The sequence below is a fragment of the Selenomonas sp. CM52 genome (assembly GCF_000292955.1).
Taxonomy (GTDB): Bacteria; Bacillota; Negativicutes; order Selenomonadales; family Selenomonadaceae; genus Selenomonas.
Window position 1 is genome coordinate 1 of sequence record NZ_ALNM01000019.1, and the last position, 57,309, is coordinate 57,309.

Genomic DNA, 57,309 nt, shown 5'->3' on the forward strand with positions numbered 1-57,309 from the left:
ATGAGGTTGATAGGCGGGGAGTGGAAGCGCCGCAAGGCGTGCAGCCGACCCGTACTAATACGCCGAGGGCTTGACCTACTGGCCTGTCCAAGAGACGAAAGTCGATTGGGTAACAGGTCGTATGCGAAAACGTCCCAAGAACCAAGTCCCAAGGGGACGCAGGTGATTGGTTGACGTTGACCGCTAAGTTTTGCCACCTAAAATGTTCTTGTCTTCTGTATAGTTTTGAGGGTGCAACAAACACCTTCACAAATCCAGTGGCGATAGCTGAGTGGATCCACCTGTTCCCATACCGAACACAGTCGTTAAGCACTCATACGTCGAAAGTACTTGGTTGGAGACGACCTGGGAGGATAGAAAGCTGCTGGTTCTGACATGCCACCGCTTTTGCGGTGGCATACCTTATGGCGGCTGTGGTGAAGTGGTTAACACACTGGATTGTGGCTCCAGCATTCGTGGGTTCGAGCCCCACCAGTCGCCCCATCTTAGGGGTATAGCTCAACTGGTAGAGCAACGGTCTCCAAAACCGTAGGTTGTGAGTTCAAGTCTTACTGCCCCTGCCATTGTCATATCGGCCTCATTTCTTGGAAATGAGGTTTTTTTATTGCCTTCGAACAGGGAAAATGAATGTGTTATAATGATAGCGGAATTTTTGTCAAACTTCATGGTGGTACGGATAAGTTTAGGGCGAATAGGGGGAGCTTCATTTTATTCGTACTTCCTTATGAAAGTTCATGAGAATTTCGATATAAGAAGAGTTTAGAGTTATGGGAAACGACGCCGATTATGGCAACGGAGGAAAATAAGCGTGAACTATGGAGAAGTCGTTGAGGTTGATATGGGAGGAGCGGGCGCAAATGTTCATCAGAGGGATGGTTTTGCGCGGCGAGAGATGGCGGCTAATCTCTGCGTCGGCGATGAGCCGCCGCTGGTGACAGTGTACTTTCAAGCCTACAATCATCTGGAAGATCAGACGAAGATGGCGATTCATTCCCTCCTTGCCTATACGCGGAACGTCGACCATGAGCTGCTGCTCGTTGACAACGGCTCGACCGACGGCACGCTGGACTTTTTCCGCAGCATTGAGCATCCGCGCAAGCGCATCTTCCATGTCAGGGAAAATCGCGGCGCTTTGTTTGGTTATCTGGCGGCAAAGGGAGCGGCGGGCAATGAATTCATCCGCGGCAGATACTTTGCCGCGATTCCGAGCGATGTCGTCGTCACGAAGGACTGGCTCAAGAATCTTGTCACGTGCATGGAATCTGATCCGCGCATCGGCATGGTCGTTCCCGCGGCAAACTATACAAGCTATTATCAGCAGGTGAAGCTGGAATTTTCTACATACGGAGAAATGCAGGAGGCCGCGGCTGCCTACAATGTCAGCGATCCGAAAAAGTGGGAGGAGCGCCTGCGCCTCATTCCTACAGCATCGCTGATGCGTTCTTCCCTGCGCAAGATGTATGAAGCCGATTATGGATTTTTTTATAATTTTGCTGATGATGATCTGTCCTTCACCTATCGCCGTCTCGGTTATCGCTTGATGTTTTGTCGTGATACCTTCGTCTACCATGCGCCGGGCACGGCGATGTCGGAGGAGGCTTATCAGATCGATCTGCGGGAAGGGCGAGAGACCTTTCGACGCAAATACTTTGGCGTTGATGCCTGGACGGATACGCGTCTGGATGATGAGCTTTGCCGTAAGTGCATGGATTCTTCGACGCCGTGCGAGGATAATCGCATTCTTGGCATAGATGTGCGCTGCGGCGCCAATCTGCTGCATTTCAAAAACTGCCTGCGGGCGTATGATTTGGGCAGGGCGACACTTTCCGCTTTCGTGCAGGATGCGAAGTATTGGGTCGATCTGAAGACGATCTGCAGCGGCGAGGTATTCTGTCAGCCTCTGCGAGATCTTGAAGCCGCTTTAGAAGGGCGCACCTATGACTATATCATTCTCGGCATGCCGCTTGCCGACTACGAAGATCCCAAGGCTCTGCTTGAAATCATGCGAGATCATCTTTCCATCGGCGGCAGGATGGCGGGGCGTATGGAAGAGGACGGCGAGGTCTTTTCCCTGGAGCGTTATGAGTGAGGTGGAAAGCGAATGAGATTTGCCGATTTGCGGCGCGCTATGTCGGCGAGGTGGCACAGCCGTGCCGTAGATGTTTCTTCTTTTGCGCATAGGGATATCTTTCTCTACGGAGCAGGAAATCTCGGCAAGAAGCTCAAGGCATCGCTGGAAGAGGCGGGCATTTCTGTCAAGGGATTGATCGACCGCCGTGCGGCGGCGCTGCGCGAGCAGGGCGTCGATGCCCTGACTTTGGAGGAAATGGCGGCGGTGCCGAAGGAGGAAAGCGTCGTCATTTTGTCGGCGCTTTTTTCCCTGGAGGATGAGCCTGCACTTCGCGAGGTGCTTCAGACGGCAGGCTTTCCGCTCGTCGTCGCGCTGCACGAGCTCGACTGGCGGAGTTTTGACAGTGCATCGTTCTGCCGCAACATCTTCATCGGTGACTACGACATCGAGCGCGACTTCGCCGGCGACGAAGAGGCTGTCCTTGCGGCATATGCGCTTTGGCAGACAGAGGCGGAACGCTTCTTCTACATGACGCAGATCGAGGCGTATCTGCGCCGTGATTTTTCCATCTTCCCCGATCCTTTGCCGCTGCGCCTGCAGTATGCGGCGCACGACGTGCCGGAGAAGGCGGACATGCGCTTCTTCGTTGACTGCGGCGCCTTTGACGGCGACACGCTGCGCGCTCTTTCGGCGGCGGGCAGGGAGATGCACGACTACTTTGCGTTTGAGCCGCAGCAGGAGCTCGTTACGCGCATCCATGCCGCAGCTGAGGAGCTCGCGATCCCGCGTGCGGTCATCGTGCCGTGCGGCGTTTCGAGCACGACGCAGCAGATCCGCTTCGGCGCGGCAGAGGAGGGCAAGTCCGCCGTGAAGCGGGAAGCGGCGGGCGCACACGTCATCCAGTGCGTATCGCTCGATACGATGTTCGCGGGCGAAGCACCGACGTTCATCAAGATGGACATCGAGGGCATGGAGATCGAAGCCCTGCACGGCGCGGAAAGGCTTATCCGCGAGCATCATCCGCAGCTCGCGATCTGCATTTACCACGACATGTCGCATATCTGGCGCATACCGCTCTTGCTGCGCGAGTTTTACAGCGGCTATCGTTTCTATGTGCGCAATTATCAATATATGGGATTGGAAACCGTTGTCTATGCTTTTGCAGATGGAGAATAAATATGGCAGAAATCAAACCGAATTATGACACGAAGAGGAAGAAGCTCGCGGACATCATACCGCTGGCGCAGCCTTTCACCGTATACATCGAGCAGACGAAATACTGCAACTTCAAGTGCTTTTACTGCATCCATTCGACGCGCGACGAGGCGGGCGGCGAGTTCCAGAAGCTTGGGCATCGCATGCTGCACATGGATGAGGCGTACTTTGACAAGATCGTGCACGATCTCAAAGAGTTCCCGAAGGGCGGCGTCAAGCGCATCGTCTTTTCGGGGCTGGGTGAGCCGCTGACGAATCCGCTTTTGCCGACGTTCGTCAAAAAGATCGTCGACGCCGACATCGCGGGGCGCGTGGAGGTCATCACGAACGGGCTTCTGCTCACGCCCGAGAAGAGCGACGCACTCGTCGCGGCGGGTATCACGAACATCAACATTTCCGTGCAGGGGCTCGACGCCGCCGGCTATGAGAAGACGTGCGGCGTGCGCATCGACTTCGAGCAGTATCTCGAAAACCTGCGCTACCTCTTTGCTCACAAGAAGGATACGGCGATCTACATCAAGGCGATCGACGCGACCGTGCCGACGAAAGAGGAGCAGGAACGCTTCCTTTCGCTCTTTAGCCCGATGGCGGATCGCATCTACATCGAGCATCTCGTCGTCATGCAGCAGCAGATGGAAGACCTCAAGGGTGTCGTGGACGGCTCGAAGAATTTCTACGGCGAGGAGCTCGACCTCGACCGCAAGGTCTGCGCGCAGTCCTTCTACTTTCTGCAGATCGGCTGCGAGGGGCATACGTTTCCCTGTCCCGTGCCCGGACTGGGCAGGGGGCTGTCGATGGGCAACGCGAAGGAGCAGTCGCTCGTCGAGATCTGGAACGGCCCGAAGCGCCGGGCATTTTTGCGCATGCTGCTGCAAAAGCGCAAGGACGAAGTCCCCGAGTGTCGCGGCTGTACCTGCTTCAATGCGATCAACAATCCGGCGGAAGATCTCGATGCGGATGCAGAAAGACTCCTGCCGCTCTTTTCCTGAGGAGGAAATATGGCGTCTGAAATTAAACCCATCTATGGAACGGAGCGCGTGAAGCTCGCCGAAGTCGTGCCGCTTGCAGCACCCTACAGCGCGTTCGTCTTTCCGACGACGTACTGCAATTTCAAGTGCGCGTACTGCGGGCACTCGCTCGGTCATGCCGAGATGAAACGGCAATACGACTTCCAGCCTGAGCACATGACGATGGAAACGTATGAGAAGACGATCGAACAGCTCGCGGAGTTTCCGCAGAAGCTCAAGATGCTGTCTCTGACGGGGCAGGGTGAGCCGCTCTTAAATCCCCACATCGCCGATATGGTGCGCCTGGCGAAGGAAAAGGGCGTCGCCGAGCGCATTGAGATCATCTCGAACGCTTCCCTGCTGCACCACGCGCTCGCCGACGCGCTCATCGACGCGGAGCTCGATACCCTGCGCGTGTCGCTGCAGGGGCTTTCCTCGGAGAAGTATGCGTCGATCTGCAAGGCGCGCGTGAACTTCGAGGAGTTTTTGGAGAACCTGCGCTATTTCTACGCGCACCGCGGCAAGACGAAGCTCTTCCTGAAGGTCATGGATGTGGCGCTCGACGAGGGCGAGGACGAGAAGTTCTACGCGCTCTTTTCCGACATGACGGACCGCATGTATATCGAGCACATGCTGCCCGCCTACGACGGTGTGGAGCTGACGCAGGGCATGGAAGTCGAGTACGACCGCTACGGCGGCAAGACGGACGGCATCCGCAAGGTCTGTCCGCTCGCCTTCTATATGCTCGGCGTGTTTCCGAACGGCGACGTCGAGCCGTGCGATACGATATACAAGCCGGTCGTCCTCGGCAATGTGCATGAAGAGCGCATCCTGGATATGTGGCACGGGGAAAAGCTGCGCGAGTTCTGGCGCCTGCAGCTTGAAGGCAGGCGCGAGGAGAACAGGCGCTGCGCGCACTGCTGCGCACCGAATGACGTCGCGCACCCAGAGGATATCTTGGACGGCGCGGCAGAAGAGATCCTCAAGCGTTTGGAGGCATGGCGATGAAGGCGCAGCGCATCGACGGGCAGACGCCCGGCGGCAAGAGGCAGCGTCTCGCCGACCGACTGCCGCTCGATACGCCGTTTTCCATCCAAGTATTTCCTGTCTATGCGTGCAATCTCGCGTGCGCCTATTGCATCCACTCCGTGCCGTTGGAGGAGCGCGGCTTCATCGCTGCCAAGACCGTGCTTGACATGGGACTTTACCGAAAGTTCATCGCCGATCTTGCCGAGTTTCCCAGCCCGCTCAAAATGCTGCGCTTTGCAGGTACGGGCGAGCCGCTCCTGCATCCTCAGATTGCCGAGATGGTCGCATGTGCGAAGGCGGCGGGCGTCGCCGAATCGCTCGACATTGTGACGAACGGTCTGCGGCTGACGCGTGAGTTGTCTGCGGCGCTCGTCCGTGCGGGACTCGGGCGCATCCGCATTTCTCTGCAGGGTCTTTCGGATGCGGCATACGCTTATACGAAAAAACGGGGCATTTTTCAAAACCTCGTGGAGAATATCGGCTGGCTCTACGCGCATCGCGGCGATACGAAGATCTATGTGAAGATCATGGACTGTGTGCTCGGCGATGGTGAGGAGGCAGAGTTTTTGCGCATCTTCGGCGACATCGCCGACTTCATCGCGGTCGAGCATCTGATCCCCGCCGTCGAGCAGATCGATTACGAAAAGCTCGCGGGTCACGCGCTCGCCGATGTGACACAGAACGGCGCCGCCGTGCGCATGGCAAAGGTTTGCCCGCAGCCATTTTACATGATGCAGTTCAATCCCGACGGCAAGATGGTTCCATGCTGCGCCATGGAAACGGCGGCGATATTGGGCGACGTTGCGAAAGAATCCGTGCGCGCAATCTGGCAGGGCGAACGCTTGCGAGCCTTCCTCGAAGCCCAGCTTCGCGGCGAAAAGTCCGCGTATACGACGTGCGCGAAGTGCAGACAGTACCGCTATGCGATGTTCGAGGAAGATGTGCTCGATCAAGATGCAGAGCGTTTGTTAAAGGTGTTTGGCAATAGGGGGAAGAACGTGTGATAAAGAAAGACGGTGTTTCGGTTCATGGGGAGCGGCGGCCGCTGGCGGATGTCGTCCCGCTTGCGATGCCCTATGCGCTGACCGTATTTCCGATGCGAGCCTGCAATTTCCGCTGCTTTTACTGTCGTTTGACGCAGGCGAAAAGAGCGAGTGCTGCAAAAACTTCAAGATCTTTGATAGAATACAATCGCAAGTGTTTCATGAGGTGCTTTGGATGAATTATTTGTTGGTCATGCCGCGTTTTGTCGATATGATCGGCGAGTGGTACCATTTCCCTTTGGGAATCCCCTACGTTTCATCAAGCATGAAGCAGTCGGGGCTTCGCGTATTTACGCTGAACATGAACAGCCGCGAGGGCGTGACGCGTGAGATCATAGCGGAGGAGATCCGAACGCACTCGATCGACGTCGTTCTGACGGGCGGGCTGTCCTTCCAGTATCCGGCGATTCGCGAGATTTTGCAGGCGGCGAAGGAGGTCGATCCGCGCATCGTTACGGTCGCGGGCGGCGGCATCATCACGAGTGCGCCTGCGGCGGGAATGGAGGTCTTGGAGTTTGCGGACTACGGCATCGTCGGTGAGGGCGAGGAAACGACGCCGGCGCTTTGTCACGCCTTGGAGTGCGGCGAGGATGTGATGGCAGTCGAGGGCATCGTTTACCGTGACGACGGCGTCTGGATGCGCACGAAGGCGCGTAAAGAGGTCGCCGATCTCGATGCGATTCCCTTTCCCGACTACGATGGATTCGACTTTTCGAAGATCGCCGCGATGGTGCCGAGTCTCCTCGGCATGAACGAGGATCATGCGATCACGATGACGACGAGCCGCTCGTGCCCGTTCCAGTGCACGTTCTGCTTCCATACGAGCGGCAGTCACTACCGCAAGCGTTCGTTGGACAATTTCTTCGAGGAACTTGACCTCCTCGTGGAAAAGTACCATATCAAGTACATCTTTGTGTCGGACGAGCTTTTTGCCATCAATATGCAGCGCGTGGTCGAATTCTGTGCGCGTATTAAGCCGTACAACATTCGCTGGTGGGCGCAGTTCCGCGTATGCGATGTCACGGAGGAGATGGTGCGCATCCTCAAGGACTCGAACTGCGTGACGATGGGCTTCGGTTTGGAGAGCGCAGACGATGGCATCCTGCGCAGCATGAACAAGAAGATCCGTTTCGAGCAGACGGAGAAGGCTCTGGCTCTCGCCTACCAGTACGGGCTGACGATTCAGGGCGGCTTCATCTTCGGCGATGTGGAGGAAACGATCGAGACGGCGAAGCGCACGCTCGATTGGTGGAAGGCGCATACGGAATACGGCATCACGCTGAACTTCATCACGACGTATCCGGGAACGCCGCTCTACAAGACGGCGCTCGCACGCGGCATCATCAAGGACGAGGTGAAGTTCATCCGCGACGGCTGCCCTGTCGTGAACCTTTCGAAGATGTCGAAGGAGGAGCTGGACTGGCTTGCAGGCGAGGTCATGCGCCTGCCGCAGCGCGCTTTCCTGCCGCCGGAGAACATTCATGACGTGCATGTTGATTATGCGCATCGCGCTTTGAGCTTCACGGGAAAATGTACGGAATGCAGCGAGGAGAATCGTTGGGAGAACGTGCGATTTTTCACACGCAATGTCCTGACGTGCAAGAAGTGCGGCAAGAAGCATAAACTGCCGATCTTGCCCGAAGTCGTGCGCTACATCACGTCATCGGTGGAGATTTTGCGCGAGGAATGCGGCAAGATTGCTTTCTGGGGCATCAACGACTACTTTGCCACGATGATTCCCGACCTGCCTTTCGTCGGAGCGGCGGGCGTTTTTCTCATTGACAACTCGAAGATCAAGCAGGGCAGTGAGGTCGATGGGCATCTCATCCACAGCCCTGAGATTTTGGATGCAGAGGAGATCGATACGGTCGTCGTGCCTGTCGTTTCTCTAATGTCTACCATCGAGAAGCAGATTCATCAGGCGTTTCCGCGCGTCAAGAACGTCATCAACATTCTTGACCTCGTGAAGCCGACGGATGAAAAATGTGTGGGGTGATGAAGGAATGTCGATGGAAAAGTTTGCAGCGGGAGAGATGTCGGAGCTTTTTACTGCGCCATACGTCATCTGGGGCACGGGGCGTGTAGCTCAGGCATTTTATCGGACGTACTGTGCGCCCGAGGGAAAGAAGCCGATCTTCTGGGTGGACAGCAACGCGGCGAAGCACGGCAGCCGCATCGCGGGCATTGAGGTCGTCGCGCCCGAGACGTTCTATCAACGGAGTGAGGATATGTACGCCAAGGGCGGGCGGCTGTCCGTCGTCATCGGCGCGACGGGCATTTTCCTGCTCGAAATCCTTTCTTTGCTGGAGCGCAGGATGGTCAAGGCGGCGGTCTATTCCGCCGTACAGCTTGATGCCGCGTGCTATTTTTCTGCGGAACACGCCCGAATCGAGAAGATCGCGCAGAAGTTCTCTGACGAGAAGTCACGTCATATTTATCACTCGCTTATCGCGAACATGAAGAGCGGCAGGTCTGTAGATTTTTCGCTCTATGAGCCGAACCAATACTTCGGCAACGATGTTATCGGTGAACTTGCGCAAGGGGAGGTCTTTGTCGATGCGGGCGTGTGTCATGGCGAGGAAATCGACCGTGCAATCCACGGGGGGGGCATATTTGTCCACGGGTTTGAGCCGGATGCGGAGAACTATGCGTATCTATTGAAGAAATACGAGGGCAGAGACGATGTGCGCATTCATCCGTGTGCGTTATGGGATAAGGATGAGCGGCTCGTATTTCAAAGCAACGCCGCGACGCCGTCGGCTTCGCGACTGGCGGGCGCGGATGCGCACGAAGAGGCGGCGGGCATCGCGGCGCGTCCGCTTGACGATGTGCTGCAGGGCGCAGCGTGCACGCTTCTCAAGATGGATATTGAGGGGGCGGAGTACAACGCGCTTCTCGGCGCGGCAAAGACGATCGAGCAGCATCGCCCGAAGCTTGCGGTCTGCGTCTATCACAGCTTGGAGGACTATGTGCGCATCCCGGAGCTGCTCATGGAGCGCTATCCGTTCTACCGTTTCTTCCTGCGTCAGCACAGCGCGACGAGCGGTGAGACGGTGCTTTACGCATTATGACGGGACAGCGGAAGTTGACGGCGGCAATCGCCCGAGAGTATCTGCGTGAGGCGCATAGGCGCGCGCCGAAGCTGTGGATTCGTCACTCGTACTATGTCGGGCTGGCGGCGGGGAAGATTGCGGCGCGTGTGCCGGCGATGGACGGCGATCTTGCATGTGCCTATGGTTTTTTGCACGACATCGGGCGGCGCTTCGGCGAGATGCGCATCAATCACATCTTCTGCGGCTGGCGCTACCTTTTGGCAGAAGGCTACGAGGAGGCGGCGCGCATCTGCCTCACACATTCCTTTCCCGTACAGGACGTGCGCTCCGTAACGGGCGTTTGGGACAGTACGGAGGAGGATATTGCTTTCTTGCGAGAGTACCTTCCAAGCATCATCTACACGGACTATGACCGCCTGATTCAGCTTGCCGACGTCCTGGGCGACGCTTCGGGCATCGTCGTCCTAGAGAAGCGGCTCGTCGATATCATCCGCCGCTACGGTCTTGATGCGGCGAACGTCCCCTCGCGCTGGGCGGCGCTCTTTGCGATCAAGGAGGATTTCGAGCGGCGCATGGGCATGACGATCGAGGATGCCTTGGAGCTTCGTCCGTGCAGTTTCGAGCAGGCATTTTCTGAGGAGGATTGGACGTGACGGAGGCAGCAGGGAATTTCACGCGTGAAAAAACGCGGTTTGCGGGTTGCTATGTCCTGCGCACGAAGGTGCGCGAGGATATGCGCGGCTCTTTCACGAAGGTGTACCATGAGGGCGCTTTTCGCGAGTTGGGACTGACGACGGAGTTTCGAGAGGAATACTTCTCCGTTTCCAAGATGAATGTGCTGCGCGGTCTCCACTTCCAATTGCCGCCCGCCGACCACGAGAAGCTCGTCTGGTGCATGAGCGGCAAGGTGCTTGATGTCGTGCTCGACTTGCGCCGCGCGTCCTCGACGTATGGCGCGCATCAGAGCTTCATGCTGTCCGGAGGTTCGGGCGAGATGATTTATATCCCGCGCGGCATGGCGCACGGATTTTTGACTTTGAGCGATGAAGCCGTCATGATGTACAAGGTGACGGGCGTCTATGCACCCGCGTGTGATGCGGGCATACGCTGGGATACGGCGGGTATCGACTGGGGCGTTTCCTCGCCGCTTCTGTCGGAGCGCGATCAGGGGTTCGTTTCTTTGGCAGATTTTTCGAGTCCGTTTTGATGGTTTGATCGTTTGGATGTGTCGATGTGCGAGGGGGATGACGATGCGCGAGATACTTCATATCACGACGCACATGGGCGGCGGTGTCGGCAAGGTGCTTTCGGGGCTTCTTGCCGCCTTTGCTGCCGAGGGCGGGGATCGCCACGAGCTTCTGCTGCTCGAAGAGCCAGAGAAGCGCAATTTCTTCGATCTTCTTGCCGAGGTGGGCGTCGCCGCACACGTCGAGCAGGATGCGGCGAAGATCGCCGAGGCGATGGCGCGCGCGGACATCGTGCAGTTGGAGTGGTGGCATCACCCGCGCATGGTGCGCTTCTTGCTGGAGCTTTCGCCCGTGCCCGCGCGGCTCGTCCTCTGGGCGCATGTTTCGGGCGCGTTCTATCCTTGGCTGCCGCCCGCATTCCTGCGCATGCCGCAGCACTTCGTATTCACGTCGGCATATTCGTATGAGAATCCTTTCTGGGACGCGGCGCAGCGCACTTGGGCGAAGGAGCACGCCGCGATGGTCAACAGCGTCGGCGACTTTCCGGCAGAGGAGCCGCGTCATGAGGCGCACACGGGATTTTCTATCGGCTACGTCGGCACGCTTTCCTATGCGAAGCTGCACCCCGACTTCTGTGCGTTCTGCGCGCGCGTCCGTGACATCCCCGGCATCTCTTTCCACCTCGTCGGCGACGCTGAGAACGAAGCGCGGATCCGCTGCGACGCGGAGCCTTTCGGGCTATCGGCTCAGCTTTCCTTCGCAGGCTATGTCACGGATGTGGCGGCGGAGTTTCGCCGCATGGATGTGTTCGCCTATCTGCTCAATCCGCAGCACTTCGGCACGACGGAAAATGTGCTGCTCGAAGCGATGAATGCAGGGCTTCCCGTCGTCGCGCTCGACCAATGTGCGGAGAAGCACCTTGTGCGCCACGGCGAGACGGGACTCTTGGTGTGCACGCCCGAGGAGTTCGAGCAGGCGCTGCGCCGTCTCTATGCGCATCCCGAGGAGCGCGCGCGTCTCGGGCGGAATGCGCGCCGATTTATTGAGGAGCATTTTTCCGTGCAGCAGACGGCGGCGAAGCTGGAAGCCGTCTACGATGAAGTCATGGAAGAGGAGAAGGCCGCGTGCGATTTCAGCAGCATGGGGAAATCGCCGCACGAGGTGTTCGTAAACTTCCTGCCGCCGCCGCTGCAAGCGGCGTTTGCTCATGGAAAAATGCCGCAGGAGCTGCCCGAGATTCTGCGCGGCGAGAGCAAGAGCTCGGCGGCGCATTTCGCGCGGCTGTTTCCCGGCGATGCGCAGCTTCGCGGCTGGGCGCAGGAGATTCGGCAGAGGGGAGGCGAAGACGCGTGAAGAAGCGCGTTCTCTTGACAGGCGTCACGGGATTCATCGGCAGGCATCTCGCGCGCCGCATGGTTGAAGCAGGCTGGGAGGTTGCCGCCATCGTGCGCCCGTCGTCGGATTTGAAGGCGCTTTCCACTGCGGTGCGTGGGTGTGTCGATTTCCATGTGTACGCGGGCGGCACGCTCACGGATATCGTGCGTGAGGCGAAGCCGACGGTCGTCTCTCATCTCGCTTCGCTCTACCTTGCTGCGCATGAGAGTGCGGACGTTCCGGCGCTCGTCGCGAGCAACATCCTCTTCGGCACGGAGCTGCTGGAAGCGATGGCGAAGAACGATGTGCGCCGCTTCGTCTTTGCGGGCACGAGCTGGCAGCACTATCAAGGCGCACGCTATTCGCCCGTCAACCTCTATGCGGCGACAAAGGAAGCCTTCGAGATGATGTTGCGCTACTACGAGGAGACGGCGGGGCTTCATGCCGTCGGTTTGAAACTTTTCGACACCTATGGCGAGGGCGATACGCGGCGCAAGATTCTCGCGCTCTTAGAGGAGGCGGCAAAGACGGGCGAAGAGCTCGCTCTTTCGCCCGGCGAGCAGAAGCTCGATCTCGTCCATGTCGATGACGTCGCCGAAGCTTTTCGGCTCGCGGCGGAGTATCTTGCAGCGGACAGAGCGGACATCTGCGGCGAGTACGCCGTAAGTGCAGGGACGGCGCTATCGCTTCGGGAAATCGCCGCGCGTCTGGAAAAGCTGCTCGGCAAGAAGATTCCCGCACGCTGGGGCGCACGGCCTTACCGCAGCCGCGAGGTCATGGAGCCGTGGAGCACGGGCAGGCTTCTGCCAGGCTGGCAGCGCAGGCACAAGGAGATCATGTAGCTTACGGAAAATTTCGGTTGACAAGGCGGCATGGGTCTGTTATTATATCTTATGTCGTCAGCTTGCGGACAGATTTTCCGTAGCTTGCGCGTCAATCGCATATGGAGTGGTACTCAAGAGGCTGAAGAGGACGGTTTGCTAAATCGTTAGTGTGGGCAACTGCAGCGGAGGTTCGAATCCTCTCCACTCCGCCATTTAAAAATATAACCGCCGATTTCGTTCGGCGGTTTTTTCATATTCGTAGGTTTTGACGTCTCATGCAGAATTGTTCCCTTGAACCGTCACTGCACGGCTATGAAGGGTGTCGTTTCCAAATAGATCTCGAAGGTGCGCGGCCATGGGAAGCTCATGTCGGTTTGGAGGTCATAGACGGCGAGTTCGGCGCTTTCTCCGCCGGGCAGATGGACGCGGAAGGGGCGACGGCACGCCTTTGTGCTCTTGAAGGTCTGCAGGCGATCATCCATCGCTTTTCGGAGCATCGCGGTCGCCGCGAGGTAGTCGCGTTCTAAGTCAAGGTCGTAGACGTTTTTTGTGCCGTTTTTCTTGAGATTCGTATTGACGAGAGTGATGACATCTTTGAGGTAGAAATAGTCTTCCAAGAAACGATTGTTGAGCAGCTTGAGATTCGCAGCGTGAAGTGCGAGAACTTCATCTCGCGTCGCCGCCTTTTCACGTGCGGCGGTAAAAATCGTTGCCTGCGAGAGCGCTGTGCCGACGGAGTTGCTCGCCGTGTTCCAACCGGCATAGGAGCGCAATCCTTCGATGGGAGCGCCGTGCTCGATCAGGAGCGGCAGCAGCGTCTCCTCGGCGGCGAAATGGCGACTGAGGTCTACGAGTGTGACGGGCGTGCCTGAGGCGAGGTATCTTTCGATGCGCTCGACACTTTTTCGGCGAGAGGCGAGGGTTTTTTCCGAGCCTGCGCTGATGAAGAGCACGAAGTCGGCGCTCGCGGCGGACGCCGTACATTCGCCGCCGAAGAGACCGATCTTTTCCGCCGCTGTCTCGCGCATGGGGATCGCCATGAAGGGCAGGATTTCGTCGGGTGCTGATTCGTCATTCCAATCGAGGAAGATCTGCGGACGGTGACCGCTTTTGGCGGCAGAGATGGCAGCGAGAAGCGTCAGCGCGAGTTCGTCGGCACCGTGGACGATGGCAGCTTTTTCTTTTGGAATTTGTTCTTCGATGAGAAAAGCCTGCAGATGGCGCTTCTCGATGTTGGGGATGCTGTACTTTTCGCCATCGTCCTGTCCGATGAGGAGTCGTTCCAGTGTTCCTTCCTTGACAAGTTCGATGAGAGCGCGGGAGAGACACTCGTTTTGCTCGAAGAGCGCGAGGTACTGCGCGAGGCTTGCGGGATTGATTTTCTCTTCCAGTTCCTGCATCTTCGCCGCGTCCTCGGGGGCGCCGCAGAGCGCATAGTGATCGGCGAGGCGCGAGTAAGCGAGGAGGTATTTGTTGTCGTAGTAGTCGTCGATGCTCGCGGGCGGAATCATGCGCGGCAGGATGGAGAAGGCATAGATGGGAACTGTCGGATGTGCGGCGTGCAGTTCGCGCAGATAGGCGATGAAGGCCTCGATTTCGTCGGGCGATTTGTCCGCCTCGCGTGCCGCGAGCAGACCGCCGTAGAGAAGCTGGTCGATGGAGATGATGGCGGCGTCGCTTTGCGCCAGATTTTCGCGCAGCCACTTCTGTGACTCCTTCGTTTGGCCCGGCATCGTGTAGTAGTCCTGCATCTCGTAGGGCAGGGCGGCAATCTCTGTTCCTGCGACATCGGCGGTGTCGAGTACGAGTTGGCGGCACGGTGGTCTGCCGTCGAGCGGCACGAGAACGATGCGCCCCATCTTTTCACGCACGGCGTTGAGCGGTGCGCCGCCGTAAGAAGGGCGCAGGAAAGCGTGGAAGAGCGAAAGGACACAGAGCGCGAGGACGATGAAATACAGAAGTCGCTTTTTCAAGGAAGTTCCTCCTAAAACAATTCGATTTTTCAATATTATAGCATAGTGCGGTTCACGAAACGAAGAAAATATGATAGAATATGAAAGGTCATCCTTGACTTTGAGGTGAGATTATGCGTATCATCACGGGCACAGCGCGTGGCTGTCGCCTGAAAACGCCGAAGGGCGAGGCTACGCGGCCAACGGCAGACCGCATCAAGGAGTCGCTTTTCAATATCCTCGGACGGCGTGTCGAAGAGGCGCGCGTGCTCGATCTCTTCGCTGGGACGGGTGCTCTGGGACTCGAGGCCTTGAGCCGCGGTGCGGCGTCGGCACTCTTTGTCGACGAGAAGACGGCATCTCTGATCGAGGAAAATGCCGCCAAGACGCGGCTTTTAGAGCATGCTGAGGTCGTGCGTGCTGATGCTCTGCGCGTCTTGGCGCGCCTTGGCGCTCTGGGGCGTTCCTTCGACTTGATTTTCTGCGATCCGCCGTACCGACGGGGGCTTTGGGAGAAGGCTCTTTCTTCTGTGGATAGAGGAGGTCTGCTCACGCCCGATGGCTGCATGATCGTGGAGCACGGCACGGAGGAGGCGCTTCCGGCGCTGCAAAATCTCCGTTGCGTACGCGAGGAGATTTATGGCAGGACGACACAGCTACGCTTTTTCACGCGAGCTGCAAAGGGCGAGGAGGAGAATCCCGATGATCAAGGCTGTATGCTCGGGGAGTTTTGATCCTGTGACGAACGGGCATGTCGATATTTTCGAGCGCGCCAGCCGCATGTTTGATGAGCTCATCGTGGGCGTTTTCCACAACATCCGAAAGACGCCGTTCTTCACGGTAGAAGAGCGCGTGGAACTTTTGGAAGAGGCGACGCGCCACATCCCGAACTTGCGCGTCGGCGCTTTCGAAGGGCTTCTGCCCGAATACATGCGCAGCGTAGGAGCGACCGTCATCGTGCGCGGCCTGCGTTCCGTCACGGACTATGAGTATGAGCAGAAGCAGGAGCAAATGCTTAAGTACATCGCGCCCGACATCGAGACGGTGTTTTTGCTCACGGATCCGCGCTATTCCTTCGTCAGTTCTTCGGGCGTGCGGGAAATCGCAAATTTTCACGGGTGCGTGACAGGACTTGTGCCCGAGTGTGTAGAATTAGCTATAAATAGGCATTTTGAAGATACAAATCATTGAAGGAAGATGTTTCCTTATATCAATATTCTTGAAAAGAAGGCGGGCAGAAATATGGCTGTAAAAAATATTTTGGATTCCATAGAAAATCTTGTTGTCGAGTCGAGGCGCATGCCTTTGATGAACAAGAGCCTCATTGACGAGACGGATCTCATCCACCTTGTTGACGAGTTGCGCCGCGAATTGCCTTTGGAACTGCAGAAGGCGGAGCGGGTCATGCAGGAGCGTCAGGAGATTCTCGATCGTGCGAACGACGAAGCTGCGGCACTCATCGAGAAGGCGAAGAAGTACGCGGCGGAGCTTGTCGACAAGAACGAGATCGTCATGCAGGCAGAAGAGAAGGCCAAGGCGATCATGCAGCAGACGAAGGAGCAGGAGCGCGAGATCATGGAAAAGACCATGGCGAATGCAAAACAGCTTAGAGACGATGCCGACCAATATGCGAACCAGGTCTTTGACCATCTGATCGGCAACCTCGGCAACGCTCTGCAGGTCGTGCAGCAGGCAAAGGACGATCTGAATCACGGTTCCAGAGGCTGATGAACGGAGAAGAAGGCGCTGTGCAAGGCAGCGCCTTTTGTCTATGCGACGGAGAGAAGCCGCAGATTTTCCTGCAAGGCTTTCTGTGCAGGAAGATTCATAGGATGAGGTGAGATTTGTGGAGCAGAAGGAATTGGGCTTCGCCGCCGTCGATACGGGACGCGAGAAACGTCAAGGATTTGCTGAGGTCGTCTATGGCGCGGGCAAGACGGCAGAGCAGATTGCCAAGATTTTGAAGACGCTGCTCGCCGAGAGCGAGGGCAACGTCATGGCGACGCGTGTTGACGCACAAAAGGCGCGGGCGGTGCTTGCCGCCTTGCCTGAGGCGCACTACGACGAGGTTTCGCGTATCGTTTATGTCGAGCGCAAGGTGCGATGCGAGGATGCGGCGCACCGCATACTCGTCCTCACGGCGGGCACGAGCGACATCCCCGTCGCCGAGGAAGCGGCGCTGACAGCAAGGCTCATGGGAAACGACGTCGGAACGATTTATGACGTTGGCGTCGCGGGCATCCATCGCTTGCTTGCCCACAAGGAGGAACTTATGTCGGCGAATGTCGTCATCGTCGTCGCCGGCATGGAGGGGGCACTCGCGAGCGTCGTTGGCGGCCTCGTCGCGCGTCCCGTCATCGCCGTGCCGACGAGCGTGGGCTATGGCGCATCGTTTCACGGGTTGACGGCGCTTCTTTCCATGCTCAATTCGTGTGCGACAGGTGTCGCCGTCGTGAATATCGACAACGGCTTCGGTGCGGGCGCGATGGCGAGCCGCATCAATCAGACGAGGTGAAATATGAGAGCGATATATTTGGACTGTTTTTCAGGACTGAGCGGCAACATGCTGCTCGGCGCGTTCCTTGCGGCGGGCATGCCGCTGGAAACGCTGGAAGCCGAACTGCGTCGCCTGCCGATGGCGGAAGAGTTTCGTTTGAAGGTTAGTTCCGTGAAGAAGAACGGCATTGCCGCGACGTATGTCGACGTCGAACTTTTGGGCGCAACGCATGAGCATTGCTGCGAGCATGGGGAAGGAGACGACCATGCGCATGAACATAGCTGCGAGCATGACCACGGACATGCAAATGAAGGAGCTGTGCCTGCACATGAGCATAGTCATGAGCATCACCATCGTACGATGCATGATGTGCGCACAATCTTGGAGCGCTCGTCGCTTTCTGCGGAAGTCAAGGAGATGAGCCTCAAGATCTTCGGCGTTCTCGCGCAGGCGGAGGGAAAGGTGCACGGTGTGAGGCCAGAGGACGTGCATTTCCACGAGGTCGGTGCTGTCGATTCCATCGTCGACATCGTGGGAACAGCGATCTGCCTCGACTATCTTGAAATCGAGAAAATTTTCGTTTCCCGCGTGAATACGGGAAGCGGCACCGTGCATACGCAGCACGGACGGATGATGGTGCCCGCGCCCGCGACGGCGGAGTTGCTGCGGCTTTTTCCCACCTATCATGAAGGTGCGGCGAAGGAGTTGACAACGCCGACGGGCGCCGCCGTCCTCGCCGCACTCGCTGAGTTTTCCGACCATGTGCCCACAGATCTTCTGACGGAGTGCATCGCCTACGGTGCGGGCACGTGGGATCTCGAACTGCCGAACGTCGTTCGGCTCTATATCGGCGAGTGCAAGGGCGGTGGAAAGCGCGATCTCTCGCTCATCGAGACGAACATTGACGACATGGATGCGCAGCTCTTCGGCTATGTGAGCGAGCGCCTCTTCGCCCTCGGTGCGCTCGATGTTTGGACGACACCTATTTACATGAAGAAAAACCGCCCAGCGCACATGCTGTCCGTTCTCGTGGAGGAGGACAAGAAGGCACAGTGCCTTTCTTTGCTCTTTTCCGAGACGACGAGCATTGGCATGCGCGTGCTGCACGTCGATGAGCGCGTCGAGGCTGTGCGCCATACGGCGCTCGTTGATACGCTGCACGGCAAGGTGCGCTGCAAGGTCAGCGCCTACGGCGGCAAGATCGTTTCGCTCGCGCCCGAGTATGACGACTGCCGCGAGATTGCTGCGCGTGAGGGCATTCCGCTGAAGCGCGTGCGCCAAGAAGCGCTCGACGATCTGCGCGAGCGGCTTGGCGAATGATGGAAAAGGAAAAAGAGGAAACACTCTCCTCCCTGCTGCAGTCCTACGGCTCTGCCGCCGTCGCCCTGTCGGGCGGCGTCGACAGCGCCGTTCTGCTCATGGCGGCGGTGCGCACGCTCGGCGCGGCAAATGTCGCTGCCGTCACCGCTGCGTCCGAGCTTTTGGCCGGGGGGGAGTTGGAGGACGCGAAGTGCTGCGCGGCTCTTGCGGACGTTCCCCTGACGATTCTGCCGGCGGACGACCTCGCCTCGCCCGACGTCGCAAGAAACGATGAACGCCGCTGCTACTACTGCAAGAAGCGCCGCTTTGAAATGCTGGCCGCTTGGGCGAAGGAACATGGCTTCCGACGCGTCCTCGATGGCACGAACGCTGACGATGCGGGAGACTATCGCCCAGGACTCGCCGCAATCGAAGAGCTTGCCCCTTTCGTCGCCTCGCCATTGAAGGAAGCGCGGTGGACAAAGCGCGATATACGCGAAGCGGCGAAAGAGTGGGGCGTCCCCGTATGGTCGAAGCCGAGTGCTGCTTGTCTCGCCTCGCGCATCGAGTATGGCATCGAGTTGACGAGGGAGCGCCTTCGTGCGGTAGAAGTCGCAGAAAATGCCCTGCGCCGTTACATCCATGGTCAGCTTCGCGTGCGCTGTCATGGCAGACTCGCACGCATCGAGATCGAGCCGGCGGAGTTCGATGTTTTCTGGCAGCATCGGGAAGAGATGGAAGATGCCGTGCGGTCGGCAGGCTTTACCTATGTGACGCTGGATTTGCGTGGCTATCGCATGGGCAGTCAGAATGAAGGTCTGGATATGGATTCGTAGAGGATGCACCGCGCCTAGAGGAGATGATTCGCCTCCTTGGCGCGGTTGCTTTTTTTCGTCTGTTCGCTATAATGGAGATAGGTATTCGACGAGAGCAGAGCCGTACAGGTGCGGCAAGGGAATGTATGCTTTTGGATATTCAAGGGGGTGTTCAATATGGCGCAGACAACATTCAGCGTGCGGATGGAAGAGGGGCTTAAGAGACAATTTGAGGGATTGTGCCAGGAATTTGGGATGAATATGGCGACCGCTATCCATGTGTTTGTCAGAGCCGTGGTACGAGAGCGCAGGATACCTTTTGAAATCTCTTCGTTGGAGACGGAGTTGACGAGAGAGGGCGCTATGCAGGCGTTCATGACTCTTCGCCAAGAAGCAAAGAGAAGCGGTGCGGTTGATATGACGTTGGAAGAAATCAATCGAGAGATTGAAATGGCTCGACAGGGAGCAGGGAAATGACTTGCCTTGCTGTGATTGATACGAATGTACTGGTGTCTGCGTTGCTGTCTTCTAAAGATGACGCTGCTACTGTGCAGGTTGTTGGCAGGATGATTACAGGAGAAATCGTTCCGTTGTACAGCGATGTAATCATGAAAGAGTATCGAGAGGTTTTAGAACGCAAGAAGTTTGGATTTTCTCCGCAGAAGATAGAGTATTTGCTGTCTTTCATGGAACGATTCGGCATTTTGGTGCAGGCAAGGCCGATTGATATTATTTTGCCCGATATGAAAGATATACCTTTTTATAAAGTCGTCATGGAAAAGCGCTTGGATAGAGCATATCTCGTCACTGGAAACATGAAGCATTTTCCTGAAAGGCCATATATCGTTACACCAAAACAGCTTTTGGATATTATGGACAGTTGAAATAGATTGCACAGGGGAGGCGCACACATGGCGATTCTGCCAAAGCTCAATACGATGGAGTTTGACAAGGAGATACCGTTTGAGGTTTCGGCGCCTTTTGAGCCGATGGGGGATCAGCCGCGTGCGATCCGGGATCTGGCGGCGGGCATCGAGAACGGGCAAGAGGCGCAGGTACTCCTTGGCGCTACGGGCACGGGCAAGACGTACACGATCGCCAAGACGATCGAGCGCGTGCAGAAGCCGACGCTTGTCATCGCGCACAACAAGACGCTGGCGGCGCAGCTGGCGAGTGAGTTCAAGGCGTTCTTCCCGAAGAATTATGTCGGCTATTTTGTCAGCTATTATGACTACTACCAGCCCGAGGCGTATATTCCTTCGACGGACACTTACATCGAAAAGGATGCGTCGATCAACGACGAGATTGATGAATTGCGCCACTCGGCGACGTGCTCGCTCTTCGAGCGGCGCGACTGCATCATCGTCGCGAGCGTTTCGTGCATCTACGGTCTCGGCTCTCCGGAGAGCTATCACGAGATGGTTCTGTCGCTGCACAAGGGGCAGACGGTCGTGCGTGAGGACATCTTGCGCAAGCTCGTCGCCATTCAGTACGAGCGCAACGACATCGCCTTTGAGCGCGGCCGCTTTCGTGTGCGCGGCGACGTCATAGAAGTGTTTCCTGCGGGCTGGAATAATCGCGCCGTGCGCATCGAGCTTTTCGGCGACGAGGTTGAGCGCATCCTTGAGTTCGATGTCCTGACCGGAGAGATCTACGGCGAGCGCACACATTCTATGGTTTTTCCTGCTTCGCACTATGTGACGAAGAAGGAGGACATGGAGATCGCCATGGCGGCGATCGACGAGGAGAAGATCGCACAGGTCGCGCATTTCAAGGAAGAGGGTAAGCTCATCGAGGCGCAGCGCATCGAGCAGCGCACGAACTACGACCTTGAAATGATGCAGGAGATGGGCTACTGCTCGGGCATCGAGAATTATTCGCGTCACCTCACACACCGTCCGGCGGGGGCGGCGCCGTATACGCTGCTCGATTATTTCCCCGACGATTTCCTCATCGTCATGGACGAGAGCCATGTGACAATGCCGCAGCTCAAGGCGATGCTCAACGGCGACCGTTCGCGCAAGATTTCGCTTGTGGAAAACGGCTTTCGTCTGCCGTCCGCTTTTGACAATCGTCCGCTTTCTTTCGAGGAGTTCGAGCAGCGCATCAATCAGATCATCTACATCTCGGCGACGCCTGCGAAGTATGAGTTGGAAAAGGCGCAGCAGGTCGTCGAGCAGATCATCCGCCCGACGGGGCTGCTCGATCCCATCGTCGAGGTGCGGCCTTTGGCGGGGCAGATGGACGATCTTTTGTCGGAGATCCGCATTCGTGCAAAGAAGGACGAGCGCGTGCTCGTGACGACGCTGACGAAGAAGATGGCGGAGAACCTCACGGACTACCTCAAGGATATGCAGGTGCGCGTGCGCTACCTGCATTCGGACATAGCGACGTTCGAGCGTGCTGAGATCATCCACGATCTGCGTGCGGGAAAGTTCGATGTGCTCGTCGGCATCAATTTGCTGCGCGAGGGACTCGACATGCCCGAGGTGTCGCTCGTGGCGATTCTCGATGCCGACAAGGAGGGCTTTCTGCGCTCCGACACGTCGCTGATTCAGACGATCGGGCGTGCGGCGCGAAATGCGGGTGGCAGGGTCATCCTTTACGCCGACCGCATCACGGACTCGATGAAGCGCGCCATGGACGAGACGGAGCGCCGCCGCACGGTGCAGCAGGCGTACAACAAGGAGCACGGCGTCACGCCGAAGACCATCGTCAAGCCCGTTGTGCCGCTGATCGAAACGACGCTCGTCGCCGAGAGCCGCGCCTCCTACGGCGAGGAGTCCGATGGAAAGAAAAAGAAGCTCACGAAGAAGCAGAAGGAGTCTCTGATCCGCACGCTGCTCGCCCAGATGCAGACGGCTTCACGCGCCTTGGAATTCGAGCGCGCCGCAGAACTGCGCGACATGATCATCGAGTTGGAAGGATCGCTGCCGGGCAAGAAGAAAAAGGGCGCATGAGGAAATTGTTGTTCGGAGGGCGCTGTGTTATACTGTAAATTGAAGCACACAAGCGGAGGCGACATTTTTGGAGAAACTACTGCGTGAGATGCACGCTTGGATGGCGGATTACATGCGTTCCTTCTATACGGAGGACGAGGAGGTGCAGCAGGCGATCCGCATGAAGGAGGTGCATACTGGCCGTGTGACCTCGATTGCCGTGGAGCTTGCCAAACATCTGCATCTCTCTGCACACGATGTGCAGCTGGCGGAAATCATGGGGCTTTTTCACGATGTGGGGCGCTTTCGTCAATTTACGCTTTACCGCACGTTCAACGACGCCGTATCGGAGGATCATGCGGCGCTCGGACTCAAGGTGCTTGACGAATTGCCGTTCCTTGCGCGTCTTGTGCCTGAGGACGAGGCTCTCGTGCGCTTCTCTATTCTGAACCACAACAAGAAGGTCATCGCGCCGACGGAAGATGCGCGGCAGCTTTTCTTTGCGCGCCTCTTGCGCGATGCCGACAAGCTTGATATCTTCCGCGTGCTGCGCCCGTTTCTCGCGCCGTCGGACGGTACGGGCGTCAGTCCCGATTTCCTCGAAAAGTTCATCGCGGGCGATCAAGTGGACTACACGAAGATTCGCACGATGGACGACCGCAAGCTCGTGCGCCTCATGTGGGTCTACGACGTGAATTTCAGCTGGACGCTGCAGCGCGTCAAAGAGCGCGGCTACATCGAGGACATCATCGCGCACTTGCCTGAGGATTCGCGCATGGCGCTCGGCATCGAACGGCTGCACGCTTATGTGGAGAAGAAGTGCGCTGAGGAGGATGCGGCGCCGGCGGAGGTTCTGCAGCGCGGGAAGTGATGTCGGCCTGCAGGGAGCCGCAGGAGGGTTGTGTCTGCGGGAGAATCTTCGCCAGAAGTCTCAATCGAATGTTTTTTCAGGAAAATTCAGCGAGCAGAAGGATTTTCCGCTTTGCGCCTCGAATAAAGAGGCGTTAAATTTTTTTCTTGAGGAAATGCTGAATGTATCAGCGCTTCCTCAAAGGAATCACTGATAAATCCAGCCGCCCATCTTCACACATCTGCGCTGTCCTCTCGTCGTCGACAAATCCTCGACGTAGCACCGCTACGCCTGCGGTTTGTCTCCTCGATAGATACAGTGCATCTGCGCAAATCTGGGCGACCTCATTTTATCAGCGCTTCCTCAAATTTCCGGCGCAGACGGCGGATGCGCCAGAAGGAGCTGCAAATATGGCAGAAGCGATATCATCGAATTTCATTTATAACATCATCGACGAAGATTTGAAGAGCGGCAAGCATCCCGAGGGCATACATACGCGCTTCCCGCCTGAACCGAACGGCTATCTGCACATCGGTCATGCGAAGTCGATCTGCTTGAACTTCGGCACGGCGGAGAAGTATGCGGGGCTTTGCAATCTGCGCTTCGACGATACGAATCCGACGAAGGAGGATACGGAGTACGTCGACTCGATCCAGGAGGACATCAAGTGGCTGGGATTTTCCTGGGGCAATCGCCGCTACTATGCGTCGGATTACTTTGAAAAGCTCTATGAGTATGCGTGTGCTCTGATCGAGCAAGGGCTTGCCTACGTCGACGATCTCACGGCGGAGGAGATCCGCGCCTATCGCGGCACGCTGACGGAGCCGGGCAAGGAGAGTCCCTGCCGCAATCGCAGCGTCGCGGAAAACCTCGCGCTCTTTGAGCGCATGAAGGCGGGCGAGTTCCCCGACGGTAGCCGCGTGCTGCGTGCCAAGATTGACATGGCGTCGCCGAACATCACGATGCGTGATCCCGTCATCTACCGCATCGCGCACGCCGTGCATCATCGAACGGGGGATGCTTGGTGCATCTATCCGATGTACGACTTCGCGCATCCTCTGTCGGACGCTATCGAAAATATCACGCATTCCCTGTGCACCTTAGAGTTTGAGGATCACCGTCCATTCTACGATTGGCTTCTGGAAGTCCTGGGCTTCGATAAGAATACGCGCCCGCGCCAGATCGAGTTCGCGCGGCTAAACGTCACGAATACGATCACGAGCAAGCGCAAGCTGCGCCAGCTCGTCGAGGAGGGGCATGTGCGCGGCTGGGATGATCCGAGGATGCCGACAATCTCGGGGCTTCGGCGGCGCGGCTATACACCGGCTTCGATCCGCGACTTCTGCGAGCGCATTGGCGTCGCGAAGTCGAACAGCACGGTCGACGTGGCAATGCTTGAGCACTGTGTGAGAGAAGACCTCAATGCGCACGCTGCACGCGTCATGGCGGTGCTGCATCCTTTGAAGGTCGTGCTGACGAATTATCCCGAGGACAAGTCGGAGGAACTTCTGGCGGAGAATCATCCGACGCGTGGCGGCAAGCGCTATGTGCCGTTTTCGCGTGAACTTTACATCGAGCGCGAGGATTTCATGGAAGAGCCGCCGAAGAAGTTCTTCCGTCTGCGCCCGGGCGGCGAGGTGCGCTTGAAGCACGCCTACATCATCAAGTGCGAGGAAGTCGTCAAGGATGAAAAGGGCGAGATCACAGAGCTTCGCTGCACCTATGATCCCGAGTCGAAGTCGGGCGGCAGTGCGGCGAACCGCAAGGTCAAGGGCACGCTACACTGGGTTTCAGCAAACGATGCGCTCGACGCCGAGGTGCGCCTCTACGACTATCTTTTGAAGACGGACGATGAGGAGACGACGGCAGACTTCATTGCGTCCTTGAATCCGCATTCTCTCGAAGTCATTGAGGGGGCGAAGGTCGAGCCGAGTCTTGCGCGTACGGCGGAAGGCACGCATTATCAGTTCCTGCGCACGGGCTACTTCGTCGTGGACAAGGATACGCGTCCCGACAGGCTCGTGTTCAACCGCGTCGTCGGACTCAAGGATTCGTGGGGAAAGGTCAAGGGTTGACATGGGCAAGATACCGAAGGGGCTTTCTGACAAGGCGATGATCCAAGGCTTCGAGGAAGAGGCGACGCTCGAAGACTGCTTCCTCGCGCATGAGGCGCACGAGGAGGAAAAGCGCCGCCGCGCTGTGCACGAAAAGGAAGCGGATCTTTCGCGAGCGGCACTCACGCCTGACCTTCTCGACCGGTTGGGCAAGGAGCTTCTCCAACTGAAACTTGATCTTTTTGCCGAGGGCATCAAGAATTATCGCATAGACATCAAGCGCGAGGGCACGACGATCATGCTCGCGCCGAAAGAAACGAAGGGGAGGTGAGGCGGCTTCTTCGCGGGCGGGCTCCAAGATGAAAGGTGTTTTGAGATTTATTATTAAAAATTTATGAAGAAAGAAGTGTAACCAGTGGAAACAAGCACAATTGTTGCTATCGTGATCTTCGTCGCGGCTTACGCGCTGATCATTTCAGAGAAGATTCACCGCACCATCATTGGTATTTGTGGCGCCATGCTGATGATCCTCCTCGGAATCATCAACCAGGAGACCGCGATTCATCACATTGACTTTAACACCCTCGGACTCCTCATGGGCATGATGGTCATCGTGAACATCACGAGTGAGACCGGACTCTTCAACTACCTCGCAATCTGGGCGGCGAAGAAGGTCAAGGCGAAGCCGATCTCCCTGCTCGTCGCTCTCTCGCTCCTCACGGCCGTCTGCTCGGCGCTTCTTGACAACGTGACGACGGTGCTTCTGACGGTGCCGATCACGTTCAGCATCACGAAGCAGCTCAACGTCGATGTCAAGCCGTTCCTCATCGCGCAGATCCTTGCGTCGAACATCGGCGGCACGGCGACGCTCATCGGCGATCCGCCGAACATCATGATCGGCAGTGCCGTCGGCCTGCAGTTCATGGATTTCATCACGAACCTCACGGCGATCTGTATCCTGATCTTCATCGTGACGATCGCTCTTTTGATCGTGATTTACGGAAAGAAGCTCCACACGACGGACGAGCTGCGCGAGAAGGTCATGCAGCTCGATGAGAAGAGTCAGATCGTCGAGCCGCGTCTCTTGAAGAAGTGCCTGTTCGCGCTCGCTATTACGATCAGCCTCTTCGTGTTGCACGGACAGCTCCACCTCGACACGGCGACCGCCGCCATGACAGGCGCAGGCCTCCTGCTCCTCATCAGTTTCCCACAGAAGGAGGCGATGATCGCGAAGGTCTTGTCGAAGGTCGAATGGCTCGCCATCTTCTTCTTCGCCGGTCTCTTCATCCTCGTCGGCGCACTCGTCGAGACGGGCGTCATCAAGATGCTCGCAGAAGAGGCGATCAAGATCACGAACGGCGATCTCACGGCGACCTCGATGCTCATTCTTTGGATGAGTGCCTACGCTTCGGCGTTCATCGATAACATCCCGTTCGTCGCGACGCTCATTCCGCTGATTCAGGATATGGGGCAGATGGGCATGACGAATCTCGATCCCGTATGGTGGTCTCTCGCCTTGGGCGCCTGCCTCGGCGGCAACGGCACCTTGATCGGCGCCTCGGCGAACGTCGTCGTCGCTTCGATGGCGGCGCAACGCGGCAAGCCGATCTCCTTCATCAGCTTCATGAAGATCGCGCTGCCGATGATGACGCTCTCGATTGCGATTTCGAGCGTCTACATCTGGCTCAGGTATTTGTAAACCGTAAGTTTTTTGGGGCGCACGGGGAGACCCGCACGCCCCTCTTTCTCTAGGAGGACTTTGTTGTATGGAGAGATATGCTCCGCAGGAAATCGAAAAAAAGTGGCAGGAGAAGTGGCAGAAAGATGATGTCTACAAGACGGAGATCGATCGCACGCAGCCTGAATATTATGTGCTGGAGATGTTCCCCTACCCGTCGGGCAATCTGCACATGGGTCATGTGCGCAATTATTCGATCGGCGACGTCATCGCGCGCTTCAAGAAGATGCAGGGCTGCAATGTGCTGCACCCGATGGGCTTTGACGCCTTTGGCATGCCGGCGGAGAACGCTGCTATCAAGCACGGTGTGAAGCCCGCCGACTGGACATATTCCAACATCGAGAACATGAAGCGCCAGCAGATGAGCATGGGGCTTTCCTACGATTGGAGCCGCGAGGCTGTGACCTGTCGTCCCGAGTACTACCGCTGGACGCAGTGGCTCTTTGAGCTTTTCTACAAGAAGAGGCTCGCCTACAAGAAGGAAGCGTCGGTCAACTGGTGCGATACGTGCGGCACGGTGCTCGCGAATGAGCAGGTCATCGACGGTAAATGCTGGCGCTGCGACTCCGAGGTGCACAAGAAGGATCTCTCACAGTGGTTCTTGAAGATCACGGACTATGCGGACGAACTTCTCGCCGATCTCGACAAGCTCAAGGGCTGGCCCGAGCGCGTCAAGACGATGCAGGAAAATTGGATCGGCCGCTCCGAGGGCTTGGAATTCGACATCGACGTGCCCGCGCTCGGCGAGAAGATCGCCGTCTACACGACGCGTGCCGATACGGCGTACGGCGTGACCTTCGTGGCGCTCGCGGCGGAGCACCCTCTGATGGAGAAGATCCTCGCGGATAATCCGAAGGCGGAGGAGCTTCGCGCTTTCGCCGACAAGGTTAAGGCGCAGTCGGAGCTTGAGCGCACGTCGGGCGAGTCGGAAAAAGAGGGCATGTTCACGGGGCTTTACGCCGTCAATCCCTTCAACGGCAGGAAGGTTGAGCTTTGGATCACGAACTACGTCCTCGCCGAGTACGGCACGGGCGCCGTCATGGGCGTGCCGTCGGAGGATCAGCGCGACTGGATGTTTGCGAAGAAGTACGACCTGCCGATCATCGTCACCCTGCGCCCGAAGGATCGTGAGCTAAAGCTTGAAGAAATGACGGAAGCCTACACGGACAAGGACGGCATCCTCGTGAATTCGGCGGAGTTCGACGGCATGGAGATGCACGAGGCGCTCGTGGCAATTGTAGAAAAGGCGGTCAAGGAGGGCTTCGGCAGGCGCAAGGTCAATTATCGCCTGCGCGATTGGCTCATCTCACGCCAGCGCTACTGGGGTGCGCCGATTCCCGTCATCTACTGTGACAAATGCGGCGAGCAGCTCGTTCCCGAAGAGGAATTGCCCGTCAAGCTGCCCGAGGATGTGAACTTCGAGCAAGGCGCCGTTTCCCCTTTGGCGCAGAGCGAATCCTTCGTGCACTGCACATGCCCGAAATGCGGCGGTCCAGCAAGGCGCGAGACGGACACGATGGACACCTTTATCTGCTCGTCGTGGTACTACATGCGCTACACCGATCCGCACAACACGCACAAGCCGTTTGCGGCGGACAAGGTGAACTACTGGGCGCCTGTCGATCAGTATATCGGCGGTATCGAACATGCGATTTTGCATCTTCTCTATTCGCGCTTCTTCACGAAGGTACTGCGCGACGAGAAGCTTCTGGATTTCGATGAACCGTTCCAAAATCTCTTGACGCAGGGCATGGTCATCAAGGACGGCGCGAAGATGTCGAAGTCGAAGGGCAACGTCGTCTCCCCCGAGGAGATCATCCAAAAGTATGGCGCCGATACGGCGCGCCTCTTCATTCTCTTCGCCGCGCCTGTCGAGCGTGACTTGGAGTGGAGCGACCAGGGCGTCGAGGGGGCATTCCGCTTTTTGAACCGTGTCTGGCGCATCGTTGCGCATTTCGAGGATGCGATCAAAGAGGGCATTGATGATTACGACCATTCGACGCTGACGGCTGAGGAGAAGTCGCTGCGCCGCACGCTGCACCAGACGATCAAGAAGGTCACGGAGGACGTCGGCGAGCGCTTCATGTTCAACACGGCGATCAGCGCCGTCATGGAACTCGTCAACGCTTTCTACGGATTCCAGGACAAGACGGTTCATCCGGGACTCGTGCGTGAGCTTTCCTTTGCGCTCGTGAAGATGCTCGCGCCCTTTGCGCCGCATATCACGGAGGAGCTTTGGAGCCGCATGGAGGGCAAGGGAAGCGTGCACGATGCAAGGTGGCCGAAGTTTGACCGTGCGGCCATCGTCGAGGACGAGGTCGAGATCGTCCTGCAGATCAACGGCAAGGTGCGCGACAAGCTGACGGTGCCGGCGAATATTGAGCCGCAGGAGATGGAGAAGCTGGCGCTCGCGCAGCCAAAGGTCGTAGAACTCACGGCGGGAAAGACGGTCGTCAAGGTCATCTGCGTGCCGAAGAAGCTCGTCAACATTGTCGTCAAATGACTTTTTTGAACAATAAAGGCGTTTGCAAGTGCGCTGGGAGTGCTCCTTCCGACGCACTGCGCAGAGGGGCTGGCGCTTCGCCAAGCTCCTTTTCGCGCTTTGCCGAATGGTGGAATCATGAAAGCACTTTTTGAACAAATGATGCAGGATGGCTCGGCTCGAAAGATTGTCGAGGCCTTTTCGCGCCGCGCGGGCAAGACGCTCGTCTACGGTCTCAGCGGCTCGCAGAAGCACGCGCTCTTCGCTGCCGCCTGCAACGCCACAGAAAAACCCGTGGTCATCGTCACGCACAGCCGCGAGGCGATCGAGGCGTGGCGCGCCGATCTGACGGCGCTTCTGCCGGCACGTGAAATCCTGGAACTGCCCGAGGTCGACATGATGGCGGTGGAAGCGACGGCGAAGGGCATGGAGCGCACGGCTCTGCGCATGGGCATACTCGGCAGGCTGCTCAAGAAGAATCCTGTCATCGTGCTCGCTCACGCCGCCGCCGCTGTACAGAAGGGCGTATCGCGCCGAGATTTCGAGCGCATGAGCCTGCGCCTTGAAGTCGGTGCGACGCTCTCGCGCGAGACGCTTCTTTCGCGTCTCGTCGAGCTTGGCTACGAGGCGGCGGGCGAGGTCGACGCCCTCGGGCAGTTCAGCGCGCGCGGTGGTATCGTCGATATCTATCCGCTTAATGCGTCCTTACCTCTTCGTCTGGAATTCTTCGACGATGAGATCGATTCTTTGCGCGAGTTTGATCCGGCGACGCGGCGCTCCGTGCGCAATGTGCCTTCGGCGGTGGTGCTGCCCGTCGCTACCCCCGAGGAATCCGGCGAGGAGGCGACATTCCTCTCCTACTTGGAGGGAGAGGGCGCCGTCATTTTCGACGAACCCTTGCGCACGCGTGAAAGTGCACAAAAACTCGTCAAGGAGACGCCCGAGCTGAGGGCGAAACTTTTCTCATGGGAAGAACTTGTGGCGGGCGCTGAAGGCAATGCGACCTTTTTCGCCGCCCTCATGCTGCAGAAGATTCACGGCGCGGAGCCGGACAGTCTCGTGAGCTTGGCTGTGCAGGCAGTCGCGCCCTTCCAACGGCAGATGGATCTTTTGAAGAATGAGGCGCGAAACTGGCTTTCCAACAAGCAGCACGTCGTCCTTCTCGTCGGCGAGGCGGAGAAGGCCGCTTCCCTGCGCGAGCTTTTCGCAAAGTCGCGCATACCATCTGCTGTCGCAGCGGGCGACGAGCCTTTGAGTGACGCCTATCTGAACATCGTGGTGGGCACGCTCTCGAACGGCTTCGAATTGCCTGGAGCGCGACTCGTCGTCGTGTCCGAAAAGGACGTCTTCGGCAGGCAGAAAAAGAAACTCGCGCAGAAAGCGTCGAAGGAAGAGCGCATTTCGCACTTTCGCGAGATCAACGTCGGCGATTACGTCGTCCATGTGAATCATGGCGTCGGCAAGTATCTGGGTGTCGAAACGCTCGATGTGGGCGGCATCAAGAAGGACTATCTGCACATCAAGTACGGCGGCGACGACAAGCTCTTCGTGCCGACCGATCAGGTGGGACTCCTGCAGAAATACATCGGCTCGGAGGGTGAGACGCCGCGTTTGCACCGCATGGGCGGCACGGAGTGGGTCAAGGCGAAGGCGCGCGCGCGCGCCTCCGTCGAGGATATCGCCGACGAACTCATCGCGCTCTACGCGAAGCGCCGTGCGGCGAAGGGCTTCGCCTTTTCTCCCGATACGCCGTGGCAGCGGGAGTTCGAGGACGCCTTCCCTTATGAGGAGACGCCCGACCAGCGCCGCGCCATTGAGGAGATCAAGGCGGATATGGAAAAGCCCGAGCCGATGGATCGCCTGCTCTGCGGCGACGTCGGCTTCGGCAAGACGGAGGTGGCGATCCGCGCCGCCTATAAGGCGGTTATGGATCATAAGCAGGTAGCCGTGCTCGTGCCGACGACCGTACTCGCACAGCAGCACTTTCAGACGTTTTCCGCACGCTTCGCCGATTTCGGCGTGAGCGTCGACGTCATTTGCCGCTTTCGCTCGGCGAAGGAGCAGAAGGCGACGATCGAGCGTCTGGAGGCGAACAAGGTCGACGTGCTCATCGGCACGCACGCTATCCTGAATCAGAAGCGCGTGCATTTTTCCGATCTCGGGCTTCTGATCGTCGACGAGGAGCAGCGCTTTGGCGTCAAGCAGAAGGAGAAGATAAAGAAACTCGCGGCAGGCGTAGACGTGCTGACGCTTTCGGCAACGCCGATTCCGCGGACGCTTCACATGTCGCTCGTCGGAGCGCGTGACATGAGCATCATCGAGACGCCGCCTGCCGAGCGCTTCCCCGTGCAGAGCTACGTCATCGAGGACAACGGCGCCGTCTTGAAGAATGCCATTCGCCGCGAACTTCGGCGCGGTGGGCAGGTTTACTTCGTCTACAACCGCGTCGAGAGCATCGACATCATGCGCCGACGGCTCGAAGAGCTCGTGCCTGAGGCGCGGATTCAGACGGGGCACGGGCAGATGGCGGAAGAGCTTTTGGAGCGCGTCATGGTCGATTTCTACGAGGGGCGCTACGACATCCTGCTCGCGACGAGCATCGTGGAAAACGGTCTTGACGTGGCGAACGCGAACACGATCATCGTCTACAATGCCGATCGCTTCGGTCTGTCGCAGCTCTATCAGATGCGCGGCCGCGTCGGCCGATCGAATCACATGGCGTTTGCCTATTTCGTCTATCAGGCCGACAAGGTCTTGTCCGAGATGGCGGAAAAGCGTCTGCAGGCGATGAAGGAGTTTGCCGAACTGGGCGCGGGCTTCAAGATCGCCATGCGCGACCTTGAGATCCGTGGCGCGGGCAACCTCCTTGGTGCGGAGCAGCACGGCCACATCGCGAGCGTCGGCTTCGAGATGTACTCGAAGCTTCTTGACGAGGCGATCGAGGAGAGGCGCACGGGAAAGCCGCCTGAAGAGAAGCTTGAGCCTGTCGTCGACATTGAGATGGAAGCCTACCTCGACGGCGAATACATCAGCGATCCCATGCACAAGATCGAGATCTACCAGCGCATTGCAGCGATTCGCAAGAATGCGGAGATACAGGAACTGCTCGACGAATTGATCGATCGCTTCGGCGAGCCGACGCCCGTCGTGCTGCGTCTGCTGGAAGTTGCACGCATACGCAATTACGCGCGAGAACTTGGCATACGTTCCGTCGTGGAAAAGCCGATGTTCTTGGAAATCTCCTTCGTCGATAAACCGACACTCGATCCCGATGGGCTGTTGAAGCTCCTCGGCCTCTTCGGCAGGAACGCCAAGATGCTGCCGCCGCCACAGCAGATGCTTCGCATACGTCTGGCCACGCAGTACAAGAAAAACATCGCGAATTTCATCACGCGCGTCCTGATGCTGCTGAAGGGCGAACAGGACGCTTTCTCGGCGAAGGGCGTGACGGCTAACTCCTGTCGGCTCATCCGGTCGTAATTGCTGTAGTGGATGATGCGATATGTTGTAGCAATCAGAGTTCTGCTATATCTAATTCACGAAAAATTATATGAAAAATCGTTTCTGCTGTTTCAAATTTAGTGTACATTAAAGGCTCTTTTTTCCAAAAAAGACTGGCGTTCGTACCATCTCCGTAGTCTAGTTGAATTTTTTTATCTTTAAACCCTAGGGCGTTCAAACAATCCTCTGATGCAGGTGCATATACGATCTGTTCAGTATCACCCGCATCTTCGTTTGGATCTGATGTCATATTGGAGCTTACAATGTTTTTGAGATACCGTACCTCTTTAAATGTTAGATTGACATTGGCAAAAGTTTCCTCAAAGCATTTTGCTTCTTGATGTTTTGGATGATCAATTGTTCGTGGTACATCAACATTTATTGTGAGTGTAGCCTTTATGACATCATAGTGTGCCCGGATAAGATATCCTAGAGCAAAATCATACCAGTCCAATTTATTCACGCATATTAGCCTCCTTAATGTATTGGTGTTATTCCGAAAGATCATACTCTATGGAGGTAGGATTCTGTGAACTGGCTGTTGCGCCGCCTGGAGCCAAGAAGACGAAGAGCGTTCTTGTTGTCCTTCCCAACTTTGCGGCTTGTTTTAGGAATCCACACGGTTGAAGTTGAAAAAAGTTCGCTTAGGAGTACCGGAGGAATTTGTGCTACTAATGCTGGGTTTTTGCTATTTCGTTCACTTTTGGCACTGTAGTCGGCATCGTTCTCCAAATTGTTGAAAGAGAACGTCCCTGTGCTGAGGCGGTTCTTCCCTTCGCAGGTTTCCTGGTTCTGCATGATCGTTAGATACCAAAAGTAAAAAATATATATCCGCCCATTAAACCCGCACTCAATAAAGCTAAAATACTTCTCAGTCGTATCCAGTATCTATACCGATAATTAGATAAAGTTTCTACAGGATAATTCCCATGATGAAACTTCTCTTCTTCTAAAACGATCTTTGATTCAAAGAAGAAGACCGCACCCAATATAAAGGTAAATATACTGGGTGCCATCCAAAAGAATTTTGTGCGCTGTATCCCTTCGTTCCAAGCATCAAAGCACAGAGCCATACAAAAGCATGAAACGGCAAGCATGAGGCAGGAAAACCAATGGCTGAATACATACCATTTCCGATAGCTGTATTTTCTTTCAAATTTCTTATAGTAATAGAAATATGCCATTTTCCCAGCTGCCCAAAGAAAATAAAGATAAATAGCGTATTTTATGGATCATCCCTTCTTTTCTTTATTGCTCCGTGCTAATTTTTTTGATTGTGATGCAAAGTTTCATAGAAATCTCTTCGATGGATCCTTTGCTTTGTCCAGGTGGCATTTCTGCCATCATACTACTTCCTATCGAAATAAATCTTTCGCACATTGTTCCGCAAATCCTCCAAGTTGCTCGGACGAAAGCGGATGTTGTAGCCGATGAAGAGGGGGGAGGTAGCGAATCTCGGCATGATTTTGGCACGTAGGATGCCGTTCTCCTGGTAAAAGAAGATGTTGTAACTGTTGCATCGCTTGTTGAAGTGGTGCATGAGATAGTCGACGGCAATCTGTATGTCGTCGGCTACGGTGTCCAGAGGTTCGTTCGTCTTGGGGACGACATTGAATTCGCTGAAGCCAATGCGCGGGCATGTCGCGATGTTGAAGTCGACATCGTTTTCCTCGTGTATGGTCAGTCCCTCGAATTCCAGGGGGTCGAAGGTCAGGTTTTCGTTGAGCGAGTGGAAGCCGACAATCTGCATGTGGGGGTGACGCAGCGTACCGCCCGAGAGAGGGCCGAAATTCTTGAAGAAGATGACGGTCTCGTACTTTCCCGAATTCTGCATCTTCTGCCAGTGATGCACGCCGAAACGAATGAGGCGGTGCATGTGTTCGGCGGAATAGTCGGGCATGTCGGAGTGACAGACTTTGCTCTCAATGAGAACGAACTGGTCGGCGTCTTCGATGACGTTGTACTTGTTCTTGAGCAGCACGAGGTCGCCGTCTGTATCGACGATGCCCGAGAGATTTTCACGGTCACAGAAAGGACATGGGGCGGTCTTGTTGATGATATTTTCCGGCTTTTTCTTGCCGAGCGTCGTATTGAAACCGATGAGATTGATTTCCATAGAGAAGACACCTCAAGTTTTGTAACAAAATCGACCTAGTATATTTCCGGCAGAAATGGTATAATTCCTACGTTGAGCCTTAGGGTGCAGAAGATGCATCATTCCCCTTATTATATAGAAATTCGTACATTTTTGCAAAGCGGCTTTTTCATATCTCGGATTGCAGGGAAGAAGCGAAGAGGGGAATTGGGCAGTTAGGCGGTGTTTCGTATCAGCAGTCAAAAATCTACAGGCAAGAGCAAAGCGGAGAGTTTCCTCAAGGGGACTTTGATCTTGACGGTGGCAAGCTTCGTCGTGAAGGTCATCGGTTCCTTGAATTGGATCTTCGTTTCGCGCATCTTGGGCGGCGAGGGCATCGGGCTTTATCAGATGGCTTTCCCGATTTATTTTTTCGCCATGAGCATTTCGCAGGCGGGCGTGCCTGTCGCCATATCGATCATCACGGCGGAGCGTGTCGCCTTGAAGGACGTTTTCGGCGCACGGCGCGTATTCCGCATATCCATGACCTTGATGGTTTTTACGGGGCTTTTGTTTTCCCTTTTGACATATTTTGGCGCAGGCTGGCTCATCGAGTGGCAGTTCATTCGTGACCCGCGCGCCTATATGGCAGTCGTGGCGCTCTCGCCGACGATTTTCTTCGTGACCTTGCTCGCGAGCTCACGCGGCTATCTGCAAGGCTGGCAGCGCATGACGCCGACGGCGGTCTCGCAGATTGTCGAGCAGATCTTCCGCGTGCTCACGATGGTGCTCTTCGCGAGCCTTCTCCTGCCGATGGGACTCGACTATGCGGCGGCGGGCGCGAGCCTCGGCGCGTTTGCCGGCGCTATCGGCGGACTTCTCGTGCTCGTCTACTATCATTGGAAGCTGGACAAGGACATTGAGCGTGAGTACGGCCCGAATCTTGCGCCACCGCCGGGGAAAGCGCCGGCGCCTCTCGGGGCGATCGTCCGACGTATCTTCTCACTCGCCTTGCCCGTGTCAGCGGCGAGCATCATGCTGCCGATCGTGTCGAACCTCGACCTTTTGATCGTGCCGCAGCGTCTTGAGGTCGCGGGCTATACGGTGCCGCAGGCGACGGAGTTGTTCGGCTATCTCACGGGCATGGCGGTGCCGCTCGTCAATCTCGCGACAATCCTCACGGCGTCCTTGGCGGTGAGCATCGTGCCGGCGATTTCGGAGGCGCGAGCCTTGAAGGACACGCAGCGCGTCTACAATCAAACGGCAGCCGCCGTGCGCATATCGAACTTCGTTTGCTTTCCTGCATTCGTCGTCGTGTTCGTGCTCGCGACGCCAATCTCGACGCTCATTTACAATGCGCCGGGCGCGGGTCCCGCCGTGCTCGTCTCGTCGTTTTCCATCGTGCTCCTCGGCCTGCATCAGGTGTCGACGGCGGTTCTGCAAGGACTCGGGCATCCGAAGATTCCGATGATCAACATGATTCTTGCCGCTGCCGTCAAGGTCGCCCTCAACTGGATCTTGACGGCGATCCCTTGGCTCGGCATCATGGGCGCGGCTTGGGCGACGGCGGCGGATATGGGGGTTGCCGCTGTCATTAACCTTTACTTCATCTGGCGTTACATCGGCTATCGCATGGAGCTGCTGCAGCTCTTTAAGACGATGGCGGCGGCGACCTTCATGGCGGGCGCTGTGTATCTTTTCTACAGCTTTGTCATGAGCACGTTCGCCGTCAATGCCGTGGCGACCTTCGGCTCGGTGTTCGTCGGCGTCATCGTCTACGTCGCGGCGCTGATTCTCGTGCGCGGACTGCTCGAAGAGGATATGGCGCGCATTCCGTTCATCGGCTCTTTGAGCATTCGTTTTTTGCGCCGCATTGGCATTTTCCGCAGCGTTGAGGGGGCGAAGGGATGAGAAAGTTTCTGCTGGTCTATAATCCTGTCTCGGGCAATGCATCGTTCAAGCAGCGGCTCGATGAGATGATCTGGCGCTTCCAGACACTCGGCTGCATGCTTATCCTCTACCGCACGGATCGCGAACTTACGAATCTTGCGCTCTATGTGCGGGAATCTGAGGCCGAGGGTGTGCTTGTCGCGGGCGGTGACGGCACAGTGCATGAAGTCGTCAACGTGATCGTGCGTGAAAAACTTGCGGTTCCCCTCGCGATCATCGGCAGCGGCACGTCGAACGATTTTGCGACGTACCTCGGTCTTGCAGATGGCTTGGAAGCGTATATCGAGCGCATCCTCGCGCACAAGACGATGCGCGTTGATCTCGGGCGCATCGGGGAAGAATACTTTATCAACGTCGCGAGCGCCGGCGTCATGACAAATATCGCACATGAGGTCGATGTGCGGCTGAAGAATACGCTGGGCAAGATGGCGTACTACTTGAAGGGCATCAGCGAACTGCCGAAGTTCCGTTCGGTGAAGTTTTCCATCGAGGCGGATGGCGAGATGCGCGAGGAAGAGGGCTTCCTCTTCGTCATTGCCAACAGCGGTATCGTCGGCAGTTTCAATAATGTAGCGACGCATGCGAGCATCAATGATGGTAAGTTTGATTTGCTGCTCGTGAAGAAGTGCAGTCTGCCGGAACTCGTCGCTCTGACGGCGGAGATTGTCTCGGGCAGGGGAATCTCAGAGAAGAATGTGCTGTATCTGCAGGCAAGTGAGTTTCGCATCGCGGCGGATGCGCCGCTTTTGAGTGATGTGGACGGCGAGCAGGGGCCGCCTCTTCCCATGCACGTCGAGGTTGTACCTAGTGCAATCGAGCTTTTCATCTGAAGTTTGTGAAGCGTACATTCGCAACGTAAATTCGCAACACGGCAGCCACTCAAAAACTCTTTACGCTCCTATTGACAAAACCTCAAGGGAATGGTATCATTTCTTCTGTTGTTGCATCATGTGCCGAAGTGGCGGAATTGGCAGACGCACTTGACTCAAAATCAAGCGTAGTTACCTACGTGCCGGTTCGAGTCCGGCCTTCGGCACCATAGAGATTTTAAGGCTTCTGGGTATTTCGCTTAGAAGTCTTTTTCTATTTTATGGTATGAGAGGAGGCAGGCATATATGAAAGACGTAGGAAGCATTACGGTCGTGGGACTTGGCCCCGGACGCTTCGGGCTTATCACGCTCGAAAGCATGGAGGCGGTGACGAGCGGGCGAAGCCTTCTCCTGCGCACGGCAGTTCATCCATCCGTGGCGGAACTTAAGAGGCGCGGCGTTCCTTTCATGAGCTACGATTCCTGGTATGAAAAGGCGCAAAGCTTCGAGGCGCTCTACCATGCGATTGCGGAAGATCTCACTGCAAGGGCGCGTGCAGGCGAGGAGATCGTCTATGCCGTACCCGGCAGTCCCTTTGTGGCGGAACGAACAGTTCTCTTTTTGCGTGATTTGTGCGCGAAGGAAGGATTGGAGCTTTCTATTCTGCCGGGCATGAGCTTCGTTGAGACGCTCTACGGCAGTCTCGGCATCGATCCCGTCGAGGGTCTTATGATCCTCGATGCATCGGATTCGGAGAGCATGCCCTTCCGTTTTCCGACAGGTGTGCTCTTCACGCAGGTCTACAGCCGCGAGATTGCTTCTGAGTTGAAACTCGCCTTGATGGAGCGAATGAATGACGAGAAGGAAGTCATCTATCTGCACAATATTGCGCTGCCCGATGAATCCGTGCGCCCGATGCCGCTCTATGAAATCGATCGACAGACGGATACGGATCATCTGACGAGTCTTTTCATTCCTCACGGTAGCTTCCAGGATGATTAAAAAAGCCTACGGAAGGCGGTTTTTCAAGTTTTTTTGCACTTTTTTCGTTGTGAGAAAGAGGATTCTAGGCAACTACAGCGAATAAAAGTAGCGTAACAAATTCAAAAGGAGGCTACAAACGTGAACAAAACGGAATTAGTGGCTAATGTAGCGGAAAAAGCAGGGCTGTCGAAGAAGGATGCCGAAAAGGCTCTGAGCGCAGTCATCGAGAGCGTTGAAGAGGCTCTTGTCGAGGGCGACAAGGTTCAGCTCATCGGTTTCGGTACGTTCGAGGTCAAGGATCGCGCTGCCCGTACCGGCCGCAATCCGCAGACGGGCAAGGAAATCAAGATTGCCGCTTCGAGGAATCCTGTTTTCAAGGCTGGCAAGGCATTGAAGGACGCTGTCAACAACAAGTGAGCATGGTGGCTCTCCGAGGGCTGGGTTTTTACCCAGCCTTTTTTCGTAGCATTTTGCAGTTTTCGAGAGGTGGTTCGCATGAATCGCGTTGTTCTTCTTACGGGCGGCACGTCGGGCATCGGCCTTGCGGCGGCGCGTCTTTTCCTGCAGGCGGGCAGCACGGTCGCTCTGGCGGGGCGCTCGGCGACGCGCGGCGAGGCGGCGCTCGCTTCGTTAGGTGAATTGGCGCTCGATGGGCGCGCCGCGTTCTTCGCCGCCGACCTGCGCCGCGCCGATGAGGCGAGGCGGCTCGTGGGTGCGGTGTGCGAACGCTTTTCGCGACTCGATGTTCTCGTGAATTCGGCAGGGATCTATTTGGAACGCGCGTTGGAAGAATTGACAGAAGAGGAATTCGAGGACGTCATGGACACGAACGTCAAGGGCACCTTTTTCACAACACAGGCGGCGCTTGCGCCCTTGAAGGAGAGTCGCGGCAGCATTGTCAATCTTTCGTCTGACGCGGGGATTCACGGCAATTTCCTGTGCACGGCCTACTGCGCATCGAAGGGCGCCGTGACGCTCTTCACAAAATCTCTGGCCTTGGAACTCGCGCCTTTCGGCGTGCGCGTGAACTGCGTGTGCCCTGGAGATGTTGCGACACCGATGACGGAGGCGCAGCTGCAGGATGCTCCTGACCGTGAAGAGGCTCTGCGGCAGATGTCGGGCGTCTATCCGCTCGGTCGTATCGCGCGGGCGGAAGAAGTCGCCGATATTATTTTTTTTCTGACCTCCGATGCCGCTTCCTTCGTGACGGGCGCGGCGTGGAGCGTGGACGGCGGCCTTACGGCTTGAGAAGGCAGGCGGCAGCGAACGTCTGTTTCGTTGTATCTGCTCCTTGCTTGTGCTAAAATAGAGGGCATAACAAAGGAGAATTGTTTGACTATTTCATTTTCAAGAGTGAAGGAAGGTCGGTTATGGCGGCTCGCAGCTATCTGATCGTAGCGGCGTCGATCGGCTCTGGACACATGAAGGCGGCGGAAGCCTTGGCAGCGGCTCTTTTGCGGGCGGAGCCGAAGGCGCATGTGACGGTCGTCGACTTCACGAGGCGCGATACGGCATGGGTCACTTGGTTCATGAAGGCGGCCTATCTGAAGATGCTGCACTTCATGCCGAACCTTTACCAGCTACTCTATCGTTTCACGGGGCACAGGCAGGGCGCTTCGCCCGTGCAGAAGCTCATCGCTTCCTTGACGAAGCGCAACATGCGCAGACTTGTGCGTCTCCATGCAGCGGACACGGTGATCTGCACGCATCCGTTTCCCGAGGGTGCGGCGTCGTGTCTCAAGAAGAGTGGTGAGGAAGATTTCTTTTTTGCCACGGTTCTTACGGACTACAGCGTGCATCGCATGTGGTTCTATCCGGGTGTCGACGCCTTCTTTGTCGCGACGGAGAGGATGCGGCGCAGCCTCGTCAAGGAAGGCTGTGCAGCGACGGCGGTTCATGCGACGGGCATTCCGATTCTGCCGCTGTCCCCAGCAGATTTTGACCGTGCGGCGATTTGCGAAAGGCTGGGACTCAGCGAGTCGCTTCCTACAATCCTCGTCATGGGCGGCGGGCTTGGACTCGGCGATGTGGCTCAGTCTCTTGAAAAGCTTGAGGATGTCGCAGAAAAGCTGCAGATCCTCGTTGTTGCAGGGAAGAACGAGCGCCTTCTTGCTTGGGTCAAAGCACACGCCGTGCGCTCGCACCATGCGGTTCGCGCCTGGGGGTACACCAATGCGGTGCCTGATCTGATGGCGGTTGCAGCGCTTCTCATATCGAAGCCTGGCGCATTGACCATCAGCGAGGCGTGGGCGATGGGCGTGCCGCTGATCCTGCATGAGCCGATTCCAGGGCCGGAGCTTGAGAATGCGATGATTGCAAGCGAGCGCGGTACGGCGGTTTGGCTCGGCAAGGGCGAGAATCTGGCGGCTCTCGTCATGGGGTTGTTGGGGGACGCGTCGCGTCTCGCCTCCATGCGCGAGGCGGCGCTTCTCGCAAGCCGCCCCGCAGCGGCGCAGGAGATCGCACAGTTTCTGCAGATGGCAGGCGCAAGCGTCGGTTGACGAATATGGTTTTTACGATTTCGGGCGAGGGTGGTTTTTGTGGCAGTATCGAAATTGGAAAAGGACGCGAACGGCGCGTTTCTCTGTCCGCAGTGCGGCAGGCCACTTCGCACGGTTGAGGGCGGCACGGTCATGATTCGGGGCGGCAAGGCGGATTTGGAAAGTGTGAAGCCGCGCTACGAATGCGACAACTGCAGAGTGTTTTACCGCGAGCTTCTGAATTCGGGTTATTACGATGTGTTTGACATGCCGAAAATCAAGGCAGTCGGCGATCTCACGCCGACGATTCTGCGCGTTGACGCCGAGGGACACGCGCCGTGCCCTCGCTGCGGCGGGCAGCTCGACCTCGTCGAATGGCAGCCCGTTCATCTCGTGGACGGCAAGGCGGATATGGAAAACGTCTCGCCGCACTTTCGCTGTGCGAGCTGCGATTCCATATTTCGTCGCATAGCGACGACAGAATATTTCCAGTGGGCGGAGAAGTAGCCGTCCCGATCGCAGAAAGAAGATGCTCCGTGCAGCTGTACGGGCAGGAGAAGCGCATCGATGTGCACGGAAGGTCGTGATGGAGATGGTAACGGAAAGCAAGCGCAGGGGACACCGACTCGACTGGTTCGTCGTCGTCATCCTTTGCGTGCTCGGGTACTTCTCCTACACGATGATCGATCAGCAGATTCACCTGAACGAGCTTGACCGCGACTGTGCGGCGGCGCAGCAACGTCTGGAAACAGCGCAGCGGGAGAACGCAGAGCTTAAGGATCTCAAGGCAAAGCTCGACGATCCCGTCTACATCGAGAAGACGGCACGCGAAGAACTCGGCATGACACACGAGGGCGAGCTGCCGTATATCGCGAAAAAGTGAGAAGAGGCTGCCGCATGAGTCGCTGAGACGCATGCAGCGGTCTCTTTTTGTTTTCTCGTTTCACGCGCGGATTTTCTTGACAGCGCAAAAGGCGCAAGAGTATAATAAGAAAGCACGCTCAGCGCGGGAGAAGACGCTGGGATGGTGGGTGCTGACGCAGTCGGCGATTCCCACAGTATAATTAAGGAGGAAATAATTTGTCCATTGAAGTAGGCAGTATTGTTGAGGGTGTTGTGACGGGCATTACGAATTTTGGAGCGTTCGTCGAGCTGCCTGAGGGGAAGGTCGGTCTTGTCCATATCTCTGAGGTCGCTGATGAGTATGTGCGGGACGTCCATGATTTCCTCAAGGAGAAGGACAAGGTGAAGGTCAAGGTCTTGACGATCGACGATCGCGGCAAGATCGGGCTTTCCATCAAGCAACTGCAGGAAAAGAAACCGATGGAGAAGAAGGTCGGCGAAGTTCCGCGCCGTCCGATGCCGCCGCGCCGCGGTGCGAGTGGGGACTTTAGGCGGCAGGGGCGTTTCGGTCCGGGCAGTGCCTCCTTTGAAGACAAGTTGTCGCGCTTCCTCAAGGACAGCGATGAAAGGCTGACGGACTTGCGCCGCAAGACGGATTCCAAGCGCGGCGGCCGCGGTTCACGCAGGGATTGACGACATGAGAAAAGCACTCTTACAAGGAGTGCTTTTCCTGTTTATGGTCTTGAGAGACGTACTGGGGAAGAGTAGTACAGAGCTTGCCGGATAGCGGCAGATGGGAGAATCTCATGCTGAATAAGGTCTTGGCTTTTTGCGAGGAGCATGGACTTCTGGCGCATGGCTCTTCCATCGTGGTCGCCGTCTCGGGCGGCGCAGACTCGATGGCGCTGCTCGATCTGCTGGTGCATTTGCAGGAGCGGCTGGCGCTTTCCGTGCATGTCGCGCATTTCGAGCACGGCATTCGCGGCGAGGCGTCGCGCGAGGATGCGGACTATGTCGCTGCATTCTGCCGAACGAAGGGCGTTGCCTGCAGCGTGGAGGCGGCGGATGTGCCGCAGTATGCGAAAGAGCGCAGGATGTCGCTGGAAACGGCGGCACGCGAACTGCGCTACGCTTTTTTGCGTCGTGTAAAGGCGCATGTAGGCGCTCAGGTGATCGCTGTCGCGCATCATGCAGACGATCAGGCGGAGACGGTGCTGCAGCATATCCTGCGCGGCGCGGGGCTGCACGGCCTCGTGGGCATGAGGCCGCGCACGGGCGATGTCGTGCGCCCCCTGCTCGCCTGCACGAAGGAGGAGCTTGTCGCTTACTGCGCGGTGCATGGCATCGAGGTGCGCCACGATGCGACGAACGATGCGGCGGATGCGCGGCGCAACTATCTGCGGCTGGAGATCCTGCCGCGTCTCGCCGCGCATGTCAACGCGTCGGCGGGCGCGGCGCTCGTGCGCCTCGCGGAGGCTGCCCGCGCGGACGACGCTCTGCTCGATGAGATGGCGCAAGCGGCATTTTCGCGCGTCGTCTGCAGAGAGGGGCGGGCAGCGGGCGCGGCGCACGAGAGCCGTGCGCTTTCGCGCACGGCGTTTCGCGCCGAGCCGCTCGCCTTGCAGCGGCGCATCGTGCGCCTTGCTGCGCACACCTTCGTCGATGAGTCGCACGATTGGGGCTGGCGGCAGGTCGAGCAAGTGCGCCGCATGATGGTGGAAGGAAGGGGCGGCCTCTCGTGGGACTTGCCCGGCTGTGTGCGCTTTTTCCTCGATGGAAAAAGGGGCGTCTTTTTTGTCGATGAGCTTCGTACTGCCCATAAGGAAGGCGGTGCAGGAGGCAGGTCGGCTTCCACGCGCAGGACGGCGGGCGGCATGGCGGAGAGCGAGCTTTTGAGCGGCGTGCCGCTTCGAGCGCCAGGGGTGACGCGTCTGCCCGCGCTCGGCGTCGCGCTCGTCGCGGATTTTGCCCGCGAGCGCACGCAGACGGACGGGCGCTCGGAAATCTATCTGCCGTCTCGCGTCCTTGCCGCAGCCGTCGTGCGCACGCGCCGCGCGGGCGACCGCGTGCGCCTTCCCTGCGGCAAGAAGAAGCTCAAGGATTTCTTCATCGACGAGCATGTGCCGCGCACCGCGCGCGATCGCGTGCCGCTCGTCGTCTGCGAGGGGGAGGTCATCTGGGCGGTAGGCGTGCGGCGTTTTTCGTCCGCGCTGGTGAAGGAAGATGAATCGATGGTACGGCTTCGTGCCATTTTTGAAGAAGGAGCATACGATCATGCACAACGACTTGGAGAAGATTCTTTTCGATGAGGCGCAGCTCGCCGAGATGGTGGAGCGGCTCGGGCGCGAGATCACGCGCGATTATGCAGGCGAGGAGATCTACGCCGTCGGCATTCTGAAGGGCGCCGTGCTCTTCTACGCCGACCTCGTGCGCGCCATCGATCTGCCCGTGACGCTCGATTTCATGCAGCTTTCGAGCTACGGCGGCGGTACGAGTTCGACGGGCGATGTGCAGATCCTCCTCGACCTCGCGAAGAGCGTCGCGGGGCGCAACATCCTGCTCATCGAGGACATTGTGGATTCGGGGCTTTCCATGCACTATCTGATGGAGAACTTCCGACATCGAAAGGCGAAGAGCGTCAAGCTCTGCTCGCTTTTGAGCAAGCCGTCTCGGCGCAAGGTCGATGTGAAAGTCGACTACTGCGGTGCGGAAGTGCCCGACGCCTTCCTCGTTGGCTATGGGCTTGACTACGATCAAAAGTACAGAAACCTGCCGTACCTCGGCATCCTGAAGCCTGAAATCTACAGCAAATGAGCCGGCATGCGCCTTCTGTGAAATATTCGAATATCGTGCGAAAGGGTTTGTATAACACTTGTTTTAATGCTATAATGAAACGCTGTAGAGGTTTTTTGTTGTGTGAGTCAAAAGGCGCTTTCGTCGCCTTTTGCTGAAACATGATATGGGGATTTTGGTGAAATGCCGTGACTTTCCGGCTTTTCCTTAAAGCATTGTTTTGGAACAGGAGGATGACCGATTGAATAAACTTTTTCGCAGTGTGGTGTTCTATCTGCTGATCATCTTGATCGCCATCTCCGCGATTGACTATTTTCAGACGCGCGAGGTGGTGACGAACGAGGTCAACTATTCGGATTTTCTGCAGCAGGTGCAAAATGGCGAGGTCGCGAAGGTCACGCTTGAGCACAACGTCGTCAAGGGTACGCTGACGGACGGCACGGAATTCCTGACGATCACGCCCGATGCGCCGAATCAGGATACGAACTTCCTCAAGACCCTGCAGGAGAAGAATGTCGAGATCAAGGCGGAGCGCCCGGCGGAAACGCCGTGGTGGTCGACGATGTTCTCTTCGATCCTGCCGATTCTTCTGTTGATCGGCGTCTGGTTCTTCATCATGCAGCAGACGCAGGGCGGCGGCGGCCGCGTGATGTCTTTTGGCAAGAGCCGTGCGCGCATGACGGCGAGCGACAAGATGAAGGTCACGTTCGAGGATGTGGCGGGTGCAGACGAGGCGAAGCAGGAGCTTGAGGAGGTCGTTGAATTCCTCAAGCATCCGAAGAAGTTCAACGACCTCGGCGCACGCATCCCAAAGGGCGTGCTGCTCTACGGCCCCCCGGGCACGGGCAAGACGCTGCTCGCACGCGCCGTCGCGGGCGAGGCGGGCGTGCCGTTCTTCACGATCAGCGGCTCGGATTTCGTTGAGATGTTCGTCGGCGTCGGTGCTTCGCGCGTGCGCGATCTCTTTGATCAGGCGAAGAAGAACGCGCCGTGCATCGTCTTCATCGACGAGATCGACGCCGTCGGCCGCCAGCGCGGTGCAGGCGTCGGCGGTGGTCACGACGAGCGCGAGCAGACGCTCAATCAGCTTCTCGTCGAGATGGACGGCTTCGCGGCCAATGAAGGCATCATCATCATGGCGGCGACGAACCGCCCCGACATCCTTGATCCCGCGCTTCTGCGCCCCGGTCGCTTCGACCGACAGATCGTCGTCGACAAGCCCGATGTGCGCGGCAGGCTCGCGATCCTGAAGGTTCACTCGAAGGGCAAGCCTCTGACGAGTGATGTCGATCTCGACATCCTCGCGCGGCGCACGCCGGGCTTCACGGGCGCGGATCTGTCGAACCTCGTGAACGAGGCGGCTCTCCTGACAGCGCGGCGCGACAAGAAGCGCATCGGCATGAACGAGCTGGAAGAGTCCATCGAGCGCGTCATGGCGGGACCGGAGCGCCGCTCGAAGGTCATGACGGACAAGGAGAAGGAACTGACGGCGTATCACGAGGGCGGTCATACGCTCGTCGGCATGCTCCTGCCGAACGCCGATCCCGTGCACAAGGTCACGATCATTCCGCGCGGCAGGGCGGGCGGCTACACGCTGATGCTGCCCAAGGAGGATCGCTCCTACGCGACGCGCTCGGAACTCATGGACAAGCTCAAGGTCGCGATGGGCGGACGCGTCGCCGAAGAGGTCGTCTTGAAGGAGATTTCGACGGGCGCTTCGCAGGACATCCAGCATGCGTCGCGCATCGTGCGCAGCATGATCACGCAGTACGGCATGAGCGATGTCTTGGGGCCGATTTCCTACGGCGAGAGTGCCGAGCATCAGGTGTTCTTGGGACGCGATCTCAATCATCAGAGGAACTACTCGGAAGAGGTCGCGAGCGAGATCGACAAGGAGGTGCGCCGCTACATCGATGAGGCGTACGAAGCGTGCCGCAAGATCATCATCGACAACCGCGACAAGCTCGACCTCATCGCACAGGCTCTGATCGAGCGTGAAACGCTCGAAGCTTCCGAGCTGGAGGAACTCGTCGAGACGGGAAAGATCACGGAAAAGGACAAGAAGCCCGAAGAGGATGTGAACGAACCCGACGATCACGACGGCGTGATCCTTGAGCCGCTGCACCGTCCTGCGGATGCCGAGCTTAGGAAGCCGGTGGAAGAGGCGGCGGAGGAAGAAGTGGAAGTGAAGGAAGTTGCGCCCAAACTCAATGTGACGCGGCATGACGGATAGGAGAAGTCGGGAAGATTCCCGCGCTTCAAAGACAGAGGGCTGTTTCCAGGAAACAGCCCTTTTCGTCAGGAGGGATGAATTTGCGCTCTAGGATTTTAGAGCTTTTGCGCAAGGCGGGCGAAGAGTACATGTCAGGCGAGGAGATCGCCAAGAGGCTCGGCGTTTCGCGCACCGCCGTCTGGAAGCACATCAAGGAGCTTCGTGAGGCAGGCTATGGGATCAAGAGTCGGTCGAGAAGCGGCTACGCCTTGGAGGAGACGCCCGACTGCCTGCTGCCTGGGGAGATCAAGAACGGCCTTAGGACACGCTTCATCGCCAAGGACATCGTCTTTTTTGAAGAGATCGATTCGACGAATCAAGTGGCGAAGCAGCTTGCGCAAAAGGGCGCAGCAGCGGGCACCGTCGTCGTGGCGGAGTCGCAGGGTAAGGGGCGCGGACGCTTGGAGCGGTCGTACTTCTCGCCTGCGGGCAAGGGCATCTGGTTTTCGGTGATTCTGCGCCCGCACATCCTGCCGCAGGAAGCGCCGAAGTGCACGCTTCTTGCCGCCGTCGCTGTGGCGATGGCGATGAAGCGGTTTGGTCTCAAGGCGGAGATCAAGTGGCCGAACGACATCCTGCACGAGGGGAAAAAACTCACGGGCATCCTGACGGAGATGAGCGCCGAGATCGACCGCATCAACTACATCGTCATCGGCACGGGCATCAATGTCAATATGGAGGAGAAGGAGTTCCCCGAGGAACTGCGCGATAAGGCGACGTCGCTTTCCATCATGAAGGGGGAGAAACTGCCGCGCGTCGCCTTCTTCCAAGCGGTTCTCGAAGCGTTCGATGAGCTTTGCATCGTACTGGAAGAAGACGGATTCGCGCCCATTATCGCGCGCTGGCGCGAGTATGCCGTGACGCTCGGGCAGGAGGTTCATGTCATCGGCGCCATAGGCAAGGACAGCTTCGACGGCAGAGCGATCGATATCGACGAAGAGGGCGCGCTGCTCGTTGAGACGGAGGGCGGTGTGCGCCGCGTGCTCGCGGGCGACGTGTCGATTCGCCCGAAGAAGGCGTAGATCATGGGAAATGTGCCTTTTCTAGCCTGCCTAGGGGCAGTGCAGTCTGGGAGGATGGAGAATGTTACTTGTTTTTGACATAGGAAACAGCAATATCGTGATGGGCACCTACGAGGGGAAGAAGCTCCTGCGCCATTGGCGCATCTCGACGGACAGGCAGAAGACGGGCGACGAGTATGGCATGCTCATCAACAACCTCTTCGCGTATCAGAACATCCGCATGGAGCAGGTGAGGTCGATCATCATATCGTCCGTCGTGCCGCCTCTGATGGTGCCGATGATCAAGATGTGCGAGCGCTACTTCCACATCCATCCGCTCGTCGTGGGGCCGGGCATCAAGACGGGCTTCCGCATTTCCTATGAGAATCCACGCGAGATCGGCGCCGACCGCATCGTCAACGTCGCGGGTGCTTTCGAGCAGTACGGCGGACCCTTGATTGTCATCGACATCGGCACGGCGACAACCTTCGACGTCGTCGCGCCGAACGGCGACTTCCTCGGCGGCGTCATCGCGCCGGGGCTGTCGAGTTCTGCGGACGCGCTCTTCCAGCGCGCCGCGAGATTGCCGCGCATCGAGCTGGTGACGCCGAAGCGCATCATCAGCCGCAACACGGTCAGCGGTATGCAGGCTGGTATCATCTACGGCTACGTCGGGCAGATCGACGAGATCGTGCGCCGCATGAAGAAGGAGATGGGCTACGACGAGATCAAGGTCGTCGCGACGGGCGGCTACGCACGCATGGTTTCGCGCGAATCGAAGACGATCGACAAGATCGATCATTTCCTGACGCTCACGGGACTTCGCGTCCTCTATGAGAGGAACGCCGAATGAGGCTCGGCAGGCTCGATTTTCCCGTACCCGTCTTTCTCGCACCGATGGCGGGTGTGACGGACATGGCGTACCGCATCCTCGTTCACGAGATGGGCTGCCCGCTCGTCTACACGGAGATGGTCAGCACGAATGGCATCAACTACCGAAACGAGCGCACGCTCAAGATGCTTCAGACCGATCCGCGTGAGCGACCTCTGGCCATGCAGCTTTTCGGCAATGAGCCGGAAGCTGTGGCGCGTGCTGCCGCCTATGTCGAGAGCCTCGGCGTCGCCGACGTCATCGACTTCAACATGGGCTGTCCCGCGCCGAAGATCGTCAAGAACGGCGAGGGATCGGCGCTGCTCCTCGATCCTGTGCGTGCCGAGCGCATCTTGAAGGCATTGAAGCGTGCCGTCAATCTGCCCGTGACGGTGAAGATTCGAAAGGGCTGGGACGCGGCGCACGTCAACGCGGTGGAGATTGCCGCGCGCGCCGAAGCTGCGGGCGTCGACGCCATCGCCGTGCACGGCAGGACGCGCGAGCAGTTCTACAGCGGCGAGGCGGATTGGGCAATCATCCGCGCCGTGAAGGAGCGTGTCGCCATTCCCGTCATCGCGAACGGCGATGTCCGAAGCGTCGTCGATCTCGTGCGCATCTTCGAGGCGACGGATGCCGACGGCGTGATGGTCGGCAGAGCCGCGCAGGGAAATCCGTGGCTCTTTCGTGAGATGGCGGGCTTCCTGCGTACGGGCGAGGTTGCTGCGCCGCCGACGGCCTCCGAGCGGCGTGCGCTCATCCTGCGCCACCTCGACATGCTGCTCGAAACGAAGGGCGACTACGTCGGGCCGCGCGAGATGCGAAAGCATGCGACGTGGTACACGCGCGGCATGAAGAACGGTGCGCGTCTCAGAGAGCTTTTCAATCGCGCGGAAACGAGAGCGGATTTCGCCGCGATCTTGGAAAATTTGGCATAAGACATTTATAGAAAGGTGATATTATGGCAGAAACGAAGGACAAGAAGAAGGAACTGCCTTGGAGTGCGTACTCCGAAGCTGAGAAAAAGGAGCTTGAGACACTTTCCAAAGGCTACATCGAGTTTTTGACGAAGTGCAAGACGGAGCGCGAGAGCGTGCGCGAGATCATCCGGCAGGCGCAGGCGGCAGGCTACGAGGATCTTGAAGAAATCGTGCGTTCCGGAAGGAAAATCGCACCCGGCGCGAAGGTTTACTACGCCTACATGAAGAAGGCGATCGCGCTCTTTCATGTCGGCACGGAGCCGCTGGAAAACGGCCTGGCGATTCTCGGTGCACACATCGACACGTGCCGCCTCGATGTCAAGCAGAACCCGCTCTATGAGGACGGTGGTCTCGCCTACCTCGATACGCATTATTACGGCGGCATCAAGAAGTATCAGTGGGTCACGGTTCCCCTCGCGCTGCATGGCGTCGTCGCCAAGAAGGACGGCACGGTGCAGGACATCGTCATCGGCGAAGATGCGTCCGAGCCGACCTTCTGCGTGACCGATCTTCTTGTGCACCTGTCGCAGGAGCAGCTCAAGAAGTCGGCGGACAAGGTCGTCGAAGGCGAGAAGCTCGATGTGCTCGTCGGCACGCTGCCGCTTGCGGGCGAGGAAAAGGAGGCTGTGCAGAAGAACGTGCTTCATCTGCTGCAGGAAAAGTACGGCATCGAAGAAGAAGACTTCCTGTCAGCGGAGCTTTCCTTCGTACCCGCAGGTGCGGCTCGCGAGATGGGCTTCGACCGCAGCATGATCCTCGGTTACGGGCAGGATGACCGCGTGTGCTCCTACACATCGCTCGCTGCCATGCTTGAGACGAAGCCCTCGAAGCGCACGGCGTGCTGCCTGCTCGTCGACAAGGAGGAGATCGGCAGCGTCGGCGCGACGGGCATGCGCTCGCACTTCTTCGAGAACATGCTCGCCGAACTCATGAATGCGCTCGGCCAATATTCGGAACTTGCCGTGCGCCGTGCGCTCGCCTCGTCCAAGATGCTCTCGTCCGACGTTTCCTCGGGCTATGACGCGCTCTACGCCGAGGCCTTCGACAAGCGCAACGTCGCCTACCTCGGGCGCGGCATGGTCTTCAATAAGTTTACGGGTTCGCGCGGCAAGTCCGGCTCGAACGATGCGAATGCCGAATATCTGGGCGAACTTCGCGCCATGCTCGATGCGCGCGGCGTGCGCTACCAGTCCGCCGAACTCGGCAAGGTCGATCTCGGCGGCGGCGGCACGATCGCCTACATCATGGCGCTCTACGGCATGCAGGTCATCGACAGCGGCGTCGCGGTGCTCTCAATGCATGCGCCGTGGGAAGTCACGAGCAAGGTCGATGTCTACGAAGTGAAGAAAGGGTACGCCGCGTTTCTCGCGGAGGCATAAAGCGGCATGTACGAAGTTCTTTTCCGCCGTTTCGTCAAGAACCATGACAAGACGGCATTGCCCGAGGTGCGCTTTGCCTACGGGAATCTGAGCGGCCGCGTCGGCATAGCAGTCAATTTCCTCCTCAGTGCCATCAAACTTGCGCTCGGTCTCATGAGTGGTGCCGTCTCCGTCGTCGCCGACGCCGTGCACAACCTCGCCGATGCAGCGGCGTCCATTGCGACGCTCCTGGGCTTTCGTCTCGCGGCGAAGCCGGCGGATGCCGAGCATCCCTTTGGGCACGGCAGGGTCGAGTACATTGCAGGCTTCTGTATCGCGGGGCTGATCCTTCTGATCGGCTTTAAGCTATTGGAAGCTTCCGTAGAGAAGATCCTCGCGCCCGAACCGCCCGAGGTGAGCGTTTCGATGCTCGTGATCCTCACGGCGTCCATCGCGCTGCAGCTCTGGCTCGGCCGCTTCAACAAGACGATCGGCGAGCGCATCGATTCAGCGGCGATCCGTGCGGCGGCGGCGGACAGTCTGAACGACTGCATCGCGACCGTCGTCGTCGTCGCCAGCCTCGCGTTCCATTATGCGACGGGAATCGACATCGACGGCTGGGCGGGCGTCCTCGTCGCGCTCTTTATTCTGCACAGTGGCTGGGAGGCAGCGCGCGACACGCTGCAGCCGCTTCTCGGACAGCCGCCCGATCCCGCGCTCGTCGAGGGAATCGAGAAGACGGTGCTCAAGCACCGCGCGATCACGGGCGTGCATGACATCATCATCCACGACTACGGCCCAGGGCGCATCTTCGCTTCGGTGCATGCCGAGGTGCCTGCTTCGATGGACTTCCTCAAAGCGCACGAGATCATCGACGGAGTCGAAGAACTTCTGCGCAGGAAGTATCACATCATCGTGACCGTCCACATGGATCCTGTCGTCACGGACGATCCTGAGGTTGAGCGTGCGCGTGCAGAGGTGGAGGCCATCATGCGCGAGAACAAGTTGGGTGAATCCATCCATGACTTTCGCATGACGACAGCAAAGGGCGGCGGCAAGAAACTCATCTTTGACGTTGAAGTTGCTCCTGCATGCAAGATGACGAACGAAGATGTGCGTTTCTTCCTTACACGGGAAATTGAGGAACGTCATCCAATCTATCATCCTGTGATTCGCGTCGACCGCTTCTTCTGTTGAACAAAGTTCCTTCCTTCAGGAACCGCTGATAAATTCAGCCGTCCATCTTCACGAGTCTGGGCGATTTCGTCTTATCATCGTTTCCTTAAAATTTGGGTAGTTTAGGCAAAGAAGCAGGAGTTTAAGCCTTGATGAAGAATAAAAATACTTGATGTAGGCAATAATTTTGAAATCAGGAGGCAGAAAACATGAAAAAATTCCTTGCTGCTGCGCTTTTCGCGTGTTCGCTCTTCTTGGCGACGCCGCAGGCGCACGCATATTCCGAGTTGGATCTCCTTGAGGGGAACTGGTACGACGACAACGGTAATCTCTTTGCCATCGTGCGCGACGGCAGGCTCAATACCTTCCGCATGGATATGATCACGATGGCGGGCAGCCCCGGCAATTTTGCTGCGGCCGTGCAGGTGCAGGAACCGAACGGCTTCCGCAACGTGCCCGTCGAATATTCCAATGCGGCGGCAAACGACAAGGAGAAGAACAACCCGTTCTTCCGCCCGACGGTACACTTGAACGGCGTCAACGTCCACAAGGAATGGTTCCAAGTGCCCGACAGCGCCTACGATTACCTTGATGGTCATTGGTACGACGCTGACAATAACCTCGTCGCCTTTTTCCGCAATGGGACGTTCAACACCTATCCGATGACGTTCCTGAGTTTCTATGGTGTAGGAAACCACTTCGACAGCATCTTCAAGATCAACGACCACGGTACGGAGAAATACTTCGCACTGTCTCTGCATCCGACGACTGCCGGCATGAGAATCTCCATCCGCATGCTGGGCGTCAATGATTGGTCGTATGCCTCTTTGCATCAGTAAGCTGCATACACAAAACCGTCCGCCTTTTGAACATGGCGGACGGTTTTGTTTGCATGAGAGCGAAAAGAAACCGCACAGCATGTTGCCGTGCGGCTTCTTTGTTTTCATTCCTTGAGGATGCTTTCCAAGGCAAGCTCGATCATGTCGTTGAAGGAGCGTTCGCGCTCTTCGGGCGTTGCACGCGCTTCGTCGCAGGTGATGTGGTCGCTGACCGTGAAGATACCGAGCGCCTGTACGTCGAATTTGGCTGCGATCAGGTAGAGCGCCGCCGTTTCCATCTCGGCGGCGAGCACGCCGTAGCTGAGGAGTTTGGCGAAGTCGATCTCGTCGTCGTAGAAGCGATCCTGCGACAGCACGTTGCCGACGCGCACGGGCAGATGTTTTTCGCGCGCATGATGTACGGCATTTTCTAACAGCGAGAAATCGGCGAGCGGTGCGAAGTTGACGGATGTGCCGAAGATGTTTTTCGGCATGGAAGAATCCGTCGTCGTTCCCTGCGCGATGACGACATCGCGGATGTGGAGATCCTTGGCGAGCGCACCGCAGCTGCCGACGCGGATGAGCTTCTTTACACCGTAGACGTTGATCAGCTCATGCACATAGATAGCGATGGACGGCATGCCCATGCCCGTGCCCTGCACGGAAACGGGCGTGCCCTTGTAGCTTCCCGTATAGCCGAGCACATTGCGCACATGCGAGTATTCTTTAGCGTCCGTGAGAAAGTTTTCAGCGATGTACTTCGCACGCAGGGGATCGCCAGGCAGCAGAATGCGCTCGGCAATATCGCCGACTTCAGCGGAGTTGTGTGGTGTTGGCATGATGGACTCCTCCTTGGAATGGTATTCATAAGAATATTATAAGGGATGCACAGGAATTTGCAAGGGAGACAGAGAGAAGAAAATGCGCTATAATAGAACGTGCATAAACATATCATATAGGAACGATATACAAGAGAGTTCTGAGTTTATCCGTGCTTCCACGAGAAACGCAGGAAAAATCCAAGCGGAGGAAAAGACATGAAGATTTCGACGAGAGGGCGATATGCGCTGCGGCTCATGATGGATATCGCCATGAACGGGCAGAACGAGCCTGTGCGCATCAAGGATATTGCGCGAAGACAGGAGATCTCGGAAAAGTATCTGGAGCAGATTGTCTCCGTGCTGAACAAAGCGGGCTTCGTCAAGAGCAGCCGCGGACCGCAGGGCGGCTATCGCTTGATGCGTTCACCGCAGGAATATACGGCGGGCAGCATCCTGCATTTAATTGAGGGCAGTCTCGCCCCCGTTGCCTGTATGGACATGGAGGAGAACGACTGTCCAAGGCACGAACGATGTGCAACGCTTCTTCTGTGGCAAAAGCTGCATGAGGCAATGAAGGACGTCATTGATCATGTCTCGCTTGCCGATCTCATCGAGAAGCAAAGGGAACTCGATGAGAAAATCGATTAGCACTGTTCCCAAAAAGAAAATTCATGACAAAAATGCTTGAATGGTGTACACTTATGAGAGCATTATGAAATTGTAGGCATGTAGGTGATGGGATGTTCATCCATTCGATGTTTCTCTTGATAAAGAAAGACCTTGCCTTGCTTGAAGAAGAGCTTCTGCAGGCGGTCGTCTCGCCTGTAGATCGCATCACGGAGATCGGCACGCATCTTGTGAAGTCCGGCGGCAAGAGGCTGCGCCCTGCGCTCTTTTTGCTTGCGGCACGCTCCGGCAAGGATTTTGACGCGAAAAAAATGATGCCGCTCGCCGTTGCACTCGAACTGATCCACATGGCGTCGCTCGTCCATGACGATGTGCTCGATCATGCCGATACACGGCGCGGCGCGGTGACGGCAAATGCCATGTGGGGCAATCAACAGGCGATTCTCTCGGGCGACTACTTCTTCGCGAGAGCGTTTCTTCTCATCGTTGAGAACGGCTTCGGCGAGCGCGTTTCGAGGCGTATCGCGCAGCTCATCATGGATCTCAGCTCGGGCGAGATCATCCAGAACAAGGAACTTTATCGCGCCTCGCGTGATGTCGAGGAGTATTATGAGCGCATAGCGAAGAAGACGGCGAATTTCCTCGCCATCTGCTGCGAGCTTGGCGCCATCGCGACGAATCTCGGCGCGGAGGCGGAACGGGGGCTTCATGCCTACGGCAAGTACGTCGGTATGGCGTTCCAGATCACGGACGACCTTCTCGACCTGACCTCGAACGAGAAGAAGATCGGCAAGCCTGCGGGCAACGACATCCATGAGGGTATCGTGACTTTGCCCGTGATTCGTGCGCTTGAGGTCAGCTCCGAACGCGAAGAACTTCTTTCCATCGTGACGAATCCTTCGATGACGCGCGAAGACGTCGAGCGCGCACTCGCCATCGTGCGTGCTTCCGACGGCATCGAATATGCGCGTGCCAAGGTGCGCGAGTTCCTGATCGAGGCGAAGGAGGCTCTGCCTGCCGTTCTGCCCGACAAGGTGCGTGATACCTTCTGCAAGGCGGCGGACTACATCGCGAAGCGCGAATCGTAAGTTTTGCTTGAAATATGCAAGGCCTGACTTGTGCAGTTCTTTAAGGGGGAAAAGCTATGTTTAATTTGGGCTTTCCTGAGCTCATCCTCATTCTCATCATTGCGCTTGTGGTATTCGGTCCGGGCAAATTGCCCGAGATCGGCCGTGCCGTTGGCAAGGGTCTCAGCGAGTTCAAAAAGGCGACGAACAATCTGATGTCCGACGTGAATAAGCCGATCGAAAGCGCCGCGCCGCCGAGTGTGCAGCAGCCGCCGATGCAGACGATTGCCGAACCGCCGGCGGGGCAGCAGCCGCTTGCACCCGAGCCGGTGAATGGGGCGCAGACGACTGCCGCAGAAGGCGATGCAGCGAAGAAGCAGGAAAGCGAGGGGAGATAGAAAATGCTGAGCCTTTATGAGCTTGGAGCCATTCTCCTCGTTGCACTCATCATTTTCGGCCCGCGCAAACTGCCTGAGATCGGCAAGGCGCTCGGCAGGAGCGTGAAGGAGTTCAAGGAAGGCAAGGACGAGGGCGAAAAGAGCACCGTCGACGTCACGCCCGAGTCGTCGACGCTTGCTAAAAAAGATGAGAAGAGCGAAAAATGACGTACGAAAAGCATGAGCAGCCGCAAGGCTTGAACGATGGACAGGCAGGGCACGAGCCGCCGATGCAGCAGCCGCCCGAGTCGCCGATGCAGCAGCCGTCTGAGCCGCGAGAACAAATGGGGCAGCAGGCGTCGGAGGAGCGCAAGGACGGCAGCATGTCCATCATCGCGCATCTCGAAGAACTGCGGAAGCGGCTGATCTATTCGATTGCCGCCGTCGCCGTCGGCAGCGGCGTCGCCTATTTCTACATCGACGAGATCATGCGCTGCTTGACGGCGCCTGCGGGAAAACTCTACTACATGCAGCCGGCAGAGGCGTTCTTCACCTATCTGAAGATTGCGGTCTTTGGCGGCTTTTTGCTCGCTTTGCCCGTCATTTTTTACGAGATTTGGCGCTTCATCTTGCCGGCTTTGACCGTGCGCGAGAGAAAGGCGCTGCTTCTCATCGTGCCGCTTTCCGTCGTGCTCTTCGTCGTCGGCATCGCCTTTTCCTTCACCCTTGTATTGCCCGCAGCCATCCGATTCTTCATAGGCTTCGGCACGGACAATCTGGAGCCGCTTTTTTCCTTAGGAAAGTACCTTGACTTCGTGTTGGCGTTCATCCTGCCTTTCGGCTGCATCTTTGAACTGCCGCTCATCATCGTGGTTCTCGCGAAGCTCGGGTTCGTCGGCTCTGCCTTTCTCTGGAAGCAGCAGCGCATCGTGGTGTTTCTGTCTTTCGTCATCGGCGCTGTCATTTCCCCGACACCCGATGTTTTTTCTCAGACGATGATCGCCGTGCCCATGATCCTCCTCTATGAGATCAGCTACGTCATCGTTCGTTTTGTTTTGCGCAAATAAGGAGGAATATTCGT

The 57,309-nt window shown here is 57.3% G+C and carries 54 protein-coding genes, 4 tRNA genes, 2 rRNA genes and 1 pseudogene (1 of these 61 only partly in view); 56 read left to right on the forward strand and 5 right to left on the reverse strand.

Features of this window, described 5'->3' with window-relative positions:
• From HMPREF1153_RS03810 to HMPREF1153_RS03885, 16 genes are all read left to right on the forward strand, one after another.
• A 23S ribosomal RNA gene (locus HMPREF1153_RS03810) occupies positions 1-78 on the forward strand; the annotation flags it as partial.
• A 175-nt stretch (positions 79-253) separates the two neighbouring features.
• Positions 254-370 (forward strand): 5S ribosomal RNA (rrf, locus tag HMPREF1153_RS03815).
• 37 nt (positions 371-407) lie between these two features.
• Positions 408-483, forward strand: a tRNA-His gene (locus HMPREF1153_RS03820).
• 4 nt (positions 484-487) lie between these two features.
• Positions 488-563: transfer RNA gene (locus tag HMPREF1153_RS03825), tRNA-Trp, on the forward strand.
• Positions 564-808: 245 nt separating this feature from the next.
• Positions 809-2,089, forward strand: a complete 1,281-nt coding sequence (locus tag HMPREF1153_RS03830) for a glycosyltransferase family 2 protein (protein ID WP_009645695.1) — start codon at positions 809-811, stop codon at positions 2,087-2,089.
• 12 nt (positions 2,090-2,101) lie between these two features.
• The gene (locus HMPREF1153_RS03835; RefSeq protein ID WP_009645663.1) at positions 2,102-3,247 is read left to right on the forward strand and encodes an FkbM family methyltransferase; all 1,146 of its coding nucleotides are present in this window, start codon (positions 2,102-2,104) and stop codon (positions 3,245-3,247) included.
• Positions 3,248-3,249: 2 nt separating this feature from the next.
• Positions 3,250-4,275 (forward strand): radical SAM/SPASM domain-containing protein, encoded by a 1,026-nt coding sequence (locus HMPREF1153_RS03840; protein WP_009645722.1) that lies wholly within the window; start codon positions 3,250-3,252, stop codon positions 4,273-4,275.
• Positions 4,276-4,284: 9 nt separating this feature from the next.
• Positions 4,285-5,301, forward strand: a complete 1,017-nt coding sequence (locus HMPREF1153_RS03845) for a radical SAM/SPASM domain-containing protein (protein ID WP_009645649.1) — start codon at positions 4,285-4,287, stop codon at positions 5,299-5,301.
• On the forward strand, positions 5,292-6,326 hold the full coding sequence (locus HMPREF1153_RS03850) for a radical SAM/SPASM domain-containing protein (protein ID WP_232208182.1): 1,035 nt from the start codon (positions 5,292-5,294) through the stop codon (positions 6,324-6,326). The genes HMPREF1153_RS03845 and HMPREF1153_RS03850 overlap by 10 nt, the downstream gene beginning before the upstream one ends.
• Positions 6,327-6,540: 214 nt before the next feature.
• Positions 6,541-8,361 carry a B12-binding domain-containing radical SAM protein gene (locus tag HMPREF1153_RS03855; RefSeq protein ID WP_009645615.1) on the forward strand — a complete coding sequence of 607 codons (1,821 nt, stop codon included), beginning with the start codon at positions 6,541-6,543 and terminating at the stop codon, positions 8,359-8,361.
• 13 nt (positions 8,362-8,374) lie between these two features.
• Positions 8,375-9,436, forward strand: coding sequence for an FkbM family methyltransferase (locus HMPREF1153_RS03860; RefSeq protein ID WP_156810545.1), 1,062 nt, complete (start codon positions 8,375-8,377; stop codon positions 9,434-9,436).
• Positions 9,433-10,071 carry an HD domain-containing protein gene (locus HMPREF1153_RS03865; protein WP_009645633.1) on the forward strand — a complete coding sequence of 213 codons (639 nt, stop codon included), beginning with the start codon at positions 9,433-9,435 and terminating at the stop codon, positions 10,069-10,071. Before HMPREF1153_RS03860 ends, HMPREF1153_RS03865 begins: the two co-directional genes overlap by 4 nt.
• On the forward strand, positions 10,068-10,625 hold the full coding sequence (rfbC, locus tag HMPREF1153_RS03870; RefSeq protein WP_009645670.1) for a dTDP-4-dehydrorhamnose 3,5-epimerase: 558 nt from the start codon (positions 10,068-10,070) through the stop codon (positions 10,623-10,625). Before HMPREF1153_RS03865 ends, rfbC begins: the two co-directional genes overlap by 4 nt.
• A gap of 43 nt (positions 10,626-10,668) precedes the next feature.
• The gene (locus HMPREF1153_RS03875) at positions 10,669-11,958 is read left to right on the forward strand and encodes a glycosyltransferase family 4 protein (RefSeq protein ID WP_009645651.1); all 1,290 of its coding nucleotides are present in this window, start codon (positions 10,669-10,671) and stop codon (positions 11,956-11,958) included.
• Entirely contained in the window at positions 11,955-12,821 is an 867-nt protein-coding gene (locus HMPREF1153_RS03880) for an NAD-dependent epimerase/dehydratase family protein (RefSeq protein ID WP_009645719.1), read from the forward strand. The genes HMPREF1153_RS03875 and HMPREF1153_RS03880 overlap by 4 nt, the downstream gene beginning before the upstream one ends.
• Before the next feature lie 103 nt (positions 12,822-12,924).
• A tRNA-Ser gene (locus tag HMPREF1153_RS03885) sits at positions 12,925-13,015 on the forward strand.
• A gap of 87 nt (positions 13,016-13,102) precedes the next feature.
• Here the strand turns inward: HMPREF1153_RS03885 and HMPREF1153_RS03890 are convergent.
• The gene (locus HMPREF1153_RS03890; RefSeq protein WP_009645645.1) at positions 13,103-14,776 is read right to left on the reverse strand and encodes a DUF4127 family protein; all 1,674 of its coding nucleotides are present in this window, start codon (positions 14,774-14,776) and stop codon (positions 13,103-13,105) included.
• 113 nt (positions 14,777-14,889) lie between these two features.
• Between HMPREF1153_RS03890 and rsmD the strand changes: the two genes are divergently transcribed.
• The 15 genes and pseudogenes from rsmD to mfd all read left to right on the forward strand — a co-directional run bounded on the left by rsmD (position 14,890) and on the right by mfd (position 32,909).
• Entirely contained in the window at positions 14,890-15,489 is a 600-nt protein-coding gene (gene rsmD, locus HMPREF1153_RS03895; RefSeq protein WP_009645701.1) for a 16S rRNA (guanine(966)-N(2))-methyltransferase RsmD, read from the forward strand.
• Positions 15,458-15,946 carry a pantetheine-phosphate adenylyltransferase gene (coaD, locus tag HMPREF1153_RS03900; RefSeq protein WP_009645687.1) on the forward strand — a complete coding sequence of 163 codons (489 nt, stop codon included), beginning with the start codon at positions 15,458-15,460 and terminating at the stop codon, positions 15,944-15,946. The genes rsmD and coaD overlap by 32 nt, the downstream gene beginning before the upstream one ends.
• A 51-nt stretch (positions 15,947-15,997) precedes the next feature.
• Positions 15,998-16,483: an ATPase gene (locus HMPREF1153_RS03905; protein ID WP_037369825.1), complete on the forward strand. Its 486-nt coding sequence runs from the start codon at positions 15,998-16,000 to the stop codon at positions 16,481-16,483.
• Positions 16,484-16,526: 43 nt separating this feature from the next.
• Positions 16,527-17,270, forward strand: a pseudogene (larB, locus tag HMPREF1153_RS03910) (nickel pincer cofactor biosynthesis protein LarB).
• 3 nt (positions 17,271-17,273) lie between these two features.
• A complete protein-coding gene (gene larC / locus HMPREF1153_RS03915) occupies positions 17,274-18,572 on the forward strand; it encodes a nickel pincer cofactor biosynthesis protein LarC (protein WP_037369782.1) in 1,299 nt (432 codons plus the stop codon).
• Entirely contained in the window at positions 18,569-19,387 is an 819-nt protein-coding gene (gene larE, locus HMPREF1153_RS03920) for an ATP-dependent sacrificial sulfur transferase LarE (protein ID WP_037369785.1), read from the forward strand. The genes larC and larE overlap by 4 nt, the downstream gene beginning before the upstream one ends.
• A 156-nt stretch (positions 19,388-19,543) precedes the next feature.
• Entirely contained in the window at positions 19,544-19,843 is a 300-nt protein-coding gene (locus HMPREF1153_RS03925; protein WP_009645684.1) for a type II toxin-antitoxin system RelB/DinJ family antitoxin, read from the forward strand.
• Between the two features lie 11 nt (positions 19,844-19,854).
• Complete coding sequence (locus HMPREF1153_RS03930; protein WP_232208183.1) at positions 19,855-20,250, forward strand: putative toxin-antitoxin system toxin component, PIN family; 396 nt, start codon at positions 19,855-19,857, stop codon at positions 20,248-20,250.
• Between the two features lie 27 nt (positions 20,251-20,277).
• Positions 20,278-22,326: an excinuclease ABC subunit UvrB gene (gene uvrB / locus HMPREF1153_RS03935; protein WP_009645705.1), complete on the forward strand. Its 2,049-nt coding sequence runs from the start codon at positions 20,278-20,280 to the stop codon at positions 22,324-22,326.
• 67 nt (positions 22,327-22,393) lie between these two features.
• Positions 22,394-23,176: an HD domain-containing protein gene (locus HMPREF1153_RS03940; RefSeq protein WP_009645675.1), complete on the forward strand. Its 783-nt coding sequence runs from the start codon at positions 22,394-22,396 to the stop codon at positions 23,174-23,176.
• A 389-nt stretch (positions 23,177-23,565) separates the two neighbouring features.
• Complete coding sequence (locus tag HMPREF1153_RS03945) at positions 23,566-25,230, forward strand: glutamine--tRNA ligase/YqeY domain fusion protein (protein ID WP_009645671.1); 1,665 nt, start codon at positions 23,566-23,568, stop codon at positions 25,228-25,230.
• Between the two features lies 1 nt (position 25,231).
• Positions 25,232-25,540, forward strand: coding sequence for a hypothetical protein (locus HMPREF1153_RS03950; RefSeq protein WP_009645721.1), 309 nt, complete (start codon positions 25,232-25,234; stop codon positions 25,538-25,540).
• Between the two features lie 84 nt (positions 25,541-25,624).
• On the forward strand, positions 25,625-26,908 hold the full coding sequence (locus tag HMPREF1153_RS03955) for an ArsB/NhaD family transporter (RefSeq protein WP_009645725.1): 1,284 nt from the start codon (positions 25,625-25,627) through the stop codon (positions 26,906-26,908).
• A gap of 67 nt (positions 26,909-26,975) precedes the next feature.
• Positions 26,976-29,450 carry a leucine--tRNA ligase gene (gene leuS, locus HMPREF1153_RS03960; RefSeq protein WP_009645624.1) on the forward strand — a complete coding sequence of 825 codons (2,475 nt, stop codon included), beginning with the start codon at positions 26,976-26,978 and terminating at the stop codon, positions 29,448-29,450.
• A gap of 117 nt (positions 29,451-29,567) precedes the next feature.
• A complete protein-coding gene (gene mfd / locus HMPREF1153_RS03965; protein ID WP_037369791.1) occupies positions 29,568-32,909 on the forward strand; it encodes a transcription-repair coupling factor in 3,342 nt (1,113 codons plus the stop codon).
• Positions 32,910-32,943: 34 nt separating this feature from the next.
• Here the strand turns inward: mfd and HMPREF1153_RS03970 are convergent, their stop codons facing one another.
• From HMPREF1153_RS03970 to HMPREF1153_RS03975, 3 genes are all read right to left on the reverse strand, one after another.
• Positions 32,944-33,393, reverse strand: a complete 450-nt coding sequence (locus HMPREF1153_RS03970; protein ID WP_037369793.1) for a hypothetical protein — start codon at positions 33,391-33,393, stop codon at positions 32,944-32,946.
• 340 nt (positions 33,394-33,733) lie between these two features.
• On the reverse strand, positions 33,734-34,114 hold the full coding sequence (locus tag HMPREF1153_RS12655) for a hypothetical protein (protein ID WP_009645710.1): 381 nt from the start codon (positions 34,112-34,114) through the stop codon (positions 33,734-33,736).
• A 164-nt stretch (positions 34,115-34,278) separates the two neighbouring features.
• Positions 34,279-35,046: a DUF4931 domain-containing protein gene (locus HMPREF1153_RS03975; RefSeq protein WP_009645661.1), complete on the reverse strand. Its 768-nt coding sequence runs from the start codon at positions 35,044-35,046 to the stop codon at positions 34,279-34,281.
• Positions 35,047-35,247: 201 nt separating this feature from the next.
• Here HMPREF1153_RS03975 and HMPREF1153_RS03980 point away from each other — a divergent pair, with 201 nt between their 5' ends.
• The 19 genes from HMPREF1153_RS03980 to HMPREF1153_RS04070 all read left to right on the forward strand — a co-directional run bounded on the left by HMPREF1153_RS03980 (position 35,248) and on the right by HMPREF1153_RS04070 (position 53,357).
• Positions 35,248-36,915, forward strand: a complete 1,668-nt coding sequence (locus HMPREF1153_RS03980) for a putative polysaccharide biosynthesis protein (RefSeq protein WP_009645683.1) — start codon at positions 35,248-35,250, stop codon at positions 36,913-36,915.
• Entirely contained in the window at positions 36,912-37,784 is an 873-nt protein-coding gene (locus tag HMPREF1153_RS03985; RefSeq protein WP_009645712.1) for a diacylglycerol/lipid kinase family protein, read from the forward strand. The genes HMPREF1153_RS03980 and HMPREF1153_RS03985 overlap by 4 nt, the downstream gene beginning before the upstream one ends.
• Positions 37,785-37,906: 122 nt before the next feature.
• Positions 37,907-37,993: transfer RNA gene (locus tag HMPREF1153_RS03990), tRNA-Leu, on the forward strand.
• Between the two features lie 76 nt (positions 37,994-38,069).
• Entirely contained in the window at positions 38,070-38,765 is a 696-nt protein-coding gene (locus HMPREF1153_RS03995; protein WP_009645653.1) for an SAM-dependent methyltransferase, read from the forward strand.
• A gap of 120 nt (positions 38,766-38,885) precedes the next feature.
• Positions 38,886-39,164, forward strand: a complete 279-nt coding sequence (locus HMPREF1153_RS04000; RefSeq protein ID WP_009645699.1) for an HU family DNA-binding protein — start codon at positions 38,886-38,888, stop codon at positions 39,162-39,164.
• A 78-nt stretch (positions 39,165-39,242) separates the two neighbouring features.
• On the forward strand, positions 39,243-39,995 hold the full coding sequence (locus tag HMPREF1153_RS04005; RefSeq protein WP_009645665.1) for an SDR family NAD(P)-dependent oxidoreductase: 753 nt from the start codon (positions 39,243-39,245) through the stop codon (positions 39,993-39,995).
• Between the two features lie 122 nt (positions 39,996-40,117).
• Complete coding sequence (locus tag HMPREF1153_RS04010; RefSeq protein WP_009645697.1) at positions 40,118-41,248, forward strand: MGDG synthase family glycosyltransferase; 1,131 nt, start codon at positions 40,118-40,120, stop codon at positions 41,246-41,248.
• Between the two features lie 39 nt (positions 41,249-41,287).
• Entirely contained in the window at positions 41,288-41,734 is a 447-nt protein-coding gene (locus HMPREF1153_RS04015; protein ID WP_009645636.1) for a hypothetical protein, read from the forward strand.
• A gap of 79 nt (positions 41,735-41,813) precedes the next feature.
• On the forward strand, positions 41,814-42,110 hold the full coding sequence (locus HMPREF1153_RS04020) for an FtsB family cell division protein (RefSeq protein WP_009645704.1): 297 nt from the start codon (positions 41,814-41,816) through the stop codon (positions 42,108-42,110).
• 197 nt (positions 42,111-42,307) lie between these two features.
• Positions 42,308-42,763 (forward strand): S1 domain-containing RNA-binding protein, encoded by a 456-nt coding sequence (locus tag HMPREF1153_RS04025; protein ID WP_009645720.1) that lies wholly within the window; start codon positions 42,308-42,310, stop codon positions 42,761-42,763.
• A 113-nt stretch (positions 42,764-42,876) separates the two neighbouring features.
• Entirely contained in the window at positions 42,877-44,379 is a 1,503-nt protein-coding gene (tilS, locus tag HMPREF1153_RS04030; protein ID WP_009645617.1) for a tRNA lysidine(34) synthetase TilS, read from the forward strand.
• Positions 44,345-44,884 (forward strand): hypoxanthine phosphoribosyltransferase, encoded by a 540-nt coding sequence (hpt, locus tag HMPREF1153_RS04035; protein WP_006192960.1) that lies wholly within the window; start codon positions 44,345-44,347, stop codon positions 44,882-44,884. The genes tilS and hpt overlap by 35 nt, the downstream gene beginning before the upstream one ends.
• A 220-nt stretch (positions 44,885-45,104) precedes the next feature.
• Positions 45,105-47,096, forward strand: coding sequence for an ATP-dependent zinc metalloprotease FtsH (ftsH, locus tag HMPREF1153_RS04040; protein ID WP_009645732.1), 1,992 nt, complete (start codon positions 45,105-45,107; stop codon positions 47,094-47,096).
• Positions 47,097-47,176: 80 nt separating this feature from the next.
• Positions 47,177-48,157, forward strand: coding sequence for a biotin--[acetyl-CoA-carboxylase] ligase (locus HMPREF1153_RS04045; RefSeq protein WP_009645620.1), 981 nt, complete (start codon positions 47,177-47,179; stop codon positions 48,155-48,157).
• 61 nt (positions 48,158-48,218) lie between these two features.
• Positions 48,219-48,989, forward strand: coding sequence for a type III pantothenate kinase (locus tag HMPREF1153_RS04050; protein WP_009645673.1), 771 nt, complete (start codon positions 48,219-48,221; stop codon positions 48,987-48,989).
• A complete protein-coding gene (gene dusB / locus HMPREF1153_RS04055) occupies positions 48,986-49,942 on the forward strand; it encodes a tRNA dihydrouridine synthase DusB (protein ID WP_009645657.1) in 957 nt (318 codons plus the stop codon). The genes HMPREF1153_RS04050 and dusB overlap by 4 nt, the downstream gene beginning before the upstream one ends.
• A gap of 23 nt (positions 49,943-49,965) precedes the next feature.
• Positions 49,966-51,363, forward strand: a complete 1,398-nt coding sequence (locus HMPREF1153_RS04060; protein ID WP_009645688.1) for an aminopeptidase — start codon at positions 49,966-49,968, stop codon at positions 51,361-51,363.
• A gap of 6 nt (positions 51,364-51,369) precedes the next feature.
• A complete protein-coding gene (locus tag HMPREF1153_RS04065; protein ID WP_009645662.1) occupies positions 51,370-52,539 on the forward strand; it encodes a cation diffusion facilitator family transporter in 1,170 nt (389 codons plus the stop codon).
• Between the two features lie 188 nt (positions 52,540-52,727).
• On the forward strand, positions 52,728-53,357 hold the full coding sequence (locus HMPREF1153_RS04070) for a hypothetical protein (protein ID WP_009645735.1): 630 nt from the start codon (positions 52,728-52,730) through the stop codon (positions 53,355-53,357).
• 104 nt (positions 53,358-53,461) lie between these two features.
• Here HMPREF1153_RS04070 and deoD read toward each other — a convergent pair whose 3' ends face one another.
• Entirely contained in the window at positions 53,462-54,175 is a 714-nt protein-coding gene (gene deoD, locus HMPREF1153_RS04075; RefSeq protein WP_009645618.1) for a purine-nucleoside phosphorylase, read from the reverse strand.
• Positions 54,176-54,373: 198 nt separating this feature from the next.
• Here deoD and HMPREF1153_RS04080 point away from each other — a divergent pair, with 198 nt between their 5' ends.
• The 6 genes from HMPREF1153_RS04080 to HMPREF1153_RS04105 form a co-directional block, all read left to right on the forward strand.
• A complete protein-coding gene (locus HMPREF1153_RS04080) occupies positions 54,374-54,805 on the forward strand; it encodes an RrF2 family transcriptional regulator (RefSeq protein ID WP_009645666.1) in 432 nt (143 codons plus the stop codon).
• Between the two features lie 92 nt (positions 54,806-54,897).
• A complete protein-coding gene (locus HMPREF1153_RS04085; RefSeq protein WP_009645626.1) occupies positions 54,898-55,872 on the forward strand; it encodes a polyprenyl synthetase family protein in 975 nt (324 codons plus the stop codon).
• A gap of 56 nt (positions 55,873-55,928) precedes the next feature.
• A complete protein-coding gene (gene tatA, locus HMPREF1153_RS04090; RefSeq protein ID WP_009645664.1) occupies positions 55,929-56,249 on the forward strand; it encodes a twin-arginine translocase TatA/TatE family subunit in 321 nt (106 codons plus the stop codon).
• A gap of 3 nt (positions 56,250-56,252) precedes the next feature.
• Complete coding sequence (locus HMPREF1153_RS04095; protein ID WP_009645737.1) at positions 56,253-56,456, forward strand: Sec-independent protein translocase subunit TatA/TatB; 204 nt, start codon at positions 56,253-56,255, stop codon at positions 56,454-56,456.
• Positions 56,453-57,295, forward strand: coding sequence for a twin-arginine translocase subunit TatC (tatC, locus tag HMPREF1153_RS04100; RefSeq protein ID WP_009645668.1), 843 nt, complete (start codon positions 56,453-56,455; stop codon positions 57,293-57,295). Before HMPREF1153_RS04095 ends, tatC begins: the two co-directional genes overlap by 4 nt.
• A gap of 12 nt (positions 57,296-57,307) precedes the next feature.
• Positions 57,308-57,309, forward strand: partial view of a menaquinone biosynthesis decarboxylase gene (locus HMPREF1153_RS04105; protein ID WP_009645724.1) — a 2-nt sliver only. The gene runs 1,459 nt beyond the window's last position; just 2 of its 1,461 coding nucleotides fall inside the window; only part of the start codon is in view: it crosses the right edge, with 2 bases visible at positions 57,308-57,309; its stop codon lies beyond the right edge, outside the window.

What these genes read in the sequence shown, in the direction of transcription:
- hpt (WP_006192960.1), top strand. Translation starts at nt 44,345, where the DNA reads ATGCACAACGACTTGGAGAAGATTCTTTTCGATGAGGCGCAGCTCGCC.
- HMPREF1153_RS04080 (WP_009645666.1), top strand. Translation starts at nt 54,374, where the DNA reads ATGAAGATTTCGACGAGAGGGCGATATGCGCTGCGGCTCATGATGGAT.
- uvrB (WP_009645705.1), top strand. Translation starts at nt 20,278, where the DNA reads ATGGCGATTCTGCCAAAGCTCAATACGATGGAGTTTGACAAGGAGATA.
- coaD (WP_009645687.1), top strand. Translation starts at nt 15,458, where the DNA reads ATGATCAAGGCTGTATGCTCGGGGAGTTTTGATCCTGTGACGAACGGG.
- deoD (WP_009645618.1), bottom strand. Translation starts at nt 54,175, where the DNA reads ATGCCAACACCACACAACTCCGCTGAAGTCGGCGATATTGCCGAGCGC.
- HMPREF1153_RS03985 (WP_009645712.1), top strand. Translation starts at nt 36,912, where the DNA reads ATGAGAAAGTTTCTGCTGGTCTATAATCCTGTCTCGGGCAATGCATCG.
- HMPREF1153_RS04020 (WP_009645704.1), top strand. Translation starts at nt 41,814, where the DNA reads ATGGAGATGGTAACGGAAAGCAAGCGCAGGGGACACCGACTCGACTGG.
- HMPREF1153_RS03850 (WP_232208182.1), top strand. Translation starts at nt 5,292, where the DNA reads ATGGCGATGAAGGCGCAGCGCATCGACGGGCAGACGCCCGGCGGCAAG.
- larE (WP_037369785.1), top strand. Translation starts at nt 18,569, where the DNA reads ATGATGGAAAAGGAAAAAGAGGAAACACTCTCCTCCCTGCTGCAGTCC.
- HMPREF1153_RS04060 (WP_009645688.1), top strand. Translation starts at nt 49,966, where the DNA reads ATGGCAGAAACGAAGGACAAGAAGAAGGAACTGCCTTGGAGTGCGTAC.
- HMPREF1153_RS03925 (WP_009645684.1), top strand. Translation starts at nt 19,544, where the DNA reads ATGGCGCAGACAACATTCAGCGTGCGGATGGAAGAGGGGCTTAAGAGA.
- HMPREF1153_RS04085 (WP_009645626.1), top strand. Translation starts at nt 54,898, where the DNA reads ATGTTCATCCATTCGATGTTTCTCTTGATAAAGAAAGACCTTGCCTTG.
- HMPREF1153_RS03950 (WP_009645721.1), top strand. Translation starts at nt 25,232, where the DNA reads ATGGGCAAGATACCGAAGGGGCTTTCTGACAAGGCGATGATCCAAGGC.
- HMPREF1153_RS04005 (WP_009645665.1), top strand. Translation starts at nt 39,243, where the DNA reads ATGAATCGCGTTGTTCTTCTTACGGGCGGCACGTCGGGCATCGGCCTT.
- HMPREF1153_RS04065 (WP_009645662.1), top strand. Translation starts at nt 51,370, where the DNA reads ATGTACGAAGTTCTTTTCCGCCGTTTCGTCAAGAACCATGACAAGACG.
- tilS (WP_009645617.1), top strand. Translation starts at nt 42,877, where the DNA reads ATGCTGAATAAGGTCTTGGCTTTTTGCGAGGAGCATGGACTTCTGGCG.
- HMPREF1153_RS03975 (WP_009645661.1), bottom strand. Translation starts at nt 35,046, where the DNA reads ATGGAAATCAATCTCATCGGTTTCAATACGACGCTCGGCAAGAAAAAG.
- HMPREF1153_RS04010 (WP_009645697.1), top strand. Translation starts at nt 40,118, where the DNA reads ATGGCGGCTCGCAGCTATCTGATCGTAGCGGCGTCGATCGGCTCTGGA.
- tatC (WP_009645668.1), top strand. Translation starts at nt 56,453, where the DNA reads ATGACGTACGAAAAGCATGAGCAGCCGCAAGGCTTGAACGATGGACAG.
- HMPREF1153_RS04095 (WP_009645737.1), top strand. Translation starts at nt 56,253, where the DNA reads ATGCTGAGCCTTTATGAGCTTGGAGCCATTCTCCTCGTTGCACTCATC.
- HMPREF1153_RS03865 (WP_009645633.1), top strand. Translation starts at nt 9,433, where the DNA reads ATGACGGGACAGCGGAAGTTGACGGCGGCAATCGCCCGAGAGTATCTG.
- HMPREF1153_RS04070 (WP_009645735.1), top strand. Translation starts at nt 52,728, where the DNA reads ATGAAAAAATTCCTTGCTGCTGCGCTTTTCGCGTGTTCGCTCTTCTTG.
- dusB (WP_009645657.1), top strand. Translation starts at nt 48,986, where the DNA reads ATGAGGCTCGGCAGGCTCGATTTTCCCGTACCCGTCTTTCTCGCACCG.
- HMPREF1153_RS03835 (WP_009645663.1), top strand. Translation starts at nt 2,102, where the DNA reads ATGAGATTTGCCGATTTGCGGCGCGCTATGTCGGCGAGGTGGCACAGC.
- HMPREF1153_RS04050 (WP_009645673.1), top strand. Translation starts at nt 48,219, where the DNA reads ATGTTACTTGTTTTTGACATAGGAAACAGCAATATCGTGATGGGCACC.
- HMPREF1153_RS12655 (WP_009645710.1), bottom strand. Translation starts at nt 34,114, where the DNA reads ATGGCATATTTCTATTACTATAAGAAATTTGAAAGAAAATACAGCTAT.
- HMPREF1153_RS03840 (WP_009645722.1), top strand. Translation starts at nt 3,250, where the DNA reads ATGGCAGAAATCAAACCGAATTATGACACGAAGAGGAAGAAGCTCGCG.
- mfd (WP_037369791.1), top strand. Translation starts at nt 29,568, where the DNA reads ATGAAAGCACTTTTTGAACAAATGATGCAGGATGGCTCGGCTCGAAAG.
- HMPREF1153_RS03875 (WP_009645651.1), top strand. Translation starts at nt 10,669, where the DNA reads ATGCGCGAGATACTTCATATCACGACGCACATGGGCGGCGGTGTCGGC.
- tatA (WP_009645664.1), top strand. Translation starts at nt 55,929, where the DNA reads ATGTTTAATTTGGGCTTTCCTGAGCTCATCCTCATTCTCATCATTGCG.
- leuS (WP_009645624.1), top strand. Translation starts at nt 26,976, where the DNA reads ATGGAGAGATATGCTCCGCAGGAAATCGAAAAAAAGTGGCAGGAGAAG.
- HMPREF1153_RS03995 (WP_009645653.1), top strand. Translation starts at nt 38,070, where the DNA reads ATGAAAGACGTAGGAAGCATTACGGTCGTGGGACTTGGCCCCGGACGC.
- HMPREF1153_RS03855 (WP_009645615.1), top strand. Translation starts at nt 6,541, where the DNA reads ATGAATTATTTGTTGGTCATGCCGCGTTTTGTCGATATGATCGGCGAG.
- rsmD (WP_009645701.1), top strand. Translation starts at nt 14,890, where the DNA reads ATGCGTATCATCACGGGCACAGCGCGTGGCTGTCGCCTGAAAACGCCG.
- HMPREF1153_RS03945 (WP_009645671.1), top strand. Translation starts at nt 23,566, where the DNA reads ATGGCAGAAGCGATATCATCGAATTTCATTTATAACATCATCGACGAA.
- HMPREF1153_RS03845 (WP_009645649.1), top strand. Translation starts at nt 4,285, where the DNA reads ATGGCGTCTGAAATTAAACCCATCTATGGAACGGAGCGCGTGAAGCTC.
- HMPREF1153_RS03860 (WP_156810545.1), top strand. Translation starts at nt 8,375, where the DNA reads ATGGAAAAGTTTGCAGCGGGAGAGATGTCGGAGCTTTTTACTGCGCCA.
- larC (WP_037369782.1), top strand. Translation starts at nt 17,274, where the DNA reads ATGAGAGCGATATATTTGGACTGTTTTTCAGGACTGAGCGGCAACATG.
- HMPREF1153_RS03905 (WP_037369825.1), top strand. Translation starts at nt 15,998, where the DNA reads ATGGCTGTAAAAAATATTTTGGATTCCATAGAAAATCTTGTTGTCGAG.